The organism is Novosphingobium malaysiense (genome assembly GCF_000802225.1).
GTDB lineage: Bacteria > Pseudomonadota > Alphaproteobacteria > Sphingomonadales > Sphingomonadaceae > Novosphingobium > Novosphingobium malaysiense.
This window is the reverse complement of the sequence record NZ_JTDI01000011.1, coordinates 56,594-109,234: the sequence shown is the minus strand read 5'-3', so window position 1 is coordinate 109,234 and position 52,641 is coordinate 56,594. Positions and strand designations below refer to the sequence as shown.

Sequence of the window (52,641 nt, the reverse complement as noted above, 5' to 3'; positions counted from 1 at the left end):
TGCGGCTGTGGCTCCGCGTTTATGAGTCTACGCCCTAGCGAACGCCATGCGCGAGCATCAGCCTCTTGTTGAGCTTGCGGCGAATTACCCGTTGCGTGGCAAGGCTGGGCTTGTGTCACCGGCTTGGAGCGGACGCCATTACGCTTTGTGGTGAAGCCCAGTCGAGGCGCGCCTTGCGTTCAATCAGAAGCCAGCGCTCGCCGGTCTTGCGCAGCGTGTCGGAATAGAAACCGCAATGATCAAGGCCTACATTGGTGTAAACGTTAAAGTAAGTGCGCCCGGACGCAGTTTCGGGACCTGTAAATTCGATCTGCGATGTACTGATGTGATGGCGCACGAACGCGGGGACCGGGCGTGATTCCCCCTCAGCCCTCTGGCCGACCCCGAATATGCTGGCCCGGATGGCATCTCGCCCTTCGTGCCTGGTTCCGTCGGGAAGCTCCAGAACACCGTCTTCGGTGAACTGGGCGATCATCTCGTCGAAACGTCCACGATCGCCCGCGACATTGTAGCAGGCAAGGGTGTACCGGATAGCCTCCCGGGCTAGCATTTCCTCAATGGTCATTGCACTCCCCCTGCAGCCTTCCCTTCACCGGCATGGCCATCACATACCGGCCTTGGCGGCCGCATGCTTGGCGGCAATGTAGCCAAAGGTGAACGATGCGCCGATGCTGGTGCCAGGACCGACATAGTAGCGGCCGCAAACCGGAGCTGACGAATTGCCGGTGGCATAAAGGTTTTCGATGATGTCGTTGGTTGGGGTGAGTGCACGAGCGAACTCATCAGCAACGATGCCACCGGCGGTGCCGACGTCGCCCGGGTAAATCTTCAGGGCGTAATAGGGGCCCTTTTCGAGAGTACCCAGACTTGGAGAGGGCTTGTGGGTCGGATCGCCAAACCAGCGGTCGTACTGGCGGCGGCCGCGGTGATAGTCGAGGTCGACGCCGCTGCGGGCAAAGCCGTTGAAGCGTTCGACGGTCTTTTCCAGCCCGGAGGCGTCAATTCCGCACTTGCCAGCCAGTTCGGCAAGCGTGTCAGCAACCTGGATATAACCGGAATCCAGCCACTTCTTGGGGAATTTCGCCCCTGGCATGGTGCCCGCCGTCATGTAGTCCTTATGATACTGGCTGTCGAAGACCATCCAGCCAGGAATCGCTTCAACACCACTGCGATGCCGCGCAAGCTGCATTTGTCCCACTTCCATGTAGGAAGCACCTTCATTGCAGAAACGATTACCCTGTGCATCGACCATGATGGTGTGCGGCTTTGCGATTTCCGTAATGTGGAGGGGCCAGATACCCTGATGTTCGGGCGGCATGCTGGTGCTGATCCACCAGCTTTCATCCATGGCATCCACGCTCCCGCCCACGCGCAGTGTCTCTTCGATCATCTCGCCGGTGTCACCCGGATTGGCGCTGGACCACAAGGTCTTTACTTCGGGCTGATAGCGGGCGCGCATCTCGGGATTGTGGGAGAAGCCACCGGCGTTGATCAGCACGCCATAACGGCTGAGAATGCGCTCTTCGCTGCCATCCTTGCGCACGACTACCCCGCGCACGGCCCCGTTCTCCATGATGAATTCGCAAACCGGCGAATTGATGCGGATTTCGGCCCCTGCCTTGACGCAGGCCTCGAGCATGCGGCCTTGCAGCGCTGCGCCAGTGCCGACCAGCTGCTTACCAAACAGTTTGTTCTGCAGTTGCCGCAATGTCATGCGCATGGCGATCTGCTTGGCTTCCCAGGTCTTCTTGATCAGCACGATCTTGCAGACTTCGCGGATCGTCAGTGGCAGGGTAAGGCCGGTGAGGCGCAGTTTGGAAGCCCATTCCTTGCCCAGCCGCTTCACGTCGAACACCTTGGCCACGATCGCGCGGCCTTCGGCCATCCCGCCCGGGCTGTCGTCATAATAGTCTGAATAGCCGTCGGCACGCAGCAACTCGATTCCTTGCGCGCGAAGAAAGTCGATCATTTCCGGACCCTGATCAACGAACGCATGACGCCGCGCTTGGGTTCCGCCCCTGCCCGGATCGGGAGATGTCGTGAGGGTGTCGAGATATTGGCGGCCCTTTTCGGGAGAGTCCTGCAACCCGGCTTCACGGTTCAGGGAATTGTTGGGGATCCACAGCACGCCGCCCGACATGGCCGTTGAGCCGCCGATGAATTCCGTTTTCTCGAGAACGAGAGGGTTGAGCCCAACACTCTTGAGGTAGAGCGCTGCGCACATGGAACCGCCACCGCTGCCGACTACGATGAAGTCGTAAGTCTGGTTCGCGCTTATCATTCGTTGATCCCTCTCTCGAAATTTCGTACTCTGGCACTTGTCCGCAGGCCAGTGATGGCCGTTCTCGCACAGCCCTGAATTGCACCATTACAGGCTGTTCAATGGCGTGCAATCTAATTTCAAATTAAAATTATTGCGACTGCAGGGGTGGTCCCGCAGGGTGTTGCCGGTTGGAGCGGGCCGCGACGAATCGGCTCGTCAAGATGAGCAGGGCGGCGGCGATCGCCAATGCCGTAAATGCCTTAAACATTAGCGAGTAGCTGCCAGTCCTGTCGAACACTTCGCCGGAAAAGCGCATGGCGGCCGCTGTGGCGAGGGACGTAGCTGGAAACATCAATCCCTGGACGGTGCCGAAGGAGTTCGAACCGAAGCGGTCTGCGACAAATGCAAAGAAGACAGGCGTCATGGCACCGGCAAGGCCAAGCGCGACGGAGGCGCTGACCAGCAGATAATAGGCCTTGCCGTTCAGGAAGATGAGGTTGCCAAGTGCCAGGATCAGGAACATTCCGGCCAGGATGGTGGCGCGGTCGATACGGTCTCCGATTGCCGCTACAAGTACGTTGCCCAGCGTGGTGCCGGCACCCGCCAGAGACAGCAGGAAGGCTGCTTCGAGCATCGAGATTCCGGCTTCCGTTGCAACCGGCACAATGCTCAGCGAGGCACTTTGCATGACCGACATGGAGAGGCACGCCGCAAGCAGAATTGTCCAGAAAAGCGGCATTCGAAAGATCTCTCCGATCGCGAGGGGGGCGCCTGTTCGCTCGCTTTGAACTTCCTGTTGCACGTCATTGCCGGCCGGCGCGGCGGTTTCGTCCTTGGCTTCCGGTGCCCGCACCAACGCGAAGAGCGGAATCAGGATGGCAACTACTGCTACCGCGCCAACCAACAGTGAATAGCGCCAGCCGGTCGTTTCTATCAGCCAGGCCAGGGCCGGCGGGACGATGATGCCTCCTACGGCCATTCCGAGCATGCTGAGCGCCATGGCTCGGCCGCGCTGATGGACAAACCAGCGTGCGATCAGGGCGCTCATGCCAAGATAGCCAGCGCCAGCCAGCGCGACGGGAAGGGGAATCAAGACCATCGCTGCGTCCAGCCAGAGGGAATGCGACAGCCCCAGAACGGCCAGGGCAGCGCCAATCGCAATGGCGCTGACCAGCATGATCAATTTGAGGGGAAACCGGTCAACCAGCCAGCCGACCGCCGGCGATGCCAGCCCGCCTCCAAGCATAAGAAGGATCATGGCGACGTTCATGTCCGCTCGCGACAGGCCGAATTCGTCCGAAACTGGTACGATGTACAGTCCGAACGAAGAATAGGTTATGCCGTAGAGAAGAATGTAGGAGACGGCGGCAATGGCCACCATCACCCAACAGTATAAGGGACTGCGCATTCACTTTTCTCCTGTATCGCCGCCTTCGTTGCGATGTCACTCTGGTGCGCATTGGGTGTTTGCTCGCCGCCCGGGCTACTCCTTATAATCCGGGCAAATGCGTTCGAGCTTTCGCAGCATGGCTGGCCAGACCGCGTTGCATGCATAGTCGGCCAGAACTTGCGCGCGCCGTTCATCGTTGGGCTTTCGTTCCATTTTGCGAAGGATTCCGGCGGCAGGCTTTCGCCATGGCCGGTTCATGGAAAGGGTGCGGACCTGGAATGTGCACGCCTTTTCGAGTGCGTACATGCTGGCGAACGTTTCGGCCACGGTCCGTCCCGCTGCAAGCGTGCCATGATTGCGCAGGAACATCAGGTCGCGATCGCCGAGGTCGGCAACTATCCGGGCCTGTTCGCGGGGTTCCACCGCAATGCCTTCGTATTCGTGCACAGCGACTCGATCACGAACCACCATTGCCGACTGATTGAGGGGCAGGAGGCCTTCTTCCAGCGCGGATACAGCCACGCCATCATCTGTGTGCAGGTGCATGACGCAGCCGATTTCGGGTCTCGCCATGTGGACGGCGGAATGGATGATGAACCCCGCCCTGTTTACGGGGTAGGCGGTATCCGCGAGAATGTTTCCATCGACATCGACCTTGATGAGGCTTGAAGCCGTAATTTCCTCGAAGAGCATGCCATAGGGATTGATCAGAAACTGGTCAGGCTCTCCCGCGGCGGTGGGGACGCGCGCGGAGAAATGTGTGCCGATCATGTCATCCCATTGAAACAGCGCGGCTAACCGGTAGGCCGCGGCAAGGTCGCGCCGGATCCGCCATTCCTGGGTTGAGGGGCGTGAAGGTGGAGAAGGGCGGCGTTCACTCCGCATGTTTATGTCCACGCTGGGTATCCTCTCCATTTTACCTGGGGTGTTATACGTTATGCCTGGATCGCCCCTGTGTTTGTAGTTTAATCCTAATTCAAAAAAAATTCCAATGGCTATTATGGGCGTCGTGCGGGCGCGGTGCGGTAAACTGCTTGACGACGGGTCGTTGATCGAAATATTTGAAGTCAAATTAAAGATAGAGGGTGGTGCTCCCTTGCCACTGGCGGCGGGGGCCATGCGAAAGGAATTGCGATTATGGTGCTGCGTGAAGGATTGCTGATGATCGACGGCGAGATGCGCAAGGCACAAGGCGGCAAGGTCTACGAAGACATCAGCCCCTGGACAACCGAAGTTGTCGGATATGCCGCTGACGCGTCGGCTGACGATGTTGAGCAGGCCATCGCTGCTGCGCGGCGTGCCTTCGACACCACGGATTGGTCGACCAATCATGCCAAGCGCCTCGGACTGGTCAAGAAGTACCTTGACGTATTCAAGGCGAATCGAGAGCGACTTTGCGAGATCGTGCGTAACGAGGTGGGCTCGGCCGCCGGCATGGTGCTCAATGCACAGGTCGACAATGCCCTGAACAGCTGGCAGTCGCTGATTGACCTGTTCCCGCAGATCAAGTGGGAAAAGGATTTCGGACAGGGTGAAGGCTGGGGCTCTGTCTCGCGGCGGCAGGCCGTTTATGAACCCGTCGGCGTCGTCGGTGCGATTACACCATGGAACTTCCCTGTTTACGTCAACACCGAAAAGGTTGTTTCCGCTCTGCTGGCCGGTTGCACGGTGATCCTGAAGCCTGCGCCAGAAACTCCCCTGTCTGGCGCCATTTTTGGCGAACTGGCGATCGCGGCTGGATTGCCGGCCGGTGTCGTTAACGTGATTACCGGCAGCGATCCCGCCATGGCTGGTGAAATGCTGGTAACCGATGCCCGAGTCGATCTCATCACTTTCACGGGCTCGACCGCAGTGGGCAAGCGGATCATGCGTGAAGGCGCTGAGACGATGAAGCGGGTCTTCCTCGAACTGGGCGGAAAGTCGGCCAAGATCGTCATGGAGGATACTCCCAATTTCGCGCAGGAAATCGCCCAGTCAATGCTGGTGTTCCATGGCGGGCAGGGCTGTGCCGTGACCAGCCGCCTGCTGGTCCCACGCAGCCGCTACGATGAAGCTAAAGCGGTATTGAAGGCCGCATACGAAGGCTTCTCGGCGTCGAGCGCCTGGGGCGATTTTGACGATCCGTCGGGGATCATGGGGCCTCTGGTATCCAAGCGTCAGATGGAACGGGTCAAGGGCTACATCGACCTTGGTGTCGATGAAGGGGCGACTTTGCTTGTCGGCGGAAATGTACGCCCGGACAAAGGTAATGGCTGGTTTGTCGAACCGACGTGCTTCGTCGATGTCGACAACAGCATGCGCATCGCCCAGGAGGAAATCTTTGGCCCGGTGCTGGTCGTTATCCCCTTCGAAGACGACGAGGATGCCATCCGTATTGCAAACGAAAGCGTGTACGGGCTTTCCGGTGCGATCTGTTCGGGCGATCGCGATCGTGCGATGGCGATGGCCAAGCGCATTCGCACCGGCAGCATCAGCATCAACGGCGGCGCCGCGAACAGCAGTGATCTGCCTTTCGGCGGTTACAAGCAATCGGGCATCGGCCGGGCTTGGGGTGTCGAAGGCATTGAGGAATACCTTGAAACCAAGGTCCTCGCCTGGCCTGAGTGAGGATCCTGGGTGAGATTTCACGTCCGATACGAATCGCGCCAACCTCGTGATGGCTCGGCGCTCGCTCCGGGAAGGGCGTGAAATCCGGCTTGGCGTGTATCCAGGAGGTCGTTGCGCGCAGATCGCTTCGATTCCTGGTCATCTAGCGCGAAGTCCTGGCGTTGCATGACGCTTGGGACGAGGTCGCTGAGACGGACCATATGACCGCACGAACAAGAAGCCCCGCTTTCCATTTCTGGAAAGCGGGGCTTCTTCGTTTCGCAGGTAAACAAGATCAGTCGATGGTCCCGATCTCGGTGCCAACGTCATATTCCTCGCCCGCTGCCGCGCTCTGACGCAGGGTGCCTGATGCCGGTGCCGCGATTTCTTGAGCGGCCTTGCCGGTTTCGAGCGTGTAGATCGGGTCGCCTTCGGCAACCTGGACGCCGTCCTCGACCAGCCACTCGACGAGAGTGCCTTCGGTCATGCCCATTTCAAGCTTGGGAATAGTGAGAGTAGTCGACACGGTGTTTTATCCTTTGTTAGACACGATTTCGCGAACACGAGCAGCGATAGACCCGCTCGACGGAATCTGAGTTGATTCGATCAAGCCCGAAAATCCGATGGGGGCGAACTCGGCGCCAAGCCGGTCGGCCGGGGCGATGAGCTTCGAGAACAGTTCCACATTGATGGTTTGCGCGATTTCGGCACCAAGGCCACAAAATTCGGTGGCGGCATGTACGACAAGCGCGCGCCTGGTCTTCCTGACCGATTCCAGTACGCGATGGTAATCAAGCGGCAGCAACGTGCGCAAGTCAATGACTTCGGCGCTGATGCCTTCCTTGTGCAATTCCTCAGCCGCGGCAAGGCACTGGTGAACCTGCCAGCCGTAGGTGATCAGCGAGATGTCGTTGCCCTCCCGCTTTACGTCGGCGACGCCGAGCGGGATGCGGTAGTCGCTGTCCGGCACTTCGCCCTTGAAGCCTCGCAGCAGCATGATCGATTCGAGGTGCACGCAGGGATCTTCATCGAAGATGCAGCTCAGCAACAGCCCTTTCGCGTCGGCCGGAGTGCTTGGATAAGCAACCTTAAGGCCAGGCGTATGCGTAAGCCATGCCTCGAGCGACTGTGAATGCTGCGCGCCGAAGCCGCCGATCCCTCCGCCAACGATCATGCGGATGGTCATCGGCACATGGGTCGCCCCGCCCGACATGTAGCGTTGCTTTGCTGCATGGTTGGAAATCTGGTCCATGCACACGCCGATGAAGTCACAGAACATCAGTTCGGTGACCGGTCTCATGCCTACCATCGCCGCGCCGGTTCCGGCGCCGATAATGGCAGCTTCCGCGATCGGGGTCGAGCGCACACGGGCCGAACCGAACTGCGTCTCCAATCCTACCGAGGTCTTGAAGACGCCGCCGGTGGGATCAGCCACGTCCTCACCGAGCAGAATGACCTCCGGATCGATTTCCATTGCGATCCTTTGTGCATCCGTGACTGCGCCGCACATCAGCATTTTCTTGGATGGGCCGTCCGGGATGCTCACGTTCCCGCGGACCGGGTACTTGCCGCGCTGCGGCACCGCGTCTGCGTCGGCATAGACGTCTATTAGCGTCTCGTCCGACCGGGTCTGCTCGCTGGTCAAGGCCTTCGTGATGGCAGCCTCGACTTCGTTTTCTGCGTCGGCATCCATCGCGGCCAGCTCGTCTTCATTCGCCGTGCCCGTTTCCAGCAGCAACGACCGGGTGCGCCCGACAGGCTCGTTGGCCTTGCCCGTAACCAGTTCTTCCTTGGTGAGCTGAACGCTGTCGCCAACGCCTGCGTGCTTGCCAAGACGCAGCGTCATGGCCTCGACGAAAACAGGGCCAGCGCCGTTCCTGACCTGTTCGACCAGTGGCTTGAGGCCCCGGTAGAGTTCGATCGGGTCGTTGCCATCCAGTGTCACGCCGGTGAAGCCATAGGCTGCTGCCCGCTGGGAAAGCCGTTCCGTAGCCGTGTAACCGGCATAGGGGGTATATTCGGCCCACTGGTTGTTCTGGCACAGGAATATGATGGGAAGTTTCCAAACGGCGGCCATGTTCATGGCTTCGTGTACGGCGCCGATCGAGGTCGCGCCGTCGCCGAAGTTGACGACAGTGACGCGATTCTGTCCACGGATGGAGGCCGCCAGGGCAAGGCCGTTGGCGATTGGTGGCCCAGCACCCACGATGGCAGTCGTGAGCATGGAACCCGAATCAGGATCGGAAATGTGCGGCGCACCGCCCTTGCCCTTGTTGACGCCATCAATTCGCCCGAGGGTTTCTGCAAAAAGGCGATCAAGCGGCACGCCTTTTGCCACCTGATCGTGGATACCGCGATAGGTGGTGACCATGTAGTCGTTCTTGTCGATGAGCTGGGCAAGCGCAGCCGGAATGGCCTCCTGCCCGGTCATGGGCCAGTAATTGAACACGAACCTGCCGCTGGAAAGACCGCGCAGGATCGCTTTGTCGACGGCCTTGATGCGGGCCATCTGGCGATAGATCTGCTTTAGAACAGCAGGATCAATGCCAAGGTTTGTCTGGGCTTCGGAAACGCTCACTTAACTCTCCCTTGGTTCCTGCCTGGCTGCAGGGAACACAGGCCATTCACATGCACCGGTCTGGCTGACGGTGTGACGGAATTTTATTTGGAATTCAACTTTTCTATTGCATGATAGAAATGTCAATATAGGCTTGGGGCAAGGGTAGGGGGCACAGCGGATTGCCGGAAATGCCGGCAATCGTTCACTCCGCCGACGTCGCGTGTGCGACGCGAGGGGCGGGACACCGGATTTAGCTCTCGATTGCCGTTGCCGCGCTCCGGTTATGCGGAGGCGCGGGTGAGAATTTTGGATTAGTGGATTGCCTTGCAGAAATATATATTGAATTAAAATTTTTGTGTGATTCTTGGTGAATTTCCGGCAGCGGTTCTGAGGGTGTTGGGCTGGGAAATTTACCAATTCCACTAGATTGTTCATGGAGTTGTCGGAAGTGTTAGAGGACGATCTCGAGCTGTTGGTGCAGAGTATCGAGGACGTTTTGTCGAATGAATGCGGCAGTCAAGCCTTGCATAAATTCTATGATGGCGAAAACGCTCTCGATACAGATCTTTGGCGCCAGGCAAGCGACCTGGGCTGGCTGGCGATAGGCTTGACCGAGGAATTGGGTGGCCTTGAGATGGGATACCGGGGGCTGGACGTCTTGCATCGAGCGCTGGGCAGGGCTGGCGCTCCGGGCGGCTTCATCCCGACATTGGTCGGTGCGCAATGGCTCTCTCAAGTCGCTGACGAACGGCTGCTTCAAGAACTCATGCCCCGCTTTGTGGCGGGCGAACTCGAATTTGCCGTGCCAGCTGCCCTGGGCGGTGTTGCGTTGGAAGAACGCGACGGGTTTCTGTCTGGAACGTCTTCGCTGCTGATGGGCGGCTCCGAAACGTGTGTGGCTATCGTGCCCGTTGGCGTCGTTGGCGGCCGTGGTTTTGCGGTCGTGGAGGCGGATGGCCGGACTGCTGTCATGGAGCCCGCCGAACTGTGGGACCGTACCCGGCCTGCCGGGAAACTCGTCTGCAATCAGGCCAAACCGCTTGCGTTGATTGCAGACGCCGATGGGGCGGTGGCCCGATGTTACCTTTCGAACATGACGCTTGCAGTGGCCGCTGATTGTGTGGGGGCTGCAAGGCGTATCGCAGGGCAAACGGTCGATTACCTCAAGGAACGCGTGCAGTTTGGCAAGCCGCTCGCGACTTTGCAGGCCCTCAAGCACCGCTGTGCGGACCTGTTCCTCAAGATTACGCCTGCGGAGGACCTGCTGAACCACGCTGTGGATGCCGCATCGCGAGCGGACAGGAGCGCACTTATGTGGTGCGCCTTGGCAAAGGCGGCCGCAAGTGATGCGTTCCGGTTCGTCGCTGCGGACTGTGTTCAGCTGCACGGGGGGGTGGGCCACACTTGGGAGTTTGATTGTCATATCTTCCTCAAGCGAGCACTCCTCAACGAAGAACTGGGTGGAAGGAATGCCATATTGCGCGATCTGGCTGCCGAGGAATTGAATTTGGCGGCGATGAAGGGGATTTCTACGATGGAGATTGCTGCATGATGCTGAGCACTGCAGCCACATCTGCTGCGGCAGGCGTTGATACGTCCATTCTCGACAAGGCCGGAGATCTCGACGCCTTCCGGACCGCCGTGAGAACTTGGCTTGAAGAGGTCACAGCGCGCCGGCGCAAGCTGGATCAGGACGGGCGGCCCTCGTTTTATGATCTTCAGCAATGGTGGATGGCCGAGCGCAACAAAGTAGGGCTCGGCACGCCGCATTGGCCTGTCAAATACGGTGGCTCCAACATCTCTCTTGCGTGCCAGGTTACGATGTCGGAGGAATTGGCACGGGCGCGCGTTCCGGCCATGTCCCTGTTCACAGTATCGCTGAATCATGTTTTCGCGACGCTCTCGATGTGGGGCACCGAAGAACAGAAAACGGCCTACCTGCCAGAGGTCGCGAAGGGCGCGGTGTGGTGCCAGGGGTTTTCCGAGCCAGGTGCAGGATCCGATCTTGCTTCCTTGCGGACCAGAGCGGTGCGTGACGGTGACCACTATGTGGTGAATGGACAGAAGATCTGGTCCTCCTATTCCATGTATGCGGGCCACTGCATTCTGCTTGCCAGGACCAATGCTGACCCTGAGATCAAGAAGCAGGCAGGCATTTCGTATTTTCTGATGGACATGACTTTGCCCGGTGTCGAGGTTCGCCCCATCAAACAGTCGAACGGCGATGCCGAGTTTGCCGAATTGTTTCTGACTGACGTAAGTATCCCGGTCTCTCAGCGGGTGGGCGAGGAAGGCGAGGGCTGGAAAGTCGCTCAATCCACCCTGGCGGCAGAGCGCGGTGTGCTCGCGTTCGAGGCTGCCGAGCGGCTTCGCTATGATGTTGAAGAATTTTACGCTGCAGCCGTGGAATGCAGTGCTTCATGGCTTCAGGATGCCGAGATGCGCAGGGAATTCATGCGCCTGTTCGGCGAAGTGCAAGCTTGCCGCAAGATGTTCCGCCGACTGTTGCGCGAAGCAGGCCAGATGTCACCGGAACAGGCCGCGACCGTGCCACAGGTAAAGGTCATCAACACCGCCTTGCGCAAGGCGGTTGGAGATTTCATGGTCCGTGCAAGCGGGATGGATGCACAGATTTTCGTCGATTGCGAAGACAGGATGGCGCAACCTGTATCCCGATATGTCTCGAGTTTCGGTGGCGCCATTGCCGGCGGCTCGAACGAGATTATGCGCAACATCATCGCCGAACGGGTGCTGGGCATGCCGCGGCGGTGAATGGTTCGCGGCATCCCAAGTCATCTATCGGCCCTTGAAGTCACCTTTGCGCTTTTCGCGAAGCGCTTGGCCCGCTTCGAGGAAATCCTCGGTTTTCATCGTGTAGGCCTGATAGGCTGCAGAGGCTTCGAATGCTGTTCCTGTCATCTGCTTGAGTGCCAGGTTAAGGGAAACCTTGCTGTAGCTCATGGCATGTGGAGGCAGCGCGAGCAGGCGCTCAATGATTGCATCGACGTGGGCATCAAGTTCGTCGTCAGGCAGAGCGCGGTTGATCAGCCCCAGATCGGCTGCTTCCTGAGCTGGTATCACGTCTCCGAGCAAAAGGGCTTCCTTGGCCCTTCGCAAGGCGCCCATTGCAGGCCAGAGTAGCACGCCCCCGTCTCCGGTGGCCATGCCGAGCTTGACGTGGGAATCGCAAAACCGTGCTGTTTCAGAAGCATAAGTAAGGTCTGCTGCGAGCGCGAGGGTCACGCCGACGCCGTAGGCAACGCCGCGAACCTTCGCAACGACGGGTTTCTCGCAGTCTATGATCCCATAAGCGTGCTTCTTGGCGTTTCGGGTCATGGGAAAGACTGGTGTGTTTCCGCTGTAACGATTTCCGCCCAGCCGGGACGTATCCGCGCCTGCACAGAAGTCGGCGCCATCGCCTTGGATCAGAATGACGCGCACTTCGGGGTCCTGCCAGGCATCGTCCCAGATGGTGGTCAATTCGCTGCTCATCTGCGGCGTGGTCGCATTGCGCTTGCCGGGATTGGACAAGGTAATGGTCAGCAGGCCTTCCTGCTTGTCGAGCTGGAGGGCAGTGTAGCGTGTGTAGTCGTGGTTGCCTGGCTGCCTGTTCATGGCTCTCTCCCGGTTCGTCGCTGAACGTTGATTGCAGAGTGCAGACCAGCTAACCGAAGTTGCAAAAATTTTAAACTGAATTTAATTCGAGTCGCAATTCAGGAGCGACATGCGCAGAAATTCCAAGGGAGAAGAGAAGTGGATATTTCGGGAGGTTCTGTACTCGTGACCGGCGGTGCTGGCGGCTTTGGCAGTGCGGCGGCGCGGCGCCTTGGCGGTTTGGGGGCCAAAGTTGTGGTCGCGGATGTAGCGGACGAGCGCGGCGAAGCACTCGCGTCGGAAATTGGGAATGGCGCGCAGTACGTCCGGACCGACATCATGAGCGAGGATTCGATCGTCAACGCCGTGGAAGCCGCATGCCGCCTGGCCCCATTGCGGGCCGCGATCATCGCGCACGGCGGCCCGTTGCCCGATGATCCGGGGGGGCGCACGATCCGAAAGGATGGCAGCCGCGTCAGTGTAGCGCACTTTGCGCATTACCTCTCGGTCTATCTGACAAGCGCATATTGCGTGAGTTCGGTGGCTGCCGAGGCAATGGCCAAGAATGAACCGCTCCGATCCAATCAGCGTGGCGTGATCGTCAATACGGCGTCTATTGCCGGTTTCGAAGGGCAGCCGGGGCAGGTTCCCTATGGCGCAGCGAAGGGCGGAATCATTTCAATGGCACTTAATCTTGCCCGGGACCTCGCGCCGCTGGGCATCCGGTCAATGGCAATCGCACCGGGAACTTTCTTGACCTACGCCTTCGCACAGATGGGGAATGAGGCAGCGCAGGAGCGTTTTGGCCCGCTGGTGCTTAATCCCAAGCGCATGGGCGATCCTGACGAGTATGGCATGCTGGCCCAGCAGATAGTGGAGAATGATTTTCTTAATGCGACCACCATCCGTCTGGATGGAGGTCAGCGTTTCTGACTGAGCAATTGAATTAACATTTCAAAATGCATGGGCGCAGTTTGACCGCGGCCTCAGGAGCGGCCGTCAGAGTGGCCGCAATCAGGCTGAAACGTTTGCCTGATTGCGGATTGCGCGAAGAACTGCACAAAAACGGAGAGAATTGATGGTATTGGAACGCTTGAGGCAGGATGGTCGCGTGGCAATCGTAACGGGAGGCGCCAAGGGGGTTGGGCTCGGCATTGCGAGCGTCCTTGCCGAGGCTGGGGCCTCTGTTGTCATCATGTCTCGCACGCAGGCGGATATTGACAATGCGATTGTGCGCCTTGATGCGTTTGGAGGCCAGAGCCTCGGCGTCGTCGGCGACGTCACGAAGTTTGAAGATAACGAGCGCCTCGTGCAGCAGGCGCTCGAGACTTTTGGGCGTGTTGACATCCTCGTTAACAACGCTGGTGGGGCACTGCCTGTTCCATTCGAGCAGATTTCCACGCAGCAGTTCCATGACGATTTTCATTTCAACGTGGTTCAGGCCTTTCAACTCACGCAACTTGTAGTGCCGCACATGCGTGAGACCGGAGATGGCTCGATAATCAATATTTCCTCGCTTGCGGCACGGTATGGCGCCGATGACATGTTGACCTACAGTGTGACGAAGGCGGGCCTGGAGCAGATGACGAGGGTTTGCGCACAAGAGTTTGCGCCCGAAATCAGGGTGAATTGCATCGCGCTTGGAATGACGATGACAGACGCGCTTGAGGGCTACATTTCGACGGTCGAAGGGGCTCTTGCCAATGTGCTGCCGCAAATCCCGCTAAACAGGATAGGCAATGTCGAAGACGTCGGTCTTGCTGCACTCTACCTTTGCTCGGCTGGATGTTACGTGACTGGCAAGGTAATTGATATTGATGGCGGCATCCTGAGGTCGGTGCGGCTCGGCGGATAGCGTTCGCGCCGGTCATGGCGGGCAGGAAAGTGCCCTACACTGGGAACAGAAAAATTCTCGGCAGCAAACGTGAATGGCGCAGCAAGGCTGATTCTTTGGGAAGCGCAAAGACTGGTTCGGACCGCATGTTGCGCTCTCCCGGGAGGCATGTCTGCAAGCAGGGATTTTGGTTCGTTGAACGCACGCATGGCATCGGACATGTATTTCCTCTCGGCGCGAAATCCGCTGGCGACAGTGGATCAGCGCCACATCGAGGAAGCTGCGCTGCGAGTTCTTGAACACCCGGCGATGCAAGCGGCCCGGCTTCAAGCTGGCCAACTGTTTCGCTGGGTCATGGCGGCAGACATGAGTCATCTCATGTCACGGTTCGACGGGTTTCTCGACGAGTACATGTTTCACTATGCGATGCGCGCCGCTGGAAATGATCCGGCCTATCCGCGGATTATGCACTTCATGTCGCCGCCTCACCGCTCGTTCGGGCGCGATGTCCCGGGCAGTCGGTGGGGCGGTGACAGCCCGGATTTCATTTACCGGTCCGTCGCCACAAGCTTTGGGCCGCGTTACGAGATCTACGGCCAGGAAACCTGCGAAACACCGCCAAGTGTGACTTTTACACTGCTGGAGGACCGGCAGGCTTCCTCGGTCGTGATGTCCACACTCGACAGTATCGACATGGAATTCGGGCCGGAAGGGGCGTTCACGATCACGGTTGATCCTTCTCCTGCGAACGGCCGCAGGAATCACATCCAAACCAGGCCTGGATGCTACGCGATCTGGGTAAGGGATGCGCTTGGCGACTGGGCCACGAGCAGCCCTAACCGGATCCGGGTGCACCGGCTGGATCCGCCCGGCCGCCTGCCTCTTGGCGATGACGAAATGGCCAACTGGGGGGCAAAGGCGGCGCTCGATGGCGTCTATTACCTTTACTATCTTACCCGCACATCCTGGCTGATGGAGCCGAACGTGATGCGTCCGCCCACACCGACCGCAGCACTGGGCGGAATGCCGGGTCAGTTCTCCGCTGGAGGGCGGCTCCAGATTGGGCCTGATGAGGCGCTCGTCGTCAATCTCAACGGTGCGGGAGCTCTCTTTCGCAACATTGTACTGACCGACCCGTTCTGGAGGACGCTTGACTATTGCAGCCGCCAGACCAGCCTCAACGCCGGGCAATCTGCGGCCGACGCCGATGGCACTTATACTTATGTCGTCTCTCACAGGGACCCCGGGATTCACAACTGGCAGGATGCCTGCGGGGAAAGCGAACTGCGCCTGTCGCACCGTTGGCAATCGTTCCCGATGGGCGAACCCGAGGACGAAATCCGTTTTGCTGCAAAACTGGTGAAGTTCGCCGATCTCGAGTCGGAACTTCCTGCGGGTGTCAGGAGAATTGATGCGGCGGGGAGGCAGCGGCAAATTGCGCAGCGGGAAGACGGCTGCAGGCTGCGTTTTTCTGGCAGTTGAAATCGAGAGGATGAGTTCCATGACCTTTACGGGTTTGATCGATGATCGCTTGGCAATTCGGGAATTCTACGAAGCCTTTTGCGATGTCGCGATGCAGCGGAACCGCAAGGCGTGGCTCGAAAACTATACGCTTGATGCGGTCTGGGACACCGGCACGTTCCGGGCCTGTGGCCGGGAAGCGATCGGGCAGCAATACGATGCGATCATGCAAACTTTCGAACGTGTCTTCTATACCACGCAGATGCGTTACATCGAGGTGGATGGCGACAGGGCAAGGTGCGGAAATTTGTGCTCGGAAAGGATCGAGATGTCCGGCGGAGGCATTATCCTGACCGGTGCTCAGCACGACGATGAACTGGTCCGAGATTCCTCAGGCGTATGGCGGTTCGCTGCGCGCGTGTTTCAACTTTTGCATGTGGACCATGTTTCGCCTGTGGCAACGCCTTGACGTTACCGGTCGAGGTGCTTGCCGATAAGGCTGGAAATGATCGAAGCCAGTTCCCCGTGACGATCCTCGATTTCGTCGCGGGGAACCGCCACGCTTACTGCCATCGCTTTGCCAAAGCTGTCATGGAGTGGAAGGGAGACTGCGACCGATCCGATGTCTTTCACCAGTCGTCCATAGACCCAGGCATAACCTGCCTTGCGGGCATCTCGCACCCGTTCGAAGGTTTCGGCGGGAACTTCATGTTCCGTAGCATCGGCAAGTGTATTGATGCGTCGCACGATCTTGCCGATTTCCGCGAGCGAGCAGTCCGCCATCAGCACCAGGCCGGGGGCTGAGCGGGTAAGAGGGCGCAGGCTGCCTGCACGCAGACCCTCGATCCCCCGGCCCGGCGCAGGCAGAACATAGACGTATTGCGCATACACGCCGTTGCGCGAGGAAAGAATGGTCGTGCTGGCTGTTGCCTTCTGGATCGACGAGAGCAGATTCAAGACATCGGACGCGTGAAAGTCTCCGAAACGCAGGTAGCCGCCAACAAGTGCCACTCTGATTGATGGTGCAAATTCGCGAGTTTCCGGGTCGAAGTTCAGGTATCCCAGATCCTTGAGGCAGTTGACCAGTACCGATGTGCTGGAATGAGGATACCCGAGAAGTCTGGCGATCTGCGAAACGCCGAGCGGGCGGCGCGATCTTTCCATGAGTTCCAGAACCTCAAGGGTTCGTTGCGCGGATTTGACGGTCGACATCAGTGTCTATCTGGCACAGCGCCAGGGTTGCTGCGAGTCCCTTGTTTCTAGCGAGCATTTCATGTAATTTGAACTTGAATTAAAAAATATGCTAGGACATCTCGTGTCTCTAATGGGCCCGGGCGAGGGTGGTTGGCGAAAGGCTAGTTTATGAACGATTTTGCGCGGGCGGCGAACCCGGTTTATGAAACCGACGAGCCTATCAGCTACACTGTGGAGGGATCGACCGCGTGGGTGATGCTCAATCGCCCTAAATTCCACAATTCTCAGAACGCGCAGTTGCTTTATGCACTGGATGCAGCATTCCGGCGGGCCATCGACGATGATGCGGTTAAAGCCATCGTTCTGGGGGGCGAAGGAAAGCACTTTTCCGCCGGTCACGATATCGGGACGCCGGGACGCGACGTTGGCGTCAGCCAGCAGCGAGTCCATCTCTATCCTGACCATGCCGACAAGCCGGCCGCGGAATTTCTCTACACCCGGGAGCATGAAGCCTATCTGGGATTTTGCCGCCGCTGGCGCGACATGTCGAAGCCCACCATTGCCATGGTGCAGGGGGCGTGTATCGCGGGCGGACTGATGCTCGCGTGGGTATGCGATATGATCGTCGCGTCGGATGATGCCTTCTTTCAGGATCCGGTACTCATGATGGGTATCCCCGGCGTGGAATACTGGGCGCATCCGTTCGAATTGCCGCCCCGCATCGCCATGGAATTCCTCCTGTTGGGGGAACGGATGCCGGCCGCCACCGCGCACCACTATGGCATGGTGAACCGAGTTGTCGCCCGCGAGAAACTTCGGCAGGAGTGCGCCGGAATAGCGGAAAGGCTGGCAACGAAATCTCCACTCGGCATGTGGCTGACCAAGCAGGCCATTCACCAGGCAGAGGATCTTAGAGGCAAGCGTGTATCGATGGACTCGGTCTATCACATGCACCACTTTGCACATGCGCAGAACGACCTGACGCTGGGCAGTTCGATTGCTGGCATGGATTCCAAAGCAATGGCTGCTTCCAACAAGAAGCAGGCTGGCGAGGGCTGAGGAACCTTCGACGGAGCGGGGATGTCACATATGTGAAAACTCCGCTGCAAATTTGGTGAATTTGAATTCAAAGTAGTAATAAAAATTTGAATGGAGCGGATGCCAATTTGGCAAGCGGAGGCAAGGAGCCATCCCTTGCCATATTCCGGGCATCCGCCAGTCGGCAGGTCATGCGATGAACGAAGTTTTGGAGGCCCTGGTGCGCGCGGGAACCGGAAACATTTCCCGACCGCTCGAAGGGGTGCGCATTTTGGAATTGGGCAGGCTGTTCGCTGCTCCATTTGCGACTCAGTTGCTTGCAGACATGGGAGCGGACGTCATCAAGGTGGAACGCCCCGGGCACGGCGATGATTTTCGCCATTACGCGCCGCGTACGGTGAAGACCGCCGATGGGGGGGAGTGCGTGGAATCTGCGAATTACCGGTCCGTCAACAGGAACAAGCGGTCGATCACTCTCGATATGGCCTCGCCGGAGGGGCAAGAGATCGTGCGGGATCTTGCGGCGAAATCGGACATCGTCGTCGAAAACTTCAAGGTCGGTTCTCTGGCCAAGTACGGACTGGACTACGAGTCCCTCAAGCGGGTGAAGCCGGACCTAATCTATGTTTCTGTCACGGGTTTCGGGCAGGAAGGGCCTTATTCCAGCCGTCCTGGGACGGATGCGACCTTCCAGGCGATGAGCGGGATCATGGACCTGACCGGCGAGCCGCAGGGTATGCCCCAGCGGATCGGCTTCGTGGTAAGCGACATGCTGGCCGGGCTATATGCCGCAAACGCCATGAACATGGCGCTGCGTGCCCGTGATGTACTAGGGGCAGGCGGGCAGCATATCGACATTTCCCTGTTCGATTGTTCGGTTTCCGCAATCGCCGCGCAGGCCATCGAGTATTTCATCAGCGGCCGGGTGCCGACTCGAATGGGCTCGCGGGCCCATGGTTCGGCCCCGTCCGAGATATTCCGGTGCGCTGATGGGCTATTGCAGATGCAGGCTACTGCCGATCATCAGTTTCAGCGCCTGTGCGAGACAATGGAACTTCCTGATTTGCTGAAAGATCCGCGCTTTTCGTCCAGGGCCGAGCGGTTCCACAATGTCGATGCACTTGCTGACGTGCTGAACGCCCGCTTCGCTACAGGCACCGTGGCGCAATGGTACGAGCGGCTGCTGAGCGCACAAGTCATGTGTGCACCGGTCTACAGTCTCGACCATACGTTCGATGACCCGCATGTCCGGCATAGAGGTATGCGGCTGGAACTGGAGCGCGATGGCGTTGATGAGGTGGCGTTGGTGGCCAACCCCATCCGCTTTGGCGGCAAGCCTGTGAAAGGCTATCGGGCACCGCCGTTCCTTGGCCAACACACCTCGCAAGTCCTGGCGGACGAGCTGGGGCTGGAAGGCGAGGAAATTGAATCTCTCAAGCAAAAGGGTGTGATCTGACGTGGCTGTTACATTCAAGCCCAGAATCGAACGCAGGCCTCGCGCTGGCGCAGGGTCCGCGTTTGCGGGCGATGCCATTCCGCCGGCAGCCGATCTCGCAAACAGCGGCGAGGTCGATTACATGATGTTCGATCGTCTCGGCGAACAGACCATGACTCTCGCCACGCTGCGCAAGATGAAGAATCCGGCGCAGGGCTATGACCACCATACCGGCCGCGTGCTCAAGGCCATGGGCGGCTTTCTGGAAAAGGGCGGCGTTGTCGTCGGCAGCTTCGGGCAAGCGAACGTGCCCGGAGCATTGATCGAAGCTGTCGACACGGCCCGTGCGGCAGGCCTCACAGGGCTCAGGATCGGTGCCATGCACGGCGGGGACGTGCTGGATCATCTCAAGGCGCAGAATGTCTATTTGCCCGAGACCGGATGCACCATCAACGAATTGGGCGACCGGCTGATCTGTGCCCATGCCTATCTGGGGGCGGAAGGCTTCATCGACCTGCTCGATCAAGGCTGCGGCTTCGTTCTGGGCGGCCGTATTTCGGACCCGTCGATGGCGGTTGCGATTACCCATGATGCGCTCGGCTGGGACGGCTTGACCCCGCAGCGCGCTGCCCTTGGCACCCTGGTTGGCCACATGCTGCAGGGAAGCACCGGCATCTCGGGCGGTGGCTTTGCCGACCCGCCGTACCGGGTGGTCCCCGGTCTCGACCGGCTTGGCTTTCCCTACGTCATTTTCGGTGACGATTACGTGCAGGTCACCAAGCTGCCGAGCGCGGGCGGCATGGTTACGGCCGAAACGGTCAAGTGCCGCGTAGGCTACGAGATTCACGATCCCCGCTCCTATCTGACACCGGACGTCGACATGGACATGTCGATGATCAGTCTGACCGTTCCGGACAAGGACCTGGTCGAACTGCGCGGAATGACCGGCAAGCCCCGTCCGGAAAAGCTGCGCGCGCTGGTCGGTGTGCGCAAAGGCTTCAAGGCGGTGTCGGAAGGTTCGGTTGGCGGCTGGGGCTGCATCGAGCGCGCCAAACTGATCGAGGATATCGTGCGTGAGCGGATCAAGCCGCTGGGCGACGACATCATCGACTGGAAGTTCGAGATATACGGCATCACGACCATGTACGGCAATGCATCCAATGCGCCCTCCGACCTCAACGAACTGCGTTATCGTGCGGTGGCGCGTTGTGCGACCAAGTATGCGGCTCGCGAATTCTGCAACGAAGTCGGCATGGTGTATTTTGATCGGCCGGCCGGGGTCGCCGGGCCCAAGTCCTACATCGTGGATGCCTTCAACGTGATCGGCGTGCCTGTGGATCGCGACGCGGTCACCATCGAGACGGAGGTTGTGACGGTATGAGACTTCGTGAAATTGCCTATACCCGCTCGGGCGACAAGGGCGACACCGCCAACATCTGCATCTTTCCATACAAGGAAGAGCATTGGGAACTGCTGCGCGAGAAGCTGACCGCGGAAGTGGTCAAGGATTTCTTCTCCCGCACGGTGAAGGGGACAGTGGACAGGTATGAATTCCCCAACCTCAAAGGATTGAACTTCGTGCTGCATCAGGCGCTGGGCGGGGCCAACACGGCCAGCCTGAATGTGGATACTCAGGCGAAGTCGTATCAGTCGTTCATTCTCGATATCGAAATCTGAATTTTAAGACCATTTGTAGGAGGTAATCAGCATGGCAACCGTTCTAGACAAGCCGGGCGATGTGAAGGTGCCCGCCGGCCTCAAGGTCGTTGACGCCGATACGCATATCACCGAGCCTTGGGACCTGTGGTCGAGCCGCGTGACCGGTAAGTGGAAGGAACTGCTGCCGCACGTCAAGGAAGGCCCCAAGGGCCGTCCGCACTGGTACATCAACGGCGACCAGATCCTGCAGAAGAAGGTCGGTGCTTCGTCCGTCATTCGCAAGGACGGTTCCAAGCAGTCGTTCTACGAATGGGACATCCGTTCGGGTATGACCTTTAACGATGTGCACCCTGCCAGCTATGACGCGAAGGAACGAGTCAAGATGCAGGATGAGCGCGGCATTGCTGCAGAGATCGGCTATGGCAACATCCTCGGTTTCGGCGCTCACCAACTGGTCAAAATGGACCAGGAAGTCGCGTTGACGACCATCAAGGTCTACAATGATGCCATGGCAGAACTGCAGGAAGAGAGCGGCAACCGCTTGTTCCCGCAGTGCCTCGTGCCCTACTGGGATGTCAAGGAATCGGTCAAGGAGGCTGAACGTTGCGCACGCGATCTGAAGCTGCGTGGCATCACGATCTGCCCCGAGCCACATGCCGGTGGTTCTGACGTTCCGCCTTTGACAGACACTTTCTTCGATCCGCTTTGGGAAGCCGTCTCCGACCTTGAGATGCCTATCAACTTCCACGTCGGTTCGAGCGAGTCGAGCCTCGAAGCCTGGGCCTCCTCGACTTGGCCGGGTATGGATAATCAGCGCGCCATGGTCATCGGCAACTCGCAGCTCGAACTCTACAATGCCCGGGTCATGGCGAACCTGCTTTCCAGCGATTTGCTGGTGCGTTTCCCGAAGACCAAGTGGGTCATTGTGGAAAGCGGTCTGGGCTGGATCCCGTTCATGCTCGAGCGTCTCGAATGGCAGTTGCTCGATACGCCGTTCGAAGGCAAGGGCCTCGATCAGCCGTCGCCGACCGAGCTGTTCCGGCGTCAGGTTTACAGCTGCTTCTGGTTCGAGAAGTCGGCCCCCAGTCAGGTGCTCGACTCGATCGGCTTCGACAACGTCCTATTCGAAACCGACTTCCCTCACGCCACATGCCTTTACGAAAATGCAGTCCAGCACGGCGTTGAAGTGCTCGCACCCTGGGGTGAGGATGTGACGCGCAAGGTTATGGGCGAAACTGCCGCGAAGCTCTACAAGCTTCCCATCTGACCCAACTGCAGCAGGCCTTGAGCCGTGCTGTAATCAGACGGCGGTCCGTCCTCATCTCGGGGGCGGGCCGCTTTCGTCTGAAAAATTGAATTTGAAATTAAAAAAAATTGGCGCCAGAAGGGCAATGTGCCTTAAGGGTATGACGGGAATCGGAGAGGAGTTGAGCCGAGATGCAGTTGAATTTGCCTGCGGACAGCGAACCTGTGCAGGATATGTTCGCGCGACTGTTCGAAGCCGAATCCACTCCTGAACGCGTCAGATTGGCAGAGCCCGTGGGGTTCGATTTCGAACTCTGGAAGTCGCTCGTTGAAGTCGAGGCACCCTTCATTCGCTTTCCGGCGGAATTGGATGGCGGGAACATGCCCCTTCTGGATGCCTGCGTGATGATGGAAGAGGCAGGACGGCGCCTTGCTTCTGTTCCTCTGGCAGAGGCTGTCGTGGCCCTGAGGTTGCTGGCAAAGCTTGATCAGGAAGCCGCCCGCGTCTGGGCGGACCGGGTCCGGGAGGAAGGCGCAGTCCTGACTTTGGGGTTGACCAAGTCTGGCACGCAGTTCGTGCCCGGCGGTGCGGTGGCTTCCGGGATCATGATCTGTGATGGTGAGACGGTTTCCATCGTCACGCCGGTTTCTCCTCTGGAAAGACCTCAAACCCTGGGCGGCAATGCGATCGGCGTACTCACGGGTAAGGTAACCGGCCGCGAAATCGTGGGTTCGGGTGCGGCTGCGGTAGCGTTGTGGCAGCAGGCGGTAGAGGAATGGAAGATCCTGATGTCTTCCGCTCTCGTGGGGCTTTCGCTCGAAGCTCTGAGGATGGCATCGCAATATGCGTCGGAGCGCATTGCCTTTGGTGTGCCGATCGGCACCTATCAGGGCATCTCACATCCACTCGCCAATAATGTGATCGATGCGGACGGCGCCAAGATGTACCTTTGGTGGGTGCTCAAGGCGCTTGAGGACGGTGATCCTTGCGCGGCGGCCAACATTTCCATCCTGTTCTGGTGGGCATCGCGTACCGCCTCGAACAGCGTCGGCCATGCGCTTCACACCTTTGGCGGATATGGTCTGACGAACGAATACGACATTCAGTTGTATCATCGCCGGGCCAAGGCGTGGCCGCTTGTCCTTGGCGATCCGCAGCAGGTGCTCCAGCAAGGCGGCCGGCGCCTTGTCCATGGCGACCTAGGCGTGGTGCCTGAGACCGGGGTGATTGATCTCGACTTCAATCCGCCCGACTACGGTTCGGCACTCGCTGACGAAACCCGTGCGATCTTTGATGAGGTCCTCGATCCGGCAAAGCATCGTCTCGGTGAAGCGAATTTCGAAGCGCATGACTGGGATGTTCACCGCGCGCTTGGCAAGGCTGGTTTGCTGTATCCCGACTGGCCGGAAGAATGGGGCGGCCGCAGCGCACGGATGGACGAAGCGCGTGGGTGTGTCTCGGTCTGGCATGACGTGGGTTACATCGGTCATGCCCGTTCGGTTACGGCCATGGTCGGAGCCATCGTACTGGCGTTCGGCATCGATGAACTTAAGGAGGAAGTGGTCCGCAGCTTTGCGTCGGGCGAAATCACGGCCTGCCTTGGCTATACTGAACCTTCGGGCGGTTCGGATGTGTTCGCGGCGAAGACCCGTGCCGTGCGCGACGGCGATGACTGGATCATCAACGGTCAGAAGATGTTCACTTCAGGCGCTGAACTCGCGAGCTATGTCATCATGATCGCCCGCACAGATCCGGACGCGCCCAAGCACAAAGGCATCACGCTTTTTCTCGTGCCGCTCAACCTGGAAGGCGTGGAAATCCATCCGGTCCACACGTTCATGGACGAGCGCACGAACGCCACGTTCTATTCGGATGTGCGGATACCGGATCGCTACCGTCTCGGTGAAGTCAACGCAGGCGTGAAGGTAATGTCGGCGGCGCTCTCGCTCGAACAGGGCGGCGGCGGTTATGACGTCGACATTCGCGATATGATGGAAGCCGTTCTGGAATGGGCACGCGACGAGGAAGCCAATGGCCGGCCGCTTGTCGAAGATGAAGCGTTCCTAAGCCGGATCGCGAAGACGGAAGCGTATTGCCGTGTTGGTGCAGCGCTCAATGCGCGTGCGCGCTGGGCGAGCACCGTTGGCGCGGCCAATCCCGCATTCGGGCCAGCTTCGAAGGTGTTTTCCACCGAAGCCTTTATTTCGTGTTCGACTGATTTGCTTGACCTGGCTGCGCCTCGATCGCTCCTGCGTGGCAAGGAAGGGTTGGGACTCGTCGAGATGGGCTATCGCCATTCAACGGCGACCACGATCTACGCGGGAACCAGCGAGGTGCTGCGCTCGATGGTGGCTGAGCGCCGCCTTGGTCTTCCCAGAAGCAGGTCGTAGCCCGGCCGGAAAATTGCTTGTCCCAGACGGGGCGCAGGACAATTCAGGAGTTCATCATGGATCTCGGTTTGAAGGACGCACATGTCGTCGTTTTCGGGGCATCGCGCGGCATGGGAAGAGCGGCCGCGCGACAGTTTGCGGCTGAAGGCGCCAAGGTTGCGCTGATCGCACGCAACCTGAAGGGCCTCGAAAAGACTGCCGCGCAGTGCCGGGACGCAGGCAGCCCCGAAGTGCTGTGCCAGGCGGCCGATATGTCCGACACCGAACAGGTGGCCGCCGCAATCCATTCGATCGGATCGCACTGGGGAGCGATCAACGTGCTGGTGAACAACGCGGCCAACTCGATCGGTACACACGGCGACTTCTCCAAGTTCGAGGACGAGGAGATCTATGTGGATGCGTTCAACCGGATCGTGCTTGGCTATGTCCGTGCGACGCGGGCCGCCATTCCTTATCTCAAGGCCGCCGAATGGGGCAGGATCGTGAACATTTCGTCCACATCGACCTCGCGCGCTACCCCGCTGCTTCACGTGTTCAACATGATGAAGGCGGCCATGAACAACCTGAGTCGTTCACTTGCCAAGGAACTCGCGCCCGACGGCATTTCCGTGAACCTGATTTCGCCTGGCGGCGTGATGGTCGAAAACGGAAACTGGGGCGAGGTGATGAACCGTTATTACGAAGAGGCGGGGCTGGATCCAACCAATCCCTACCACGCCGTCGAGCTCAGCAAGAAAAAGTTCGGCTCGACGGAAAGCAACTTCATGGACCGTTATGGTTCCGTTGATGAATATGGCGCAGCGATCGTGTTTGCAGGTTCAAGGGTCAACAGCTTCATGACAGGAACCAACATCAACGTTGATGGCGGTTCGGATTTCTGAAGCTGTCGATGCGGGCATGGGCCCGACAGGCAGGTTGCCGATACAGATAATCACATGGGAGAGATAGCTTGGTACTCAGGGTAGGTATCGTTTCCGCAGGGTGGGGCGGATACGCGCATTTGCCAGCCTGGCGAGCGGTGCCGGGGGTGAAAGTTACGGCCATGTGCACCTCGCGCGAGGAGACCGCGCGCGCGGCAGCCGCTAACTTCGGGGTCGAGCGTCCGTTCTGGGACGCCATGGCCTTGTGCGCCGACCCGGACATCGACATCGTGGATCTGGGAACGCGCCCGAACTTGCGGCTGCCCTGGGTCATTGCCGCACTTGAGGCAGGCAAGCACGTTTACAATTCATCGCCCCATGCTCCCGGCTGGGACGGTGCTAAAGCCATCGACGCAGCATGGCGAAAGGCCGGCACCGTTGGCGTTGTCGATGCTTTCGCCGAGTGGATTCCGGCAGTGCGCCACCAGATTGACCTTGTGCGGGGCGGCTATCTGGGGCGGCCGCTGGGCGGGACCTGCCACTTCAATATTTCGCTGTTCAATTCACCGAGCAAGCAGTTTCCGTATGGCTGGTTCGCGGACAAATCGGCTGGTGTTTCGGCAATACGAAACAATGGCAGCCATATGCTGTATGTGCTGACGTCAATGTTTGGCGCAGTTGAGGAACTGACCGCATACGATGCCCAGTTCCTGCCTGAATGGCGCTATCCCGATGGGGATGTAACCCGTCCCGAAACCAACGATCACTGCAGCGTGATTCTCCGGTTCGCCAGTGGCATGGTCATGACCATGCAGGTGAACTGGAACATGACGAATTTCAGCGGCTGGAAAATCGATGTCTTCGGCACCGAAGGGCGTCTGGACCTTCGGGCACCTACCTACCCCTATCCAAACGACGCGATCCTTCGCGGAGCGAAACGTCCGGCGGATGTCGGGCGGTTGGACCTCGTTCCTGAAATGGCCGGGATCACTCCGCCGGACGCTTATTTCGATCCGCCGGGTGTCGCACTGGATCGAAATTGTCCGGTTCCGGCGAGTTTCGGTATGGCCCTCGCGATGCAGAGCATGGTGAACTCAATAGAAGATCGCAGCACGGCCAATCCGGATTTTGGCCGAGCGCTGGAAATCGAACGAATTCTTGAAGCCATCCGCGTCTCGAGCGAGGCGCGCCAGTGGGTCAAGCTGCTGGAAGTTGTCTAGGGTTAAGGGTTGAAGGATGGGCTTCCAGCGATCAGCAAGGGGGGCGCTGGGGCCTTGTTTATCGGGAAGATCCGCTGATGGCAGAAGGAATCCGGGAAGGCGTTTGCCGCACCGAAAGGCAGGCGACATTCTATCTTGAGGCAGGGCCGGTGGAAGGCCCTTTGATGATTTTCGTGCATGGCTGGCCGGAAATGGGCCTGAGCTGGCGGCACCAGATGATTGCGTTCGCAAGCCTTGGGTTCCGCACCGTCGCGCCTGATGTGCGTGGCTTCGGGCGCTCCGCCATACCTTCCGATCCGCGTCAACTGACCGTCGAGGAAGCCGTGGGCGACTTGCTGGAGCTGCTCGGTCATCTGGGGCGCGATCAGGCTATCTGGGTCGGTCACGATTCGGGTGCTGCGGTGGTCTGGGGACTGGCGAGTCACCATCCGCAGGCATGCATCGCGGTTGCCAATCTTTGCGTGCCTTACCTGCCCGATGGTTTCACGCTTGAGGTATGCAGCGCGCTGGTTGATCGCGGCCGCTATCCCGAGCCGGAATATCCCTACGGCCAATGGGCTTACTGGAACTACAATGCAGAACATCTGGACGAGGCGGCAAAGGCGCTCGACTCCGATGTCGAGGCTTCCATCTGCATCTGTTTCAGAAAGGGCAGCAGCGACGTGTATGCTGCGCCGACGTTGACGGCCACCATGAAGGCGCCGGATGGGTGGTGGCCTATTGTCGAATATGGCCGGCATATGCCGATCGACAGCGAGATCTTCTCACCGGAAGAATACGCAGCGTTCGTCACGGCCTACAAGATGACCGGCTTCGCGCCGGGGTTGAACTATTACAAGAACAATGACCTGCACGCCGATTACGCCCACCGGGCGGTGAACGAGGGCAGGCTGTCCATGCCTGTGCTTTTCATTCATGCCAGCTACGACCCAAGCTGCCAGACGACGAATTCTGATCTGGCCGAACCAATGCGGGCTGCCTGCGCGAACCTTGTCGAAATGATGGTCGATGCCGGGCACTGGGTGCAGCAGGAAAAGCCCCACGCCGTGAACAGGTGCCTGGTCAACTGGCTCAGCACTTCGGTCCCGCAGGTCTGGTCGACATGAAGCAGGCTGGAAGACTCATGGCGTGAGTTTAATCCCGCCGCAGCTCTGAAATCCTGCGTCCGGCGTGCGCTTCAGAAACGGCGCTCATTTCCATGAGCGCCGTTTCTTCGTCCATTAGTGCGAGGCAACCAGCGCATGCCCGTGCCGGAGCAGGCGCCCCGGCCTTGCACCGGTGTCTTCATCTGCGATGCGCGTTGTCTGTCCGGCGACCAGCGTCGCGAGGTAACCCACCGAGCCCTGATGGAAGCGGCCCGCGCCGCTTGGCAGGTCATTGATGATTTCGGGCGGCTGCAGGCTGAGACGAGGGAAATCGATCACGTTCAGGTCTGCCCGCATCCCGGGTGCCAGTCTGCCCCTATCCGCGAAACCGTAAAGGTTTGCTGGATCCGTCGTCATGCGGCGAATGACCTCCTCAAGAGGAAGGCGCGGGCCGCGCTTGCGGTCGCGTGCCCAGAAGGCCATCAGGAACGTCGGCATCGAGGCGTCGCAAATCATTCTGACGTGGGCGCCACCGTCCGCGAGGCCTGTCATCACGTTGGGATCCTGCATCATGCCATGGACGTGATCAAGCGATCCCGGGCTGTAATTCAGGATGAAAGAGACATTGCAGTTTCGCCCGTCGTCGCTGGTATAGTGATCGTATATGAATTCTTCGGGAGTCTTGCCCGCAGCCGCGGCCAGCGTGCCGACAGTCCTCTCCGGACCGGGCTCGTAGTCGTTGACCGTTTCCAGGATGTAGGTTTTCGGCAAGCGCTCCTTGAGGATCTGGAGCATCTTGAGAACTGACGGATTGTCGATGTATTCTCCATCGACATCAGCCTCGGACAGTATTGCGCTGCGACGCTTCGGATCGCGCATTGCCGCGATACGCTCCAGTCGGGGCAGATGTGCGACTTCGCGATAGGACGGCTTGCGCAGGAACACGTGGTAGCTGTCGATCATCTGGACCGCGCCCATTCCGCGGCACAGTGTCTGGGGGTGTACCTGCAGGCCGTTGGCCACCGCCTTGCGGCTTGCCTCGGCCATCATGGGCTCGTCGCCCGGGTCGGCGGCGAATTCGTTCAGCGTATAGACGACAGGGCGGCCGGAAACCCGCGCGATGTTCTCGATAAGGTGATGTTCGGCCAGACGTGCGTCGCGGGAAAGCGCAGGGATCACCGCGCCGCCGTTTGTCCCCTGCGGGATAATCTGGAACACGCCGCGCCCGCTTTCGCCCATCGCTGCTGCGAGAGCGAGCAGTTCGTCCTCCTCGGCAAAGGTTCCGGGGATTCGAACGCCCTTGCTCGATGCGTGTGTCGTGATCCGCCCGTTTGAGAAGCCGGTCGCGCCTGCGGCCATGGCCTGGCGCACGAGCAGGCTCATCTGTTCGATGTCGTCTGCAGTCGCCGCTTCGTGGCGCAAGGCGCGTTCGCCCATCACGAAGACGCGCAGTGGGGCGTGGGCCAGGTTCGAGCCGACGTCCATCGTGTACTGGCGCTCGGCAAGACGATCCAGATAATCGGGAAAACTGCGCCAGTTCCAGTCCAGCCCTTCATTGAGTACGGCCTCGGGAATGTCCTCGACGCCTTCCATCATTTCCATCAGTTCCTGGTGGAAGTCCTTCACCGGTGCGAAGCCGACGCCGCAATATCCGGCAAGCACCGTCGTGACACCATGCGAAAAGCTCGGGTCAAGCCGATCGTCCCAGAGAAACTGGCCGTCGTAGTGAGAATGGATATCGAGAAAGCCGGGGGTGACGATAGCACCGTCGGCTTCGATCGTATGGCGGGCCGCTGAACTGATCTTGCCGATCTCCACGATTACCCCATCGCGAATGCCAATATCGGCGGTAAATGCTTGGGCACCTGTACCATCTATAACGGAGCCAGCACGAATGACGGTGTCCAACATCGCAAAAACCTCTCCTTCGAATTCGCTGATACCTATCAAAAAATCGGCGCCCGCCGTTCCTTGAAGGCGGCATTGGCTTCGCGAATGTCGTCGCCTGCATTCGCTGAATTGATGTAAGTCGCCAGTGTCTGCAGGGCCAATTGATCATCTATCGAGCGGCCGAGACCGCGATAGACGACCTGCTTGATCATTGCCGTTGCTAGAGGCGGGGCGGCGGCGATTTGCTCAGCTATCGCCAGTGCCCGGTCCAGCAAGGCCTCGTGCGGCAAGATTTCCGAAACGAGGCCCATGTGCAATGCTTCCTCGGCCTCAACGATGCGCCCGGTATAGAGCATCTCGAGCGCCTTCGGCAGGCCCACGATCTGCGGCAAGAATGCGCCCACTGCATCCTGCGCGGGAATACCGCGCTTGGTGAAAATTGCGCTGAAGCGGGCGCCTGGTGATGCGATGCGCATGTCGCAGGCCAAGCAAATGCCAAGGCCTGCGCCAACCGCAACGCCATTGACGGCTGCGATCGTCGGCTTGGCGAAACTGCGGATGGAAGCAATGTTGTGTTCGTTGAAATTGAGCATCCGGTAAGGGGAGCGCGGAGCAGGCTTTTCAAGTGTGTTGGCAGCCTTGAGATCCTTTCCCGAGCAGAATCCCTTGCCGTTGCCGGTAAACACCACGACCCTGACATTGGGGTCGTCATTCATGGAATCGAGGAGGCTGGCCATCTGCTTGCCCATGCCTGCCGAAAACGCGTTGAGAACCTTCGGGCGATTGAAGGTGATGAGTGCTACTTTCCCGATCTGGCTGACCAGGATGCGGTCTTCCTCGATCCTCTCGTCCATGGTTCGTCCCATTGGTTGCATGCTTGAGGCATGTTGACGTGCCTGTGCGATACAGCCTATCCGAACTGAAGAATTTTATAAAGAATTAAAATAATGGCGCCGCGCGGCGCTTGCGCAATTTGTTCCCTGAAAAGTTTCGCGTCGTTCGATGAGGAGAGCCCCATGCCGTTGCCCGAGCCGCCACAGTTCGAACAGCCATTCCTGCCTGCCGGGACTTTCGGGGAAGATGTTGTGCTGATCACAGGCGGCGGCACCGGGCTGGGCAAGGCCATGGCGCGGATGTTCGCGAGCATGGGGGCTAGGGTGGCGATTGCCAGCCGCAAGGAAGAGCATCGCCTGGCGGGAGTGGAGGCTGTGCAAAGTCGGGGCGGGCAGGCGCTTGCCGTTCCTCTCGATGTGCGGAAGCCGGAACAGATTGCGGAAGCGTTTGACATGATCGGCGACGGGCTGGGACCAGTCTCGATATTGGTCAACAATGCGGCCGGCCGGTTCATGGCGCCTGCAGAAGACCTGACACCCAATGGCTGGCGTGCCGTTACGGACATCGTGATGGACGGGACGTTCTTCTGTTCGCAGGAATTCCATCGCTGCCGCATCGAGGCGGGTGAGCCGGGGGCGATTTTGAACATCGGCGCGACATTTGCCTTCAACGGAGGGCCGGGGTCGGTTCACTCGGCCGCAGCCAAGGCTGCTGTCACCAACATGACCAAGACGCTCGCAGTCGAATGGGCGGTGGACGGAATTCGCGTGAATACCCTCGCGCCGGGGTGGTTTCCCCACGACGACACGGCTGAGCACATGAAGGGCCCGTGGCGGATCGGCAAGGAAGGTCAGATGCCCGGTGGGCGGGCCGGGCGTTTGCAGGAACTGGCGTGGTCAGCCTGCTTTCTCTGTTCGCCCTTTGCCCGCTATATTACAGGGCACACGCTTGTCGTGGACGGGGCAAGCTGGCTTAGGCACAGGTCTTCCCACACGCAGGATTTCGTGCCGGTTCGGGACTGGGCTCGGACGTCCAAAAGCACGTGAGCGCTTGGCCGTCAGCCTTGCGGGATAAGCGCCGTTCCGTCATTCTGCGGACCATCGCGCGAGGCTTTCTCCGATGCGTTTCACGAAGCGAGCCGCGTCCGCACCATTGATGACCCTGTGATCGTAGCTGAGGGATAGCGGTAGCATCTTGCGCGGGACGAATTGCTCGCCGTCCCATACCGGTTCGGTCTGTATGCCGGTAACACCCAGGATCGCGACTTCGGGCGGGCTGATGATGGGCGTAAAATAGGTTCCCCCGATGCCGCCCAGCGAGGAAATGGTGAAACAGCCGCCAGACATGGCCGCCAGCGGCAGGCCCTTGGTGCGGGCCAGCTCGGTCATTTCCTTCAGTTCGCCATTCAGGCTCTGCAGGTCCTTTGTATCGCAGTCGCGCAGCACGGGAACCAGCAAGCCCAGAGGACTGTCTACCGCGATACCGACATTGAAGAACTTCTTGCGGACCAGAACTTCACCGTCGGGCGACAGCGAGGCGTTGAAGTCCGGAAAGTCCGTTAGGGCATCGACAGCCGCCTTGACGATGAAGATGAGCGGGGAGACCTTCTGCTCCTTCCCCATCGATTTGCGGTAGGTTTCCAGTCCGGTAACGTCGACCTTGTCGTGGTGGGTGACGTGCGGGATCGTCGTCACGCTTGTGCACATGGTCTTGGCGACGATCTTCTGGATGCGGGTTCGTTTGATGGGTTCAACTTCCCCATAGTCGGCGAGGGCCTGGGTAAACTGGTCTGCATCGGACATTTCGTCTCTCCGGAATTATGTTGGCCGGTGTCCCGGTTCCTGCAGGTGGGGCTGGTGTCACCCCTTGGGCATCTGCAGGATACGTTCGGCGATGATGTTGCGCATGATCTCGTTACTGCCACCGGCGATGCGGCCGCCGAGCGCGGTGAGGTAGGTGAACATCGGGTCTGTCGAGAGTTCGTCGAAACCGGCCACGATACCTTGTGCCTCCGGGCCGCTGGCCCGCGTCAGGAAATCGCCGACCTGGGCACGCAGATCTGTATTGATCATCTTCACGTGGGGCGTGACCTGTGCGGCAATCGGCGATTTCTCGATCGTGGCGCGCAGCAGCTTGCGCATCAGGCGGCGGCATCCCTGAACTTCGGCGAAGAGCTGCATGAATTCCCGCTGCATTGCGGTATCCTTCAGCCAAGCGGCATCGCTTTGCAGAGAGGCCGCGTAGAAGTCCTCCATCAGATACCGGACCCGCTCATGGCGCTCAAAAGAGTTGATGCCGCGTTCGGAGGACAAGGTGGTCTGCGCTACCGCCCAGCCCTCGTTTTCCGGGCCGACCATGTTTTCGACCGGGATACGCACGTCGGTCAGGAAAATCTCCCCAAACTTGTCGAGGCCGTTAGCTTGCCGCAGCGGGCGCACTTCGACGCCGGGCGTGTCCATGTCCATGAGGAAGAAGCTGATGCCCTTGTGCTTCGGGGCATCAGGATCGGTGCGCGTAAGCAGGATGCAGTGCTTAGCGTACATCGAATAGGACGACCAGATCTTCTGGCCGTTCACGACGTAGTGGTCGCCGTCCCGAACCGCGCGTGTGCGCACCGAGGCAAGGTCGGAGCCAGCGTTAGGCTCGGAAAAGCCCTGGCACCAGATCGTCCCCTGTGAAACCGGGGGAAGATACTTCTTCTTCTGCTCTTCGGTGCCCCATTTCATCAGCGTGGCGGGAATGTGGTTCAGCGAAATCGTGAACTGCCCGAGCGAAGGCGCGCGCGCGCGCGTTACTTCCTCCGCAATGATCACCTGCCCCCGCAGGGACAGGTCCGAACCGCCATATTCCTTCGGCCAATGCGGGGTGCCAAGCCCAACCTTGTTGCGCTCGGCCATCCACCAGAGCTGGTTGGTGTTGAACTGCTTGGCGTTCTTTGGCGGCAGACGCGCCTCATCAGCCTGCATGATTTCGGCCAGCCATTCGCGCAGGGCGCCACGGAACGCGGCTTCGTCGTCAACCTTGTCCAGAATCACAGTGCAAGCTCCGCAGTGGAAGCGCCCGAACGGGCGGATAGGGCAAATTGGGATGCTGCCAGATCCCTTAGGACCGAAGAACTGGCTGCGATTTCGCGATTGAACAGGGCGCGCTTCAGGTAGATGTGGCAGTCGAATTCCCAGGTGAAGCCGACGCCGCCGTGGAGCTGCACGCAATCCTCGGCGACAGCCGCGAACATGTCGCCGGCCGAAGCCTTTGCCATGTTCATCCACATGTCCGCGCTGGGCTCGCTTCCGGCGAGTGAGGCGACCGCCTGATCGAGCAGCGCCTCGTCCTGGATGACGCGGGTCAGCAGTCCGGCGATGCGGTGCTTCAGCGCCTGAAGACTGGCGAGGGACCGGCCGAACTGCGAGCGCTCCTTGAGATAGTCTACCGTCTTGAAGGTGATGGCGCGCGCACCGCCCACGCAGTCCGCGGCAGTGGCGAGGGCCAGCCAGCGCCGCAGGCAGGCAGTCGCAGCGCCATCGGCGTCATCGACCACGGCCAGCGGGCTTGCGCCGGAAAACTCATACTTTCCAGCCATGCGCGTGCTGTCCCAGATCTCCGTTGGCGTGAAGGAGGCCGTTGCCGCGGCGAGAGGGACGATCGCATATCCGGGCTTTCCGGCTTGTTCGATCGCGACGATGGCGGTGGTCGCCGACCGGGAGCCAAGCATCAGGGGGGGGCGGCCGGACAAGCCTGAGCCTTCCAGTTGCAGCGGGGCAGTTCCCGGCACCAGAGGCACTGCGAACGTGCATGCGCCCGCAACAACCTCGGGGAGCAGCGTCTGGCAAACTTCCGGCGCCGCGGATTCGGCGAGCCATTGCGCCGCTGAAAGTGTGGGAATGAAGGCGCCAGGCGCCATGAACGAACCCAGCGCACGGAAAAGAAGATCGAGCCCGGGAGCCCCAAGGCCGAGGCCATCGTATTCTTCGGGGAGGCCGATGCCCAGCCAGCCAAGCTCGGCCGCACATTGCCAGAGGGTTTCGTCGAGTTCGTTCCCGCCGTCGAAATACGTGTGCACGATCCGCGCCTCACACATTTCGGCAAGGGCCGAATCGATTCCCTCGGACAGAGCCATCAGGTCTTCTTCGAGAGTGTCTTCGCTCATTCGCACATACCTTTCTGGCGACGGTTCTGAGCCTGCCCGAATTGTTTGCCGGGCCAATGGGGCCTGGCCGGGCTTGCGATCCTCGTCCACGGAACTGTGTTTCCTTGAGGATGACCATTGCGATAATTTTAAATTGAAATCAACTCCTGTGCGGCGATGTGGCTCGCACAGAAGGATGCAGGGCTCCTTGACTTCCTTTGAAAGGTGGTGGATTTTAAATTGAATTCATAATTATCCGGAGGTGTCATGGAAGAGGCGCTTGATCGTGTGAGTGAGCTTGGTTGTTCCGCCAAGCTTGTGGATGATGTGCGCAACATCACTGCTGCGTCAGCTTCGGACCGGGTTCTGCAGCGCGCGCGTCACGCGGTTCTCGACTGGATCGGTGTTACGATTTCCGGTGCCCGCCAGCCGTCCGCTCTGATCGCACAGGATGTCATGCTGGCGGAAGGTGGCCCGGGCGCGGCACAGGTAATTGGCGCACCGCATCGCATGACGGCACGCCAGGCGGCCTTGTGCGGCGGCATCGCGAGCCACTCGCAGGATTTCGATGACATGGGCATGCGCATCCACCCTTCGGTGGTAACGCTGCCGACGGTCTTTGCCCTTGGCGACGAACTCGATCTCGATGGCATGCGTGTGCTCGAGAGCCTGCTGCACGGTTTCGAGACACTCAGGATCATCGCCGAATCCGTGACCGATGCCTCCTATCCGCGCGGCTGGCACTGCACGGGAACTTTCGGGGTGTTCGGCGCGGCAATGGCCGCCAGCAGTTTGCTCGGGCTCGACGCCGACCGTTCGTTGCAGGCACTGGGGATCGCGGGGACACAGGCTTCGGGATTGCGCTCCAGTTTCGGCACCATGGGCAAGCACCTCAATGCCGGCAACGCAGCAGCCGTGGGAGTCTTGTCGGCTCGTCTATGCGAGGCCGGCTTTACCGGTCCGCGCGACGTCATTGAATCGCCGCTGGGTTTCGCCAGCGCGGTCAATCCATCGCCCGACGCTTTCGATCCCACCCGGCCTTCGGTCGCTTCCGGCGAAAGGCAGGGCGTGGAGGAAATCATCTTCAAGCTTCACGCAGCCTGCGGCGGTACGCACTCGTCGATTGACGGCATCCGTTCCATTCGGGCGAAGCGGCCATTCTCGCTGGACGAGGTGGAGGTCGTGGAACTCGTCGTGCCCGAGCTTACCCCCGGAGTTTGCGGCATAGAGGACCCCAAGACCGGCCTGGAAGGCATGTTCTCGATCAAGTATTGTGCCGCGCTTGCGCTGGCGGACCGGGATACGGGGACAGATTCCTTCACGGACGAGCTGGTCATGGACCCGCTGCTCGTGGCCGCTCGCGGGCTGGTGCAGGTGAAACCGGAAGCTCGCCTGTTCCACATGTCGCATCCCAGCGAAGTGACGCTCAGGTTGAAGAACGGGGAAGTCCACACGGCGCGCATCGACATCTTCACGCCGCGTCCGGACAGCGATCTCGAGCGGCAGTGGGAGGATCTGGTCGAGAAGTTCCACGCCCTGGTGATGCCGGTCCTTGGCGTGGCCCGCTCGAACCAGCTGGTCGAGACGATTGCCAGGTTCGAGACGCTGGGATCGATCCGTGAACTTACCGCGCTGACCGTCCCGGCGAATTGACGGAGGTAGAGTGAACATCATGGATGAGCCCAAGGTACTGAACGTCACGGCCGACCCGGAGCGGGGCGGCAGCAAGCGTTTGCCGATCGAATTGTGGGAGGGCCTGACCTATCAGGACATTCTGGACATCGATGAAACCTTCCAGCCGGTCTCGGACATCGTGCGCGAACACCGCATGGTCGACCTCGGAAGCGAACCTGTCAGTGCCCGGCGCTATACCGATCCGGAATTCTTCAAGCTGGAAGTCGAACACGTCTTTCTCAAGACGTGGCAGTATGCATGCCGGGAAGAAGAAATTCGCAATCCTGGCGATACCTACATCTTCGATATCGTCAACCGGTCCGTGCTGGTCACGCGCCAGAACGACGGTTCGATTCGCGCATTCGAAAACATCTGCCTCCATCGGGGGCGCAAACTGGCCGATCGGGGCGGGTGCAAGAAACAGTTCTGGTGCCCCTATCACGGCTTCACATGGAATATTGACGGGACCTTCAAGCCGGGCCCGGTCGCGTGGGACTTCCCCGAGATCGACGCTGACAACTTTCCGCTCGGCGAGGTCAAGGTGGCCCGGTGGGCCGGCTTTGTGTTCGTGAACTTCGATGCCAACTGCAAGCCGTTCGAGGAAGTCGCCGATCCGTTGCCGCGCCACATGGACTACTGGATGATAGACCATGTCTACAAGGCGGCGCATGTGGCGAAGGTGCTGCCGGCGAACTGGAAGGTGTGTGCCGAAGCGTTTCTGGAAAATCATCATGTCGGGGCGACGCATCCGCAGGTCTCGCCCTATACGCCAGACGCCAATGCCCAGTACGACGTGCTGTCCGACCATGTGACGCGCGCGATTTCACCCCATGGCTATCCGGGGTTGGTCTATGCCGGGCCCAAGCTGTCGCCGCAGGAAATCCTCGATCTTGCGATGAAGAACGGCAACAAGGCCGGTGCAAGTGCGGGCATAGAATTTGGTCCGGATATGACCGAGCGCCGCTACCTTGCCATTACCGGACGGAAGAACCTTTCCGAGCGGACAGGACGCGATTTATCCGAGCGGTGCGATGCGGATTTCCTCGACGGATTCTCGCACGATCTGTTCCCGAATTTCCACCTCTGGGGCAGTCTTGCCACCAAGATCGGATATCGTTTCCGGCCTGTGGGGCTCGATCACGAACAGTGCCTGATGGAGGTGTTCCTCTGGAAGCTTGCACCGAAGGACCAGCCCGCGCCAGCTCCGGCCACGATGCAATTGCTGCGGCCCGATCAGAAATGGGCAGATTGCACCGGAGATCTGGCGTATCTGGCGGGCGTTTACGATCAGGATGAATCGAACATCCCATCTGTGCAGGAAGGACTGCGCGCGCTCGGTGACCGCGATGTCCATTTCGGCCGCTACTCAGAAATTCGCTGCCGCAATCTGCATCGCATGATCGACAAATATATCGAGGCGGGTGAGCAAGTTGCAAAGCTGGACGGTCAAGCCTGATGCGTGAGGCCTGTGGAGTTCGCATTCCAGGAGTGAGATAGTGAAGAAATATGTTCTCGTTGCTACAAGCAGTGCCGTTGCGGGCCGGGAAGAAGAGTACAACACGTGGTACGATGACGTGCACGTCAAGGATGTGTTGGCTATCCCGGGCGTGAAGTCATGCCGACGGTTTAGCGCCAGCCCGGCTCCAGGGATGGAGTTGCCTGGACAGTTTTTGGCAATTTATGAAATCGAAGCAGAAGACGGTGGCGCCGTGATCGCGGAACTGGGACGGCGTGCGAAGTCCGGTGAAATGCAAATGACGGATTCGATCGACAGGACTGCTTCGCACCTAGGGTTGTGGGAAGAGCAGGCCTGATCACCTGCTTTGCCGAGCCGGCCAAGCGGGCAGAGTGTCCGGCTTGACTGGCAGCGCATATGTCGTGTGGGTTCAGGCCTGCTGTACCTTGCGATCCCACAACCATTCGCGTGGGCTCATGTTGTTGACGTTGCTGTAGCCCCCGCGGTATTTTTCAAGACCGATGAGCTGCTGCAATTGCGGAGAGAAGCTGCGCATCTTTTCGTGCGAAAGCGCATAGGCAAAGTTATCGAGTTGCCGGACCCAGCCTCGGCAGAATGGCGAGATGATGCTCGGGCGGGCCTTGTCTGTCGTATTGGCACCGCCGCCATGGACAAGGCGGCTATCGAACAGGATCACCGAGCCCTTGGGGGCTTCCGCGACAACCGGTTCCCATTCCGTGCCATAGCCACGAATATGCATGGCTGGCAGGTTCGAAACATTGGAGGCTTCGGCCATCTCGTAAGAAACCTTATCAGCCGGCCACAGGTGGCTGCCAGGAACGACCCGCGTCGCCCCGTTTTCCGTGGTGAAGTCTGTCAGGGTCAGTACACTGTTGACCGTAATGGGGAAGTCGAGCCGGATATCGTCATACCACCAGCTGTCGGTGTGGAGCATCTGCGCTTTTTCACCGGGCAGGATTTCCGAGCTGTCTATACCTGACAGAAGGCACTCGCGGTCCATGTAGGACTGGATGACCGGCAGGTATCCTTCGTGCACGGGAATGTCCTGAAAAAGATTGTCGTACTGCAACAGATTCATGATCCGCACCGTATTGCGGCCGGAAAAATCGTTTTCCGAAATTCGAATCGAATAGTCATGCTGTATGCGGTGCAGGGCTTCTGTCGCGCGATCGCAAAACTCGTCTGAAAATAGCCCCTCGATGATGACGTAGCCGTCCCGGCGGAGGGCTTCCACATTCAGTTCGATCGACATTCCCATCCTCCCGCAGCGCTTCATGCGCGGTATTCGATTGCCTTGCGGCCACGTCGTCCCGGCCGGATACATCGCTTTTACACTTTCTCTTTGCACCTCGATGGATTGCGTAACAATTGCTAATGGCGCAGGCATTGTTATCAAATTTGATACTAATATCTGGAAGATGGCGTCGTGATCGAATTCGTGGCTTTGCAGCATTTCGTCGCCGTCGCGCAGGAATGCAGTTTCACGCGCGCGGCGGAGCGCGTGCATACCAGCCGGCCGGCATTGACCCGTTCAATCAAGCGGCTGGAGTCGCAAGTGGGTGCGCAGTTGTTCGAGCGCACGACGCGGTCCGTTGTTCTGACTCCAGCGGGAACGGAATTTTTCCGGGAGGCGCTGGTTTCGCTGGAGCGCATTGCCGTCGCCGCGGAGAGGGCGCGCAGAATCCAAGACGGTGATCAGGCCCGGATCCGAATTGGCATCTGTGCTACCGCCGAATCTGAAACGCAGACGATAGTCGACGGGTATCAGGCCTATCGGCGGCTACGCCCCGAATGCGATGTGCAGTTGAGCGCCGTGCCTCGCATCGCGCAGGGTCAGGCATTACGTTCCGGAGAAATCGATGCTGGCATTATGTTGCTCAACCGCGCCGACTGTCATGGCCTGTCCTGGCGCAGCCTGCACCGGGGAGAGCTCATGGTGCTGGTGCCGAAGGCTTGGGACATGCCGCAAGGAGCAATTCATCTCAGTTTGCTGAGCGGCCGGCCCTGGCTGATGGCGGATCCCCGCCGCATGCCTGACTTGCACCAATTGCAGCTTGCCCTTTGCCGCAATGCCGGTTTCGAACCGGATATCGTCGGATATCCGCAGGATCCGGTAACCGGCAGGATCATGGTGGCCTGCGAGATGGGGGCCATTTTCATCAATGGCCTGCGAGAGTTTCATACACCGGAGACCACCCGTCTGGTCGCGCTGGAGGGGCTTTCTCAAAACCTGGTTTCGGAAACCGTCATCGCGTGGGCCGAAGGCGACGAAACGGAACAGTTGCGTGACCTAGCCGATTGTATGGAGAATGCCGCACGGAGGAGGCCCTGAACGGATGTCCTTTCAGCGGATCCTTCAAAGGTCTCCACTTTCCGTTTCGAGGTGATGGGCGTTCGACCGTCCTGCGCCAACGGCCGCTTTGATGGTCTGCCTATCCTTGTACGGCAGCAGCATTTGCATTGAGTACGCAAGCTTCCACCAAGTTCAATTCAGCGCGAATGCGCTGCTCCATATTCTCGCTGGAAATGACTGCATAACTCCGCGTCTGTGACGACCCGAAGCTGGAGAACAGGGCTGCCTCCAGATGACCGATCTGGCGCCGCCCTCCGACGATAGTTTCAAGAGCGGCCTTTGAACCTCGCCCACGCAAGTAACGCAGCTGCGCGCCGAATTGCTTTAAGGAGTGATCTCTGGCGACGGCAAGAATGAGCTCTTCGACGCCCAGTTTCCCGACTGTCCGGCTAATGCTGCAGGCAACCAGATCAAGCACCGAAGCATCACCGTGCGGCAAAGCTCTTGTTTCGTCGAGCGTTGAAGGTGGCTCGCTATGCAAAAGATAAACGGCTTCGAACGCGACAGATAGCAATGCCGATTTGGTCGGAAACTTGTGCAAGACGACGCCGTGGGTCAGGCCAGACGCACTTGCGACCGCGCGATGCGTCAAGCCCGCGACTCCATGACGCTCCAGGACTGTTGCGGCCGCTTTCATGATAGCAGTCGCGGCCTCGTCGCGCTGGGGCATTTCAGGCATGGAACATGCAGCCTGTGTTCGCGCGGCATCGCGCCAAGGTGACGGCGGAATTGCCGCGCCTGTTACCCAGGCTGTCAGCCCTTTAGCGAATTCATCGAGTCCTGCCCGGTCCACTAACCTTTCCCAATGCATCATATGGAGCAGGCTTTCGCTCTCGAATACTCTCTCAAGAATGATCCTCTGGTCGCCGAGGCCGAATTTTCCGGCAGAAGTGCGCCAAAACGTTGTCCAAAGAGAGGCCCATTGCTGGTCTGTTGTCCGGCAAAATCCACTTCTTGCGGCGAGCAACTGGCCCTCGCGCCATGCAAAGGCGAGCTGCCGTTGATTGTATGACCAATCGTCGACAGTCGCGGCGAAGAAGCCTGCAAACGCAGAAAGGTCGTCAGGAAGCATCGATAGTTGACGCAGGATATCGTCGGCCCAAGCGCTGGCGCCAGCTAGAGCCGCTTCCTGTGCCCTAACAACCAACTGTTCCATTGATCCGAAATGATGGTAAATTGAGGAAGCAGGTGTATTGGCTGCGAGGCTGATTTTCCGGGCCGACATGCTGGCGCTTCCCTCTGCTTCCCAGAGCTCCAATACAGCTTGGATAAGTCGATCTGACGAAGGAATAGTCAATAATTTCAATTTTATAAACCCTAGTTTATATGCTCTCCGTAGAGAGTGGTCTAGCAGATCGACTTTGAAGTTACGAGAAAATTGGCGCTATCCAATGTCATTAATTGGACGTAAATGCGTCACGGATTGTACAACCAAACGTTCTAGTGGGTGCCCCGCAACACAGGGGAATCGTTTCAATGACGCCTATTTCATCCACGTTCATGCGTTCGTCGGCCTTGGTTGGGGCCACGGCTGCTTTCATGAGTTTCGGGTCTGCAGCATTCGCCGCTGATGCCGCTGATGCCGCTGATGACGCTGCTGACGATGGGAATGCCATCGTCGTCACCGGCACTATCCTCGCCTCGCAGCAGGCCTCGGTCGAGGCCAAGCGCAAGGCCGACAACCTCACCGACATCGCCGCCGCAGACTCCGTCGGCCGTTTTCCGGACCAGAACGCTGCAGCCGCACTCGCGCGCCTTCCCGCCGTCGCGGTCCAGCGCGACCAGGGGCAGGAGCGCTACATTCAGGTGCGCGGCGCACCCAACCGCTGGACCTCGGTCAGCATCGACGGCATCCCGATGGTCGGTGTGGACGAAGGCGGCGACACCCGCGCCTATCGCTTCGACGCAATTCCCGCCGTGATCCTGTCGGAAATGGTCATCAACAAGTCCCTGACCTCCAACCTGCAGGCCGATGCGGTCGTCGCCACGATCGACCTCAAGACCTATTCGCCGATGCAGAAGAAGGGTCTGCACGTCTCGGGCGACCTCGGCTACGGCAAGATGGATCTCGGCGGCGGCGAGCAGCGGCAGGGTTCGCTGCGCCTTTCGTGGTCGAACGACACCTTCGGTTTCGTACTGGGCGGCTCGCACTACCGCCGCAAGCAGCTCACCGACAACCGCGAGGCGTCCTACGCCGACGACGGCACGCCGACCAATTTCAGCATCCGCCAGTACCGGCTGGAACGCTGGAACAACGGCCTGTTCGGCGGCGTCGAATACGAACCGGAAGCCGGCAAGCGCATCTATGCCAAGGCGATCTTCTCCGAATTCAACGACAACGAACAGCGCAACCAGTACGACTTCACCATCAAGGGTGACACCGTCGCGGCCATGCGCGGCAGCTTCAACTTCGGCGAATACCGCAACCGCAACTACATCGGCACGATCGGAGGCGACTATGCCACCGACGATGGCCTGACGGCATCGGTAAAACTGAACTACACCCGCACCGAAAACACCAGCTACCTGCCGCTGGTGATGGCCGCCAGCACCGGGCTGCCCGACATGTCCTACGACATCAGCAACCCTAACTTCCCGGTCTTCACGGTGAACAGCGGCACGTTCAGCCAGACCTCACTGTCGATCCCCGGCACGATCCTGATCCCGGCCAAGCAAAAGACGGTTTCGGACAGCTACACCGCCAAGCTCGATGTCTCCAAGGAAATGGGCAACGTCACGCTGTCTGCCGGCGGCCTCTATGCCGACCGCGACATCACCGGCAACAATTTCTCGTTCTCGAATTTCGTGTACCTTGGCGCCTATGCCGCAGCAATTGGCCAGCCGTTCAACGTGAACAGCTATGTCACTGACAAGGCATGGGATTCGGATTACCCGCTCGGCCTGACCTTCAACTACATCGACAACGTGGGCATGCGCCGCGATGTCGACAATCTGCTGTCGGCGCTGGAAGGCTACGGCCTCTACAATCCGGACAAGGATGTTCCCGCCACCGACCTCTATTTCCAGAAGGAAAAGACGCTGGCCGGCTATGTCATGGCCAAGGTGGAAAGCGGCCCGCTAACCGCGATCGGCGGCCTGCGCGTCGAAAACTACGTGCTCGACAATGCCGGTTCGGTCTACGACGGCGCGTCTTACATCCCGCTGTCGATGCATTCGAGCCGCACCGACCTCTTCCCCAGCCTGAACATCCGCTACGAGGCGACGGACAATCTCGTCCTGCGCCTTGCCGACCAGCGCGGCGTATCGCGTCCGGCCTACGGCGCCATGCGCGTCGGCGCTTCTATCAATGACACCACCAGCCCCGGCACCATCAGCGGCGGCAACCCGTTCCTGAAGCCCGAATACACCTGGGGCACCGATGCCAGCATCGAATACTACCTGCCCGGCAACGGCATGATCTCGGTTGCGGGCTTCTACCGCTGGGTCGACAACGTGCTTTACCAAAGCCAGCAGACCGTCAATTCGGACTTCTACGATTTCGGCGGGGTCGACCGTTCGGGCTACCGGCTGTCGGGCATGTTCAACGGCGAGAGCGGCAAGCTCTACGGCGTGGAATTCAACGTGCTGAAGCAGTTCGACTTTCTGCCCGGCGCGCTGTCCGGCTTCGGCTTCCAGGGCAACCTGACGCTGCTTGACGGCAGCTTCGACACACCGGCCCAGAAGAACATTGCTTTCCAGGGCATGTCCAAGACGATCACCAATGCCTCGCTCTTCTACGAAAAGTACGGCGTTTCGGCCCGCGTCAGCTATCAGTGGCGTTCGCACTGGCTTGATACACTGGGCGGCCTCGGCAGCGGCGAATACCGTAAGGGTTACGGCAATCTCGACGTCTCGCTGCGCTATTCCGTGAACGAGAACCTGACGCTCTTCGCCGATCTCGCCAACCTCACCAACGAAACCTACATCGCCTACGAAGGCACGACCGCAACGCCGACCGAAGTCGAGCGGATCGGCTCGCGCTACATGTTCGGCGTGCGCTTCACCTACTGACCGGAAGAAACGGACCCATGCACTTTCTCAAGCGCCCGACTGCTCTCCTCACCCTGGCCGTTCTGGTGTCGTCTCCCGCGTTTGCGCGGGAGATGGCGACCGTTACGCGTTTGGATAGCAAGACTGTCGAACTCGACCGGGGTGATACCGCGCCGGTCTCGGTCTGGATCAGCGCCGACACGCAGATCGACGACGGTGACCAGCGCGTCATGGCCACGAGCAAGGACCGGAAGCTCAAGCTGGATATTCCGTCTGACAAGCGCCGCTATGTCATCCTTCTTGGCGAAGACGGCCACATAACCGTCGTTGCAGAGCGGGCGCTGCCGCTCCAACAGGGCAGCAACTTCCGCGACGTGGGCGGCTACGTCACCAGGGATGGCAAGACCGTGCGCTGGGACAAGGCCTTCCGCTCGGGCGCCTTTCCGATGCTGACCGATGCCGACTATGCCCTGATCGGCCAGCTTCATATCGGCAGTGTCGTGGACTTGCGCTCGATCGAGGAGCGCGAAGTCGCACCCGATCTGGTCGATGACCGGACTGGCGCGATGTTCATCGCTAACGACTATTCGGCCAAGGCCATGATGGCAGGCTTCGGCAAGGGCGATGGCGAGAACATGTACTCCGGCATGGAAAAGATGCTGGTGCCGCAGCTGCGATCTCTGTTCCGCCTCCTCATTGCCGATGATGGGGCGGTGATCTACCACTGCTCTGCCGGACAGGACCGGACGGGCGTCACGACGGCGCTGCTTTATGATGTTCTCGGCGTGGACCGCGAGACGATCCTGAAGGACTATCACCTTTCGACCGAACTGCGCCGCCCGCAGTGGGAAATGCCCAAAGTCGATCCCAAGGATTATCCGAATAATCCGATCGTTCAGATCTACATGGCGGCCAGCAAGAACGGGGAAATGAAGGCCAATCCGCTCTATACCCCGAGCGGTGCCTCCTATCTGGCGCAGTTCTTCACGTACCTCGACCAGACCTACGGCGGATCGGAAGGCTACCTGAAGCAAGCCCTCGGCATGACCGATGCCGACATCGCGAAGCTGCGCGAGGTCATGCTGCGATAAACACAGGTGCCGTGCTCTGCCGTCGCCGGTTCAAATCTGCTCTGGTGACTTGTCCGGGGGAAGCAAATGCTCAACCGTTTCGCTCTCACCCGGGCAAGGCAGACTTATCCGTTGTTCAACATCGCAGGCGCTGGATCATCATTCTTTCGATTTCGCGCCTGGCGACCTTGTTGGTGGCCAGCATCGGCACTTCCTCGCGCGCCAACGTCACGTAAGCGCTGGGGACCTTGAAGCTTGAAAGCCGCGCACGCAGCACGCGCTCGATGTCATCGAAATCCAGACTGGCCTGATCTCTGGGCACGACGGCGGCGACGACGAGCTGTCCGCGTTCGGCATCGGGGATGCCAACGACATATGCGGAATGCACATTTTCGAGACGCTGCATTTCCATTTCCACTTCGGCCGGAGAAACATTGGCATCGGCTGACTTGATCATGTCGCCATTGCGGCCGAGAAAATGAATCCGTTTGCCTTCACGCACTGCCATGTCACCGGTGCGGTAGAAGCCGTCTGGCTCAAAATATGAGTTGCGGTCCTCTTTGTGCAATCCAGGCGTCAAGGCATAACCGCGGACCTGGATTTCACCAGGTTCCCCTTCGGCGGCCTCACGGCCGTCAACCCAGAGACGTAGTTCATACCCAGGGGCGATATGATCAAGCGGGGAAGTCAAGGGATACCCCGGCACACGGACCTCGTAGCTGTACGCGTAAGGACCGAAAGTCTCCGTCATCCCGATTGACCAGCTGATCTCGTCGGGAGCGGGCTTGTAAATGTCATCTTCGGCCAGCACGCTGCCCATCGCACGCCGGCTGTCGGTAATGCCCCGCTCGGTGCAAAGCGACGTGACGCCACGCTCGAGGTTCGGAAGAGCCATGAAGCCCAGTCCTCCAATCCAGAACATCGGCTGCATCACATGGCGCTCCATGCCCGGTTCCAGTTTGAGTGCGCCGGCAAGAAAGTGGAGCCGGCTGAGCATGGGGCCATGATTGTGCGGGACGCCCTTCGGCAAGGCCATCGATCCCGATGTGTAGATCTCGATTGCCTGGTCAGCCGGGTGGACGTTTGCTTCGATGGCCAGCAGCAGTTCTTCTCCGACGGTGTTGGCCGCATCGCGAAGAAATGCCAGATCCCGGATCCCGGCAGGCAGTTCCCAGCAGCCGGTGCAGACTATCCAGCGCAGGAAAGGCACTTGCGGCAGCCGCAGTTCAGGATCTGTCACGGATTGCAGTGCCGGAAGCGCAGTCAGAACGCGTTCCACAAGGTCGTGCCCCAGCAAGGATGGCTGAATGATCAAGCCGCCCACGTCGGACCGCCGCAGGACCCTGACCAGTTCGTCGGCCTTGATCAACGTGCTTACCGGTATGGCAATGGCGCCGATCCGGCAGATGGCGCTGAAGATCGTAAGGAATTCGGGTGTGTTTCCGGCAATGAAGCCGATACGCGATCCCTTGCCTGCGCCGCGCGCGATAAGCCCGCGGGCAAGTGTCGCACTCTGCCGTTCCAGTTCCCTGAAGCTGATGCTTGCGTCCGGCACTGTTTCGCCTTTGAAAATCAGCGCTGACTGGTCTCCATACTTGTCTCCGGCAGACCGTATCAGCTGAGGGAAAGTGGTCGCATCGGTCGGACAGGCGTGATCGCGAACTTCGGTCATCTCTGCCTTTCAATCTTGCTGTCACGGTGCATGGGGCACGTTTGAAATGGGCGAAGGTACTCTTCGGATATATCGCGCGCAGCCTGCCTTACACGCGCTCCCGTCCCAGCTGCCGTTCTACCGACGGGAATCTGCCGCGCGCTGCATGGCGTCCATGACCATCTGGAGCGCATGGGCAGGATTGAATTCCAGAACCTTGCTCGCTTCCTCGTAGATCAGCACATGGCCCGCCGGAATGTAGTAGGCTTCACCAGCAGTGACGACTTCATCTGGCCAGTCTGTGCCCGGGAAATGTGCTCGCATCGTGCCTTCAAAAACGAAACCGTAGTGCGGGCACGGGCAAACGCCTCCGGGCAGACCGCCGTCGATGTAGTTCCGGGAGCAATCGAGTGGACCATCGAGTGTGGTCAGTGCAACTTCCATGTCTCCCCAGTGCACGCAGCGGTAGTGTGCGCCAACTGTGGGCCAGCGAGGTGCTGCATCCGGGATCTGTTCCAGCTTGCAGTGCGGCATATCCATCTCCCTTCATAGCTGCCCATGTAACCGGATTATCTCGCAACAGCCTGCTGTTCAGTTGCAGCGAATTGCAGGTGCCGGGTCGCGAGGGCAGGATACATTCATCTTTTCAAATGTCGTTATAGAAATTGATTTCAAAATATGATTCATGGATGCCTGAAGGGCGCCTCTCGGTGCTGCTGCGCCGATCGCGCGAAATTTGTGCATCGTTGCCTGAAAACACGAGGAGGTTGGGAATGGATTTCGACGGCTGCAAGGTGATTGTTACGGGTGGTTCAAGCGGTATTGGCTTGGCGGTTGTGGACTTGTTCGTCGAGCGCGGGGCGAAGGTGGTTTCAGTTGGTCGAAGCCAGGAAAAGCTGGCGGCACAGGCGGATCGGCTGGGCGCCCCGTTGATCACGCATGCCTGCGATGTTGGCGTGCAGGAAGAGGCAGAAGCCATGCTGGAACAGTCAGTTGCCCGCCTTGGCGGGCTGGACATCCTGATCAACAATGCGGGCGTCGGGGGCGTGCTCAAACGTGTTGGCGAGCTCGATCCCGCGGATTGGCGTGCGACGATGGCGGTGAATTGCGATTCCGTATTCTGGATCAGCCGCCTGGCTTTGCCGCACCTGATCGAGAGCAAGGGGTGCATCGTCAACACTGCTTCGCTGGCCGGAATGGCGGCTAACCATTCGTTCACGACATACAACGTTTCCAAGCACGCGCTGATCGCGCTCACCCAGTGCATGGCGCTCGACTATGCAGCCGATGGTGTGAGGGTCAACTGCATCAGCCCGGGCTATGTCGCCACCGACCTGAACCGTCTGGCGCCTCCCCAGCTTGGCGAGGCGTTCATCGAAAGGACGCCGATGGGAAGGGCCGCTGATCCCGGAGAAATTGCCGAGGCCATTCTGTTTCTTGCGAGCAGCAAGGCTTCTTACATCAGCGGTCACAACCTCGTCGTCGATGGCGCGATGATGGCGAGTGCGGGGCTGCCCAACGTTCCCAAGATCATTGCCGGTCTCATGAAAGGCTGAGCGGCTATTTCGGAGCCGTGGGGATGCCCCCACGGTCTCTGCCTTGAACGCGAAGATCAGCCGCTTTCTGGCAGGAAGGGTACGCTTACCCGCGATCCGTGATTGAGATAGATCGACTTCGGCTTCAGGAAGTTGAAGATGTTGCGCTGCCCGTTTTCACTGCCGAGGCCGCTTTCCTTGTAGCCCGTCGATGGCATCGTCGAACTCAGGATGCGATAGGTATTGATCCAGACGGTTCCGGCTTCGATGGCTTTGATCATCCGAAAGGCGCGGGCCATGTCGAGCGTCCAGACGCCGGCAGCCAGGCCATAATTCGTGTCGTTGGCGATCCGGACGGCGTCGGCTTCGTCCTCGAATGGAATAACCGACAGGACCGGCCCGAAGATTTCCTCGCGCGCGATTGTCATGTCGTTGTGAACGTTGATGAGTATAGTGGGCTCGATGAATTGCAGGCCGTTTGCCGCAGCCTTTCCGCCCATCGCGGCTTCGGCGCCTTCGGTTTGCGCCTGTTCAAGCATGCTCACGATCCTGTGAAACTGGGGGGCGGTGGAAATCGGGCCGATCTGGGTCGAGGCGGATCGCGGATCGCCTAGCTGCACGTCACGCGTGGCTTCGACGAGCCGAGCGACGAAGCGATCGTGAATATTGCGCTGCACCAGCAGCCGCGAGCCGGAAATGCAGGACTGGCCGCTGGATGTGAAAATACCGAGGATGGCTCCCTTTATCGCAGCGTCCAGGTCGCAATCGTCGAACACCACGTTAGGCGATTTGCCGCCGAGTTCGAGAACGACCCTCTTGAAAGAAGACGCCGCCATTGTGTTGATGCGGCGCCCCGTTTCCGTGCCTCCGGTGAACTGGATCTTCGCGACGGCGGGATGCGTGACCAAGGCTTCACCCGTTTCCGGACCCGTGCCCGTCACGACATTGACCACACCGGGCGGGAAGCCAGCCTCTTCGAACAGACGGGCAAATGCCAGCGTCGAGGCGGATGTGAATTCCGACGGCTTAACAACGACCGTGCAGCCAGCGGCCAGAGCGTTTGCGATCTTGTTGGCCGCTATGAGCAACGGGGAATTCCACGGGGCGATGACCGCGACCACACCGATCGGTTCGTACTGCGCGTAGGCGAGGGTGCCCGGAAATTCTGCAGGAGCCACGATGCCTTCGATCTTGTCTGCGAGTCCCGCGAAATAGTTGAACGTCTTGACAAGGGCCATCACTTCGCCGCGCGTCGAGGAGAGCAGCTTGCCGTTGTCGCTGGTTTCCATGTCTGCCAGCATTTCGGCATGGGGAGGGATCAGGTCCGCCAGTTTGCGCATGAGCGCCGCACGTGCGCTCGGCGCGATTTCGCGCCAAGCAGGGGCCTTGAGGGCACGCGCAGCCGCGTCAACGGCCGCTTCGACATCGGCCGCGCCAGCGCGGGGGATTGTTGCCCAGACTTCTCCTGTGAATGGATCCATGCTGTCGAGGCGGCGCCCGTCGGCCGCTTCGGTCCATGCTCCGTTGATGAGCATCTTGAAGTGTTGCACGTTCATGGTGATGGTCCTTGTTCGCCTGTGTGCTGGCAATCGGGCGGTCAGCGTTGATGGGCCAGCGGCATGCCGGGGACGGAGCTGCGCAGTTTTATGACGTAATCCATTCCAAGCCCGCCGATGTAGACGTCGCACAGGTCCGGCCCCCCAAAAGTGACGTTGGCCGGGCGCCTGAGAATTTTTCCTTCAGGGTCCGACGCCAGCGTCCGCAACTCTCCTGATGGGGTGATCGCGACAATCTTGTTCGAGGAGTACAGGGCGACCCACAAGTTGCCTTCCTGATCGAAAGCGCACCCGTCCGGGCAATCTACATCCAGCCCGTCAGCGCGTGCGCCCGGTGCTGCGATGTTACCGACCAAAGGACCGTATTGTTCTCCCGCGCCAAGCTGGCCTCCGGGCAGCACCGGGTACCGGATCACATTGGAATCGAAGGATTGGCAGCAGAAGAGAAATTGTTCGTCCTGGGACATTGCCAGCCCGTTCGCAAAGCCCAGACCCTCGGCGACGACGGAACTGGTACCATCAGTGCGAAGCACGAAGATGAAGCCGTCGTGAGGCCTTGTCTCGGCCAGGCCGGCAAAATTCGCCCTGGCGGTCGAGTTCGAGCACCAGATGTTTCCTGCGCTATCGGCCATGGGATAGTTGCAACTGGTGAGGGGTCTGCCTTCGACTTCGCTTAGCAGGATTTCGCGCAATCCCGTTTCCGGATTCAGCTTTTCCAACGCGCCCGGCACACCATGGTGAGCGCCAAGGTTAGCTATCAGGATGTTTCCGGCAAGGTCCATGCTTATGCCGTTGCAACACCCGGGGCGCGGCGTTTCACAAATCCGTAGAAGCGATCCATCTTGCAGGATTTCGCAGGCGCCAAATTCCGGATCGGTGGCAAAGGTCCGTCCGTCGCGGGAAAACGCAACGTCCTCCGGCCGTGTCAGCCCCTTGCCCCAGCGCTGCATATCTGCGGTGTCGAATGGCTTCAGCATCGTGTGAAGTTCCTTTCACTCATCTCCCATCCGCATCCATTTTGCTTCAGCTGCAGCTTCGTGCGTCCTCGGCAATCATGCTTGCGGCCTTCTCGCCGATCATGATGCAGGCCGCATTGATATTGGTGGACACGATTTCGGGCATGATCGATGCGTCGGCGATTCGCAGGCCTGTAATGCCGCGCACCTTGAGCCGTGGATCGACCACGCTGTCCTGTGCCGATCCCATCTTGCATGTTCCCACTGGATGAAAGACTGGACCAAGCACGCCGCGAACCCGTTCGAGAAGGGCCTCGTCATCCTCGGGGATCGGTACGGCGGGGCTGAATCCCTTCATCCGTGGCTGCGACATGATGCGTTGTGCCAGTCTTACGCCGGCAAGGACCCGCTCCTGGTCTCCCGGTGTCTGTAGGTAATTGGCGAGGATCGAAGGTGCCTGGGCAGGGTCGCTCGATTTTAGCAGGACCCGGCCTCGCGATTCCGGCCGCATCTGATAGACGGACACGGTCACGCAGGGCTTTTTGGCGACGGATAGGCCCTTTTCGGTGAAGACGAAGCTGAATGGGCGAACGGAAATCTGTATGTCCGGATAGCCGCTAGTACCATCCGAACTGGCGAAAGCGCTCGCAGCGGAAGTTCCTACCGCCAGAATGCCTGTCCGTCGCAGGAAGTACCGCCCGACTTCGAGAGACAGCCGGGGCCAGACAATGCGGTGGTTGATCGATTGCGCGCGCGGAGAGTTGAAAACCAACGGTGTGTTCGTGTGATCGTGCAGGTTTTGGCCGACAGCGGCGGCATCGGCATGAACGCCGATGCCATGGTCTTGCAGATGTTGGGCCGGACCGATGCCGGAGAGCATCAGGAGTTGCGGAGAATTGACGGCACCGCCGCATAGAACGACCTCGCGGCGTGCCTTGGCTAGGCATGTTTCACCGTTCCGATTGAAAAGGACGCCTTTCGCTCTGCCCTCGTCCATGGCGATTCGCTGGACCATTGCACTGGTCAGAATTTCCAGGTTCCGCCGCTTTCGGATCGGCGCGAGATAGGCGTCGTAGGATGTCCTGCGCAGTCCATGCCTGATGGAGAACTCAAGATAGCCGACTCCATCCTCGAATGCCGGTCCATCCGTGTTGAGGCTTGCGCGGACAGGCAGACCCGAATCCTGCGCCGCGGCGAGGAATAAGTCGCCAAATGCATAACGGGTCACGGCCGGACTGACGCCGATTGCATCCTCTGCCTTCTTGAACAGTGGCAGCACGTCGTCCCAGCCCCAGCCGGGATTGCCGGCCTGCTTCCATGCTTCAAAGTCGCGGGGATGTCCCCTGAGATAGACCATGCCGTTTATCGCGCCAGATCCGCCCAGCGTCCGGCCGCGCGGCCAGTAGATCTGCCGTCCGCCAAGATGGGGCTCGGGGTCGGAAGTATATCCCCAGTTGTATTTGCCGGGTCCGATCACTTTGGACACGGCGCCGGGTATGCGGATCCAGGGGCTTCTCGGCTCCGGGCCGGCCTCCAGCAGTAGCACGCGCACGGAAGGGTCCTGCGAGAGGCGGGCTGCCACGACACAACCCGCAGATCCTGCCCCGATTACGACGTAATCGAAATCCCCGTACGTAAGGGGGGGCTCCACCTCAACCGCACGCGGCATGCTGTATCCTCTCGTCCGGGTCATATATGGCAAGCCGGTTCCTGC

The 52,641-nt window shown here is 59.5% G+C and carries 44 protein-coding genes; 24 read left to right on the top strand and 20 right to left on the bottom strand.

Annotated elements, in window-relative coordinates; all coding sequences use genetic code 11:
- Positions 1-115: 115 nt before the first annotated feature.
- From LK12_RS23165 to LK12_RS23150, 4 genes are all read right to left on the bottom strand, one after another.
- Positions 116-565 carry a nuclear transport factor 2 family protein gene (locus tag LK12_RS23165; RefSeq protein ID WP_039290479.1) on the bottom strand — a complete coding sequence of 150 codons (450 nt, stop codon included), beginning with the start codon at positions 563-565 and terminating at the stop codon, positions 116-118.
- 39 nt (positions 566-604) lie between these two features.
- On the bottom strand, positions 605-2,281 hold the full coding sequence (locus LK12_RS23160) for an FAD-dependent oxidoreductase (protein WP_039290476.1): 1,677 nt from the start codon (positions 2,279-2,281) through the stop codon (positions 605-607).
- A 130-nt stretch (positions 2,282-2,411) separates the two neighbouring features.
- On the bottom strand, positions 2,412-3,671 hold the full coding sequence (locus LK12_RS23155; RefSeq protein ID WP_082010730.1) for an MFS transporter: 1,260 nt from the start codon (positions 3,669-3,671) through the stop codon (positions 2,412-2,414).
- 75 nt (positions 3,672-3,746) lie between these two features.
- Positions 3,747-4,772, bottom strand: coding sequence for a class II aldolase/adducin family protein (locus LK12_RS23150; protein ID WP_231568468.1), 1,026 nt, complete (start codon positions 4,770-4,772; stop codon positions 3,747-3,749).
- An 18-nt stretch (positions 4,773-4,790) separates the two neighbouring features.
- On the opposite strand from LK12_RS23150, the gene LK12_RS23145 reads away from it, so the two are divergent.
- Complete coding sequence (locus LK12_RS23145; protein WP_039290467.1) at positions 4,791-6,260, top strand: aldehyde dehydrogenase family protein; 1,470 nt, start codon at positions 4,791-4,793, stop codon at positions 6,258-6,260.
- Between the two features lie 274 nt (positions 6,261-6,534).
- On the opposite strand, the gene LK12_RS23140 is transcribed toward LK12_RS23145, so the two are convergent.
- The gene (locus tag LK12_RS23140) at positions 6,535-6,765 is read right to left on the bottom strand and encodes a biotin/lipoyl-containing protein (RefSeq protein ID WP_039290464.1); all 231 of its coding nucleotides are present in this window, start codon (positions 6,763-6,765) and stop codon (positions 6,535-6,537) included.
- A 6-nt stretch (positions 6,766-6,771) separates the two neighbouring features.
- Entirely contained in the window at positions 6,772-8,817 is a 2,046-nt protein-coding gene (locus tag LK12_RS23135) for an alpha-ketoacid dehydrogenase subunit alpha/beta (RefSeq protein WP_039290462.1), read from the bottom strand.
- A 415-nt stretch (positions 8,818-9,232) separates the two neighbouring features.
- On the opposite strand from LK12_RS23135, the gene LK12_RS23130 reads away from it, so the two are divergent.
- Entirely contained in the window at positions 9,233-10,351 is a 1,119-nt protein-coding gene (locus LK12_RS23130) for an acyl-CoA dehydrogenase family protein (protein ID WP_039290458.1), read from the top strand.
- Positions 10,348-11,571, top strand: a complete 1,224-nt coding sequence (locus LK12_RS23125) for an acyl-CoA dehydrogenase family protein (protein WP_052223757.1) — start codon at positions 10,348-10,350, stop codon at positions 11,569-11,571. The genes LK12_RS23130 and LK12_RS23125 overlap by 4 nt, the downstream gene beginning before the upstream one ends.
- Positions 11,572-11,595: 24 nt before the next feature.
- Here the strand turns inward: LK12_RS23125 and LK12_RS23120 are convergent, their stop codons facing one another.
- Positions 11,596-12,414: an enoyl-CoA hydratase/isomerase family protein gene (locus LK12_RS23120; RefSeq protein ID WP_039290456.1), complete on the bottom strand. Its 819-nt coding sequence runs from the start codon at positions 12,412-12,414 to the stop codon at positions 11,596-11,598.
- A gap of 138 nt (positions 12,415-12,552) precedes the next feature.
- On the opposite strand from LK12_RS23120, the gene LK12_RS23115 reads away from it, so the two are divergent.
- The 4 genes from LK12_RS23115 (at position 12,553) to LK12_RS23100 (ending at position 16,157) form a co-directional block, all read left to right on the top strand.
- Positions 12,553-13,326, top strand: coding sequence for an SDR family NAD(P)-dependent oxidoreductase (locus LK12_RS23115; protein ID WP_039290453.1), 774 nt, complete (start codon positions 12,553-12,555; stop codon positions 13,324-13,326).
- Positions 13,327-13,504: 178 nt separating this feature from the next.
- Positions 13,505-14,248: an SDR family NAD(P)-dependent oxidoreductase gene (locus LK12_RS23110; protein WP_197063651.1), complete on the top strand. Its 744-nt coding sequence runs from the start codon at positions 13,505-13,507 to the stop codon at positions 14,246-14,248.
- Between the two features lie 147 nt (positions 14,249-14,395).
- A complete protein-coding gene (locus tag LK12_RS23105; protein ID WP_156135596.1) occupies positions 14,396-15,709 on the top strand; it encodes a hypothetical protein in 1,314 nt (437 codons plus the stop codon).
- 19 nt (positions 15,710-15,728) lie between these two features.
- Positions 15,729-16,157 carry a nuclear transport factor 2 family protein gene (locus LK12_RS23100; protein ID WP_197063650.1) on the top strand — a complete coding sequence of 143 codons (429 nt, stop codon included), beginning with the start codon at positions 15,729-15,731 and terminating at the stop codon, positions 16,155-16,157.
- Between the two features lie 2 nt (positions 16,158-16,159).
- Here the strand turns inward: LK12_RS23100 and LK12_RS23095 are convergent, their stop codons facing one another.
- On the bottom strand, positions 16,160-16,900 hold the full coding sequence (locus tag LK12_RS23095) for an IclR family transcriptional regulator (RefSeq protein WP_039290442.1): 741 nt from the start codon (positions 16,898-16,900) through the stop codon (positions 16,160-16,162).
- A gap of 150 nt (positions 16,901-17,050) precedes the next feature.
- On the opposite strand from LK12_RS23095, the gene LK12_RS23090 reads away from it, so the two are divergent.
- From LK12_RS23090 to LK12_RS23050, 9 genes are all read left to right on the top strand, one after another.
- Entirely contained in the window at positions 17,051-17,941 is an 891-nt protein-coding gene (locus tag LK12_RS23090) for an enoyl-CoA hydratase (protein ID WP_039290438.1), read from the top strand.
- A gap of 175 nt (positions 17,942-18,116) precedes the next feature.
- Positions 18,117-19,376: a CaiB/BaiF CoA transferase family protein gene (locus tag LK12_RS23085; protein ID WP_052223756.1), complete on the top strand. Its 1,260-nt coding sequence runs from the start codon at positions 18,117-18,119 to the stop codon at positions 19,374-19,376.
- Between the two features lies 1 nt (position 19,377).
- Positions 19,378-20,736: an acyclic terpene utilization AtuA family protein gene (locus LK12_RS23080; protein ID WP_052223755.1), complete on the top strand. Its 1,359-nt coding sequence runs from the start codon at positions 19,378-19,380 to the stop codon at positions 20,734-20,736.
- Positions 20,733-21,032 carry an AtuA-related protein gene (locus tag LK12_RS23075; protein WP_039290435.1) on the top strand — a complete coding sequence of 100 codons (300 nt, stop codon included), beginning with the start codon at positions 20,733-20,735 and terminating at the stop codon, positions 21,030-21,032. The genes LK12_RS23080 and LK12_RS23075 overlap by 4 nt, the downstream gene beginning before the upstream one ends.
- Positions 21,033-21,063: 31 nt before the next feature.
- Positions 21,064-22,281, top strand: coding sequence for an amidohydrolase family protein (locus LK12_RS23070; protein WP_039290432.1), 1,218 nt, complete (start codon positions 21,064-21,066; stop codon positions 22,279-22,281).
- A 170-nt stretch (positions 22,282-22,451) separates the two neighbouring features.
- The gene (locus LK12_RS23065; protein WP_039290429.1) at positions 22,452-24,650 is read left to right on the top strand and encodes an acyl-CoA dehydrogenase; all 2,199 of its coding nucleotides are present in this window, start codon (positions 22,452-22,454) and stop codon (positions 24,648-24,650) included.
- Positions 24,651-24,706: 56 nt separating this feature from the next.
- On the top strand, positions 24,707-25,531 hold the full coding sequence (locus LK12_RS23060) for an SDR family NAD(P)-dependent oxidoreductase (protein ID WP_039290427.1): 825 nt from the start codon (positions 24,707-24,709) through the stop codon (positions 25,529-25,531).
- Positions 25,532-25,599: 68 nt separating this feature from the next.
- Complete coding sequence (locus LK12_RS23055) at positions 25,600-26,730, top strand: Gfo/Idh/MocA family protein (protein WP_039290424.1); 1,131 nt, start codon at positions 25,600-25,602, stop codon at positions 26,728-26,730.
- Between the two features lie 77 nt (positions 26,731-26,807).
- Positions 26,808-27,836, top strand: a complete 1,029-nt coding sequence (locus LK12_RS23050; protein ID WP_039290421.1) for an alpha/beta fold hydrolase — start codon at positions 26,808-26,810, stop codon at positions 27,834-27,836.
- A 114-nt stretch (positions 27,837-27,950) separates the two neighbouring features.
- Here LK12_RS23050 and LK12_RS23045 read toward each other — a convergent pair whose 3' ends face one another.
- Positions 27,951-29,726 (bottom strand): N-acyl-D-amino-acid deacylase family protein, encoded by a 1,776-nt coding sequence (locus tag LK12_RS23045; protein WP_039290418.1) that lies wholly within the window; start codon positions 29,724-29,726, stop codon positions 27,951-27,953.
- Between the two features lie 35 nt (positions 29,727-29,761).
- Entirely contained in the window at positions 29,762-30,571 is an 810-nt protein-coding gene (locus LK12_RS23040) for an enoyl-CoA hydratase/isomerase family protein (RefSeq protein WP_231568467.1), read from the bottom strand.
- A gap of 150 nt (positions 30,572-30,721) precedes the next feature.
- Here LK12_RS23040 and LK12_RS23035 point away from each other — a divergent pair, with 150 nt between their 5' ends.
- Positions 30,722-31,585 carry an SDR family oxidoreductase gene (locus tag LK12_RS23035; protein ID WP_039290413.1) on the top strand — a complete coding sequence of 288 codons (864 nt, stop codon included), beginning with the start codon at positions 30,722-30,724 and terminating at the stop codon, positions 31,583-31,585.
- A 39-nt stretch (positions 31,586-31,624) separates the two neighbouring features.
- Here LK12_RS23035 and LK12_RS23030 read toward each other — a convergent pair whose 3' ends face one another.
- Genes LK12_RS23030 through LK12_RS23020 form a run of 3 tightly spaced genes read right to left on the bottom strand, consistent with a single transcriptional unit; the run spans position 31,625 to position 34,686 of the window.
- Complete coding sequence (locus LK12_RS23030) at positions 31,625-32,341, bottom strand: 2-oxo acid dehydrogenase subunit E2 (RefSeq protein WP_052223753.1); 717 nt, start codon at positions 32,339-32,341, stop codon at positions 31,625-31,627.
- Positions 32,342-32,398: 57 nt separating this feature from the next.
- The gene (locus tag LK12_RS23025) at positions 32,399-33,574 is read right to left on the bottom strand and encodes an acyl-CoA dehydrogenase family protein (RefSeq protein WP_197063649.1); all 1,176 of its coding nucleotides are present in this window, start codon (positions 33,572-33,574) and stop codon (positions 32,399-32,401) included.
- A complete protein-coding gene (locus tag LK12_RS23020) occupies positions 33,571-34,686 on the bottom strand; it encodes an acyl-CoA dehydrogenase family protein (RefSeq protein WP_039290409.1) in 1,116 nt (371 codons plus the stop codon). The genes LK12_RS23025 and LK12_RS23020 overlap by 4 nt, the downstream gene beginning before the upstream one ends.
- Before the next feature lie 246 nt (positions 34,687-34,932).
- Between LK12_RS23020 and LK12_RS23015 the strand changes: the two genes are divergently transcribed.
- The 3 genes from LK12_RS23015 to LK12_RS23005 are packed head-to-tail and all read left to right on the top strand — an operon-like array spanning position 34,933 to position 38,153.
- Positions 34,933-36,318: an MmgE/PrpD family protein gene (locus LK12_RS23015; RefSeq protein WP_039290407.1), complete on the top strand. Its 1,386-nt coding sequence runs from the start codon at positions 34,933-34,935 to the stop codon at positions 36,316-36,318.
- 19 nt (positions 36,319-36,337) lie between these two features.
- Positions 36,338-37,795 (top strand): aromatic ring-hydroxylating oxygenase subunit alpha, encoded by a 1,458-nt coding sequence (locus tag LK12_RS23010; protein WP_197063648.1) that lies wholly within the window; start codon positions 36,338-36,340, stop codon positions 37,793-37,795.
- Positions 37,796-37,835: 40 nt separating this feature from the next.
- The gene (locus LK12_RS23005) at positions 37,836-38,153 is read left to right on the top strand and encodes a hypothetical protein (RefSeq protein ID WP_052223751.1); all 318 of its coding nucleotides are present in this window, start codon (positions 37,836-37,838) and stop codon (positions 38,151-38,153) included.
- Between the two features lie 72 nt (positions 38,154-38,225).
- Here the strand turns inward: LK12_RS23005 and LK12_RS23000 are convergent, their stop codons facing one another.
- Entirely contained in the window at positions 38,226-39,068 is an 843-nt protein-coding gene (locus LK12_RS23000) for a phytanoyl-CoA dioxygenase family protein (RefSeq protein WP_039290404.1), read from the bottom strand.
- 174 nt (positions 39,069-39,242) lie between these two features.
- Between LK12_RS23000 and LK12_RS24800 the strand changes: the two genes are divergently transcribed.
- Positions 39,243-40,148 carry a LysR family transcriptional regulator gene (locus LK12_RS24800; protein ID WP_039290402.1) on the top strand — a complete coding sequence of 302 codons (906 nt, stop codon included), beginning with the start codon at positions 39,243-39,245 and terminating at the stop codon, positions 40,146-40,148.
- A 100-nt stretch (positions 40,149-40,248) separates the two neighbouring features.
- On the opposite strand, the gene LK12_RS22990 is transcribed toward LK12_RS24800, so the two are convergent.
- Positions 40,249-41,475, bottom strand: a complete 1,227-nt coding sequence (locus tag LK12_RS22990; protein WP_039290398.1) for a TetR/AcrR family transcriptional regulator — start codon at positions 41,473-41,475, stop codon at positions 40,249-40,251.
- 170 nt (positions 41,476-41,645) lie between these two features.
- Here LK12_RS22990 and LK12_RS22985 point away from each other — a divergent pair, with 170 nt between their 5' ends.
- Positions 41,646-44,180 carry a TonB-dependent receptor gene (locus LK12_RS22985; RefSeq protein WP_039290395.1) on the top strand — a complete coding sequence of 845 codons (2,535 nt, stop codon included), beginning with the start codon at positions 41,646-41,648 and terminating at the stop codon, positions 44,178-44,180.
- Positions 44,181-44,197: 17 nt separating this feature from the next.
- Positions 44,198-45,250, top strand: a complete 1,053-nt coding sequence (locus LK12_RS22980; protein ID WP_039290392.1) for a tyrosine-protein phosphatase — start codon at positions 44,198-44,200, stop codon at positions 45,248-45,250.
- 115 nt (positions 45,251-45,365) lie between these two features.
- On the opposite strand, the gene LK12_RS22975 is transcribed toward LK12_RS22980, so the two are convergent.
- Both LK12_RS22975 and LK12_RS22970 read right to left on the bottom strand, forming a co-directional pair.
- The gene (locus tag LK12_RS22975) at positions 45,366-46,901 is read right to left on the bottom strand and encodes a class I adenylate-forming enzyme family protein (protein WP_039290389.1); all 1,536 of its coding nucleotides are present in this window, start codon (positions 46,899-46,901) and stop codon (positions 45,366-45,368) included.
- A 117-nt stretch (positions 46,902-47,018) separates the two neighbouring features.
- Complete coding sequence (locus LK12_RS22970; protein WP_039290543.1) at positions 47,019-47,324, bottom strand: cupin domain-containing protein; 306 nt, start codon at positions 47,322-47,324, stop codon at positions 47,019-47,021.
- Positions 47,325-47,590: 266 nt separating this feature from the next.
- On the opposite strand from LK12_RS22970, the gene LK12_RS22965 reads away from it, so the two are divergent.
- The gene (locus LK12_RS22965; protein WP_197063646.1) at positions 47,591-48,436 is read left to right on the top strand and encodes an SDR family NAD(P)-dependent oxidoreductase; all 846 of its coding nucleotides are present in this window, start codon (positions 47,591-47,593) and stop codon (positions 48,434-48,436) included.
- A gap of 56 nt (positions 48,437-48,492) precedes the next feature.
- Here LK12_RS22965 and LK12_RS22960 read toward each other — a convergent pair whose 3' ends face one another.
- From LK12_RS22960 to LK12_RS22950, 3 genes are read right to left on the bottom strand one after another with little or no spacing between them, the layout of a single operon-like run.
- A complete protein-coding gene (locus tag LK12_RS22960; RefSeq protein WP_197063645.1) occupies positions 48,493-49,971 on the bottom strand; it encodes an aldehyde dehydrogenase in 1,479 nt (492 codons plus the stop codon).
- Between the two features lie 41 nt (positions 49,972-50,012).
- Complete coding sequence (locus LK12_RS22955; protein WP_039290384.1) at positions 50,013-50,948, bottom strand: SMP-30/gluconolactonase/LRE family protein; 936 nt, start codon at positions 50,946-50,948, stop codon at positions 50,013-50,015.
- A 46-nt stretch (positions 50,949-50,994) separates the two neighbouring features.
- Positions 50,995-52,596 carry a GMC family oxidoreductase gene (locus LK12_RS22950; RefSeq protein WP_052223749.1) on the bottom strand — a complete coding sequence of 534 codons (1,602 nt, stop codon included), beginning with the start codon at positions 52,594-52,596 and terminating at the stop codon, positions 50,995-50,997.
- Positions 52,597-52,641 lie beyond the last annotated feature (45 nt).

Bases quoted from the DNA above. Each gene is read 5' to 3' on its own strand.
- LK12_RS23045 (WP_039290418.1), bottom strand. From the start codon at position 29,726: ATGTTGGACACCGTCATTCGTGCTGGCTCCGTTATAGATGGTACAGGT.
- LK12_RS23030 (WP_052223753.1), bottom strand. From the start codon at position 32,341: ATGTCCGATGCAGACCAGTTTACCCAGGCCCTCGCCGACTATGGGGAA.
- LK12_RS23070 (WP_039290432.1), top strand. From the start codon at position 21,064: ATGGCAACCGTTCTAGACAAGCCGGGCGATGTGAAGGTGCCCGCCGGC.
- LK12_RS23105 (WP_156135596.1), top strand. From the start codon at position 14,396: ATGTCTGCAAGCAGGGATTTTGGTTCGTTGAACGCACGCATGGCATCG.
- LK12_RS23000 (WP_039290404.1), bottom strand. From the start codon at position 39,068: ATGTCGATCGAACTGAATGTGGAAGCCCTCCGCCGGGACGGCTACGTC.
- LK12_RS23125 (WP_052223757.1), top strand. From the start codon at position 10,348: ATGATGCTGAGCACTGCAGCCACATCTGCTGCGGCAGGCGTTGATACG.
- LK12_RS23130 (WP_039290458.1), top strand. From the start codon at position 9,233: ATGGAGTTGTCGGAAGTGTTAGAGGACGATCTCGAGCTGTTGGTGCAG.
- LK12_RS22970 (WP_039290543.1), bottom strand. From the start codon at position 47,324: ATGGAAGTTGCACTGACCACACTCGATGGTCCACTCGATTGCTCCCGG.
- LK12_RS23085 (WP_052223756.1), top strand. From the start codon at position 18,117: ATGAACGAAGTTTTGGAGGCCCTGGTGCGCGCGGGAACCGGAAACATT.
- LK12_RS23035 (WP_039290413.1), top strand. From the start codon at position 30,722: ATGCCGTTGCCCGAGCCGCCACAGTTCGAACAGCCATTCCTGCCTGCC.
- LK12_RS23020 (WP_039290409.1), bottom strand. From the start codon at position 34,686: ATGAGCGAAGACACTCTCGAAGAAGACCTGATGGCTCTGTCCGAGGGA.
- LK12_RS23150 (WP_231568468.1), bottom strand. From the start codon at position 4,772: ATGGCCCCCGCCGCCAGTGGCAAGGGAGCACCACCCTCTATCTTTAAT.
- LK12_RS23050 (WP_039290421.1), top strand. From the start codon at position 26,808: ATGGCAGAAGGAATCCGGGAAGGCGTTTGCCGCACCGAAAGGCAGGCG.
- LK12_RS22985 (WP_039290395.1), top strand. From the start codon at position 41,646: ATGACGCCTATTTCATCCACGTTCATGCGTTCGTCGGCCTTGGTTGGG.
- LK12_RS22950 (WP_052223749.1), bottom strand. From the start codon at position 52,596: ATGCCGCGTGCGGTTGAGGTGGAGCCCCCCCTTACGTACGGGGATTTC.
- LK12_RS23095 (WP_039290442.1), bottom strand. From the start codon at position 16,900: ATGTCGACCGTCAAATCCGCGCAACGAACCCTTGAGGTTCTGGAACTC.
- LK12_RS23075 (WP_039290435.1), top strand. From the start codon at position 20,733: ATGAGACTTCGTGAAATTGCCTATACCCGCTCGGGCGACAAGGGCGAC.
- LK12_RS23120 (WP_039290456.1), bottom strand. From the start codon at position 12,414: ATGAACAGGCAGCCAGGCAACCACGACTACACACGCTACACTGCCCTC.
- LK12_RS22960 (WP_197063645.1), bottom strand. From the start codon at position 49,971: ATGAACGTGCAACACTTCAAGATGCTCATCAACGGAGCATGGACCGAA.
- LK12_RS23065 (WP_039290429.1), top strand. From the start codon at position 22,452: ATGCAGTTGAATTTGCCTGCGGACAGCGAACCTGTGCAGGATATGTTC.
- LK12_RS23090 (WP_039290438.1), top strand. From the start codon at position 17,051: ATGAACGATTTTGCGCGGGCGGCGAACCCGGTTTATGAAACCGACGAG.
- LK12_RS22975 (WP_039290389.1), bottom strand. From the start codon at position 46,901: ATGACCGAAGTTCGCGATCACGCCTGTCCGACCGATGCGACCACTTTC.
- LK12_RS23155 (WP_082010730.1), bottom strand. From the start codon at position 3,671: ATGCGCAGTCCCTTATACTGTTGGGTGATGGTGGCCATTGCCGCCGTC.
- LK12_RS22980 (WP_039290392.1), top strand. From the start codon at position 44,198: ATGCACTTTCTCAAGCGCCCGACTGCTCTCCTCACCCTGGCCGTTCTG.
- LK12_RS23100 (WP_197063650.1), top strand. From the start codon at position 15,729: ATGACCTTTACGGGTTTGATCGATGATCGCTTGGCAATTCGGGAATTC.
- LK12_RS23145 (WP_039290467.1), top strand. From the start codon at position 4,791: ATGGTGCTGCGTGAAGGATTGCTGATGATCGACGGCGAGATGCGCAAG.
- LK12_RS23160 (WP_039290476.1), bottom strand. From the start codon at position 2,281: ATGATAAGCGCGAACCAGACTTACGACTTCATCGTAGTCGGCAGCGGT.
- LK12_RS23010 (WP_197063648.1), top strand. From the start codon at position 36,338: ATGGATGAGCCCAAGGTACTGAACGTCACGGCCGACCCGGAGCGGGGC.
- LK12_RS23165 (WP_039290479.1), bottom strand. From the start codon at position 565: ATGACCATTGAGGAAATGCTAGCCCGGGAGGCTATCCGGTACACCCTT.
- LK12_RS22955 (WP_039290384.1), bottom strand. From the start codon at position 50,948: ATGCTGAAGCCATTCGACACCGCAGATATGCAGCGCTGGGGCAAGGGG.
- LK12_RS23060 (WP_039290427.1), top strand. From the start codon at position 24,707: ATGGATCTCGGTTTGAAGGACGCACATGTCGTCGTTTTCGGGGCATCG.
- LK12_RS23040 (WP_231568467.1), bottom strand. From the start codon at position 30,571: ATGGGACGAACCATGGACGAGAGGATCGAGGAAGACCGCATCCTGGTC.
- LK12_RS23015 (WP_039290407.1), top strand. From the start codon at position 34,933: ATGGAAGAGGCGCTTGATCGTGTGAGTGAGCTTGGTTGTTCCGCCAAG.